57 protein-coding genes and 3 pseudogenes (1 of these 60 running past the window's edge) are annotated in these 55,931 nt (G+C 66.0%); 26 read left to right on the plus strand and 34 right to left on the minus strand.

Annotated elements, in window-relative coordinates; genetic code table 11:
- Nucleotides 1-8 precede the first annotated feature (8 nt).
- The 3 genes from katG to AC5Y4H_RS06515 all read right to left on the minus strand — a co-directional run bounded on the left by katG (nt 9) and on the right by AC5Y4H_RS06515 (nt 4,109).
- A complete protein-coding gene (gene katG / locus AC5Y4H_RS06505; protein WP_499979603.1) occupies nt 9-2,249 on the minus strand; it encodes a catalase/peroxidase HPI in 2,241 nt (746 codons plus the stop codon).
- Between the two features lie 37 nt (nt 2,250-2,286).
- Nucleotides 2,287-2,727 carry a Fur family transcriptional regulator gene (locus AC5Y4H_RS06510; RefSeq protein WP_499979605.1) on the minus strand — a complete coding sequence of 147 codons (441 nt, stop codon included), beginning with the start codon at nt 2,725-2,727 and terminating at the stop codon, nt 2,287-2,289.
- Nucleotides 2,728-2,822: 95 nt separating this feature from the next.
- Entirely contained in the window at nt 2,823-4,109 is a 1,287-nt protein-coding gene (locus tag AC5Y4H_RS06515) for a L,D-transpeptidase (protein WP_499979606.1), read from the minus strand.
- Between the two features lie 168 nt (nt 4,110-4,277).
- Here AC5Y4H_RS06515 and AC5Y4H_RS06520 point away from each other — a divergent pair, with 168 nt between their 5' ends.
- Both AC5Y4H_RS06520 and AC5Y4H_RS06525 read left to right on the plus strand, forming a co-directional pair.
- A complete protein-coding gene (locus AC5Y4H_RS06520; RefSeq protein WP_499979607.1) occupies nt 4,278-5,099 on the plus strand; it encodes a hypothetical protein in 822 nt (273 codons plus the stop codon).
- A 61-nt stretch (nt 5,100-5,160) separates the two neighbouring features.
- On the plus strand, nt 5,161-6,651 hold the full coding sequence (locus AC5Y4H_RS06525; RefSeq protein WP_499979609.1) for an FAD-dependent oxidoreductase: 1,491 nt from the start codon (nt 5,161-5,163) through the stop codon (nt 6,649-6,651).
- A 9-nt stretch (nt 6,652-6,660) separates the two neighbouring features.
- Here AC5Y4H_RS06525 and AC5Y4H_RS06530 read toward each other — a convergent pair whose 3' ends face one another.
- Nucleotides 6,661-7,704, minus strand: a complete 1,044-nt coding sequence (locus AC5Y4H_RS06530) for a class I SAM-dependent methyltransferase (RefSeq protein WP_499979611.1) — start codon at nt 7,702-7,704, stop codon at nt 6,661-6,663.
- 69 nt (nt 7,705-7,773) lie between these two features.
- Nucleotides 7,774-8,964, minus strand: a complete 1,191-nt coding sequence (locus AC5Y4H_RS06535; RefSeq protein ID WP_499979613.1) for a glycosyltransferase — start codon at nt 8,962-8,964, stop codon at nt 7,774-7,776.
- Between the two features lie 462 nt (nt 8,965-9,426).
- Between AC5Y4H_RS06535 and AC5Y4H_RS06540 the strand changes: the two genes are divergently transcribed.
- Nucleotides 9,427-10,815, plus strand: a complete 1,389-nt coding sequence (locus tag AC5Y4H_RS06540) for a PPE family protein, SVP subgroup (RefSeq protein WP_499979618.1) — start codon at nt 9,427-9,429, stop codon at nt 10,813-10,815.
- 68 nt (nt 10,816-10,883) lie between these two features.
- Nucleotides 10,884-11,726 carry an MOSC domain-containing protein gene (locus tag AC5Y4H_RS06545; protein ID WP_499979619.1) on the plus strand — a complete coding sequence of 281 codons (843 nt, stop codon included), beginning with the start codon at nt 10,884-10,886 and terminating at the stop codon, nt 11,724-11,726.
- Nucleotides 11,727-11,756: 30 nt separating this feature from the next.
- On the opposite strand, the gene AC5Y4H_RS06550 is transcribed toward AC5Y4H_RS06545, so the two are convergent.
- From AC5Y4H_RS06550 to AC5Y4H_RS06595, 10 genes and pseudogenes are all read right to left on the minus strand, one after another.
- A complete protein-coding gene (locus tag AC5Y4H_RS06550; protein WP_499979621.1) occupies nt 11,757-12,008 on the minus strand; it encodes a hypothetical protein in 252 nt (83 codons plus the stop codon).
- Nucleotides 12,005-12,220: a DUF3072 domain-containing protein gene (locus tag AC5Y4H_RS06555; protein WP_499979623.1), complete on the minus strand. Its 216-nt coding sequence runs from the start codon at nt 12,218-12,220 to the stop codon at nt 12,005-12,007. The genes AC5Y4H_RS06550 and AC5Y4H_RS06555 overlap by 4 nt, the downstream gene beginning before the upstream one ends.
- A gap of 58 nt (nt 12,221-12,278) precedes the next feature.
- Nucleotides 12,279-12,506 (minus strand): DUF6480 family protein, encoded by a 228-nt coding sequence (locus AC5Y4H_RS06560; RefSeq protein ID WP_499979924.1) that lies wholly within the window; start codon nt 12,504-12,506, stop codon nt 12,279-12,281.
- Between the two features lie 296 nt (nt 12,507-12,802).
- Nucleotides 12,803-13,057 (minus strand): hypothetical protein, encoded by a 255-nt coding sequence (locus AC5Y4H_RS06565; RefSeq protein ID WP_499979624.1) that lies wholly within the window; start codon nt 13,055-13,057, stop codon nt 12,803-12,805.
- A 61-nt stretch (nt 13,058-13,118) separates the two neighbouring features.
- A pseudogene (locus AC5Y4H_RS06570) lies at nt 13,119-13,673 on the minus strand (alcohol dehydrogenase catalytic domain-containing protein).
- Nucleotides 13,674-13,736: 63 nt separating this feature from the next.
- Nucleotides 13,737-14,285 (minus strand): thioredoxin family protein, encoded by a 549-nt coding sequence (locus tag AC5Y4H_RS06575; protein WP_499979625.1) that lies wholly within the window; start codon nt 14,283-14,285, stop codon nt 13,737-13,739.
- Between the two features lie 193 nt (nt 14,286-14,478).
- Entirely contained in the window at nt 14,479-15,141 is a 663-nt protein-coding gene (locus AC5Y4H_RS06580; protein ID WP_499979627.1) for a cutinase family protein, read from the minus strand.
- 101 nt (nt 15,142-15,242) lie between these two features.
- Nucleotides 15,243-15,491 carry a DUF3253 domain-containing protein gene (locus AC5Y4H_RS06585; protein WP_499979629.1) on the minus strand — a complete coding sequence of 83 codons (249 nt, stop codon included), beginning with the start codon at nt 15,489-15,491 and terminating at the stop codon, nt 15,243-15,245.
- 264 nt (nt 15,492-15,755) lie between these two features.
- Complete coding sequence (locus AC5Y4H_RS06590; protein WP_499979630.1) at nt 15,756-16,529, minus strand: enoyl-CoA hydratase/isomerase family protein; 774 nt, start codon at nt 16,527-16,529, stop codon at nt 15,756-15,758.
- Nucleotides 16,530-16,587: 58 nt separating this feature from the next.
- Nucleotides 16,588-17,610 (minus strand): YhjD/YihY/BrkB family envelope integrity protein, encoded by a 1,023-nt coding sequence (locus tag AC5Y4H_RS06595; RefSeq protein ID WP_499979632.1) that lies wholly within the window; start codon nt 17,608-17,610, stop codon nt 16,588-16,590.
- Between the two features lie 124 nt (nt 17,611-17,734).
- On the opposite strand from AC5Y4H_RS06595, the gene hrpA reads away from it, so the two are divergent.
- The 3 genes from hrpA to AC5Y4H_RS06610 all read left to right on the plus strand — a co-directional run bounded on the left by hrpA (nt 17,735) and on the right by AC5Y4H_RS06610 (nt 24,336).
- A complete protein-coding gene (gene hrpA / locus AC5Y4H_RS06600) occupies nt 17,735-21,643 on the plus strand; it encodes an ATP-dependent RNA helicase HrpA (RefSeq protein WP_499979635.1) in 3,909 nt (1,302 codons plus the stop codon).
- Between the two features lie 198 nt (nt 21,644-21,841).
- Entirely contained in the window at nt 21,842-23,296 is a 1,455-nt protein-coding gene (locus AC5Y4H_RS06605) for an FAD-dependent monooxygenase (RefSeq protein ID WP_499979928.1), read from the plus strand.
- Between the two features lie 62 nt (nt 23,297-23,358).
- Complete coding sequence (locus AC5Y4H_RS06610) at nt 23,359-24,336, plus strand: DUF1444 domain-containing protein (protein WP_499979637.1); 978 nt, start codon at nt 23,359-23,361, stop codon at nt 24,334-24,336.
- Between the two features lie 31 nt (nt 24,337-24,367).
- Here the strand turns inward: AC5Y4H_RS06610 and AC5Y4H_RS06615 are convergent, their stop codons facing one another.
- A complete protein-coding gene (locus tag AC5Y4H_RS06615; RefSeq protein WP_067132127.1) occupies nt 24,368-24,550 on the minus strand; it encodes a hypothetical protein in 183 nt (60 codons plus the stop codon).
- Nucleotides 24,551-24,685: 135 nt separating this feature from the next.
- On the opposite strand from AC5Y4H_RS06615, the gene zwf reads away from it, so the two are divergent.
- Complete coding sequence (gene zwf / locus AC5Y4H_RS06620) at nt 24,686-26,185, plus strand: glucose-6-phosphate dehydrogenase (RefSeq protein WP_499979639.1); 1,500 nt, start codon at nt 24,686-24,688, stop codon at nt 26,183-26,185.
- Between the two features lie 23 nt (nt 26,186-26,208).
- Here the strand turns inward: zwf and AC5Y4H_RS06625 are convergent, their stop codons facing one another.
- Nucleotides 26,209-27,132 (minus strand): class I SAM-dependent methyltransferase, encoded by a 924-nt coding sequence (locus AC5Y4H_RS06625; RefSeq protein WP_499979640.1) that lies wholly within the window; start codon nt 27,130-27,132, stop codon nt 26,209-26,211.
- 183 nt (nt 27,133-27,315) lie between these two features.
- Here AC5Y4H_RS06625 and AC5Y4H_RS06630 point away from each other — a divergent pair, with 183 nt between their 5' ends.
- Together AC5Y4H_RS06630 and AC5Y4H_RS06635 are read left to right on the plus strand one after the other, a co-directional pair.
- Nucleotides 27,316-28,197 (plus strand): HpcH/HpaI aldolase/citrate lyase family protein, encoded by an 882-nt coding sequence (locus AC5Y4H_RS06630; RefSeq protein ID WP_499979930.1) that lies wholly within the window; start codon nt 27,316-27,318, stop codon nt 28,195-28,197.
- A 130-nt stretch (nt 28,198-28,327) separates the two neighbouring features.
- A complete protein-coding gene (locus AC5Y4H_RS06635) occupies nt 28,328-29,542 on the plus strand; it encodes an osmoprotectant NAGGN system M42 family peptidase (RefSeq protein ID WP_499979931.1) in 1,215 nt (404 codons plus the stop codon).
- A 5-nt stretch (nt 29,543-29,547) separates the two neighbouring features.
- On the opposite strand, the pseudogene AC5Y4H_RS06640 reads toward AC5Y4H_RS06635, so the two are convergent.
- From AC5Y4H_RS06640 to AC5Y4H_RS06650, 3 genes and pseudogenes are all read right to left on the minus strand, one after another.
- Nucleotides 29,548-29,730: pseudogene (locus AC5Y4H_RS06640) on the minus strand (aldehyde dehydrogenase family protein); the annotation flags it as partial.
- Nucleotides 29,731-29,736: 6 nt separating this feature from the next.
- Nucleotides 29,737-30,501: a class I SAM-dependent methyltransferase gene (locus AC5Y4H_RS06645; RefSeq protein WP_499979642.1), complete on the minus strand. Its 765-nt coding sequence runs from the start codon at nt 30,499-30,501 to the stop codon at nt 29,737-29,739.
- A gap of 52 nt (nt 30,502-30,553) precedes the next feature.
- Nucleotides 30,554-31,237, minus strand: a complete 684-nt coding sequence (locus tag AC5Y4H_RS06650; RefSeq protein ID WP_499979644.1) for a GAP family protein — start codon at nt 31,235-31,237, stop codon at nt 30,554-30,556.
- An 88-nt stretch (nt 31,238-31,325) separates the two neighbouring features.
- On the opposite strand from AC5Y4H_RS06650, the gene AC5Y4H_RS06655 reads away from it, so the two are divergent.
- The 3 genes from AC5Y4H_RS06655 (at nt 31,326) to AC5Y4H_RS06665 (ending at nt 32,825) form a co-directional block, all read left to right on the plus strand.
- Nucleotides 31,326-31,502, plus strand: a complete 177-nt coding sequence (locus AC5Y4H_RS06655) for a hypothetical protein (RefSeq protein WP_499979645.1) — start codon at nt 31,326-31,328, stop codon at nt 31,500-31,502.
- A gap of 25 nt (nt 31,503-31,527) precedes the next feature.
- On the plus strand, nt 31,528-31,995 hold the full coding sequence (locus AC5Y4H_RS06660) for a lipocalin-like domain-containing protein (protein WP_499979646.1): 468 nt from the start codon (nt 31,528-31,530) through the stop codon (nt 31,993-31,995).
- Between the two features lie 68 nt (nt 31,996-32,063).
- Nucleotides 32,064-32,825, plus strand: a complete 762-nt coding sequence (locus AC5Y4H_RS06665) for an SDR family NAD(P)-dependent oxidoreductase (protein ID WP_499979648.1) — start codon at nt 32,064-32,066, stop codon at nt 32,823-32,825.
- A gap of 28 nt (nt 32,826-32,853) precedes the next feature.
- Here the strand turns inward: AC5Y4H_RS06665 and AC5Y4H_RS06670 are convergent, their stop codons facing one another.
- On the minus strand, nt 32,854-33,507 hold the full coding sequence (locus AC5Y4H_RS06670) for a biliverdin-producing heme oxygenase (RefSeq protein WP_499979649.1): 654 nt from the start codon (nt 33,505-33,507) through the stop codon (nt 32,854-32,856).
- Between the two features lie 238 nt (nt 33,508-33,745).
- On the opposite strand from AC5Y4H_RS06670, the gene AC5Y4H_RS06675 reads away from it, so the two are divergent.
- The gene (locus AC5Y4H_RS06675) at nt 33,746-36,025 is read left to right on the plus strand and encodes a SpoIIE family protein phosphatase (RefSeq protein ID WP_499979652.1); all 2,280 of its coding nucleotides are present in this window, start codon (nt 33,746-33,748) and stop codon (nt 36,023-36,025) included.
- A gap of 82 nt (nt 36,026-36,107) precedes the next feature.
- Here the strand turns inward: AC5Y4H_RS06675 and AC5Y4H_RS06680 are convergent, their stop codons facing one another.
- Both AC5Y4H_RS06680 and AC5Y4H_RS06685 read right to left on the minus strand, forming a co-directional pair.
- Complete coding sequence (locus tag AC5Y4H_RS06680; protein WP_499979655.1) at nt 36,108-36,746, minus strand: methyltransferase domain-containing protein; 639 nt, start codon at nt 36,744-36,746, stop codon at nt 36,108-36,110.
- Nucleotides 36,747-36,974: 228 nt separating this feature from the next.
- A complete protein-coding gene (locus AC5Y4H_RS06685) occupies nt 36,975-37,532 on the minus strand; it encodes an FKBP-type peptidyl-prolyl cis-trans isomerase (protein WP_499979658.1) in 558 nt (185 codons plus the stop codon).
- Nucleotides 37,533-37,668: 136 nt separating this feature from the next.
- Here AC5Y4H_RS06685 and AC5Y4H_RS06690 point away from each other — a divergent pair, with 136 nt between their 5' ends.
- Complete coding sequence (locus AC5Y4H_RS06690; RefSeq protein ID WP_499979659.1) at nt 37,669-37,947, plus strand: hypothetical protein; 279 nt, start codon at nt 37,669-37,671, stop codon at nt 37,945-37,947.
- 3 nt (nt 37,948-37,950) lie between these two features.
- Here the strand turns inward: AC5Y4H_RS06690 and AC5Y4H_RS06695 are convergent, their stop codons facing one another.
- From AC5Y4H_RS06695 to AC5Y4H_RS06705, 3 genes and pseudogenes are all read right to left on the minus strand, one after another.
- The gene (locus tag AC5Y4H_RS06695) at nt 37,951-38,304 is read right to left on the minus strand and encodes a DUF732 domain-containing protein (RefSeq protein ID WP_499979661.1); all 354 of its coding nucleotides are present in this window, start codon (nt 38,302-38,304) and stop codon (nt 37,951-37,953) included.
- Nucleotides 38,305-38,433: 129 nt separating this feature from the next.
- Nucleotides 38,434-39,135 (minus strand): annotated as a pseudogene (locus tag AC5Y4H_RS06700) (serine hydrolase domain-containing protein); the annotation flags it as partial.
- Between the two features lie 52 nt (nt 39,136-39,187).
- Nucleotides 39,188-39,409, minus strand: coding sequence for a hypothetical protein (locus AC5Y4H_RS06705; protein WP_499979933.1), 222 nt, complete (start codon nt 39,407-39,409; stop codon nt 39,188-39,190).
- Between the two features lie 25 nt (nt 39,410-39,434).
- Here AC5Y4H_RS06705 and AC5Y4H_RS06710 point away from each other — a divergent pair, with 25 nt between their 5' ends.
- Nucleotides 39,435-39,719, plus strand: a complete 285-nt coding sequence (locus tag AC5Y4H_RS06710; protein ID WP_499979974.1) for a hypothetical protein — start codon at nt 39,435-39,437, stop codon at nt 39,717-39,719.
- Nucleotides 39,720-39,771: 52 nt separating this feature from the next.
- Nucleotides 39,772-40,590, plus strand: a complete 819-nt coding sequence (locus AC5Y4H_RS06715; protein WP_499979663.1) for a PPOX class F420-dependent oxidoreductase — start codon at nt 39,772-39,774, stop codon at nt 40,588-40,590.
- On the opposite strand, the gene AC5Y4H_RS06720 is transcribed toward AC5Y4H_RS06715, so the two are convergent.
- Nucleotides 40,587-41,297, minus strand: coding sequence for a cutinase family protein (locus AC5Y4H_RS06720; protein ID WP_499979665.1), 711 nt, complete (start codon nt 41,295-41,297; stop codon nt 40,587-40,589). The genes AC5Y4H_RS06715 and AC5Y4H_RS06720 overlap by 4 nt on opposite strands.
- Before the next feature lie 141 nt (nt 41,298-41,438).
- On the opposite strand from AC5Y4H_RS06720, the gene AC5Y4H_RS06725 reads away from it, so the two are divergent.
- Nucleotides 41,439-42,020 carry a dihydrofolate reductase family protein gene (locus AC5Y4H_RS06725; RefSeq protein WP_499979666.1) on the plus strand — a complete coding sequence of 194 codons (582 nt, stop codon included), beginning with the start codon at nt 41,439-41,441 and terminating at the stop codon, nt 42,018-42,020.
- Nucleotides 42,021-42,054: 34 nt separating this feature from the next.
- Here the strand turns inward: AC5Y4H_RS06725 and AC5Y4H_RS06730 are convergent, their stop codons facing one another.
- Nucleotides 42,055-42,513, minus strand: a complete 459-nt coding sequence (locus tag AC5Y4H_RS06730; RefSeq protein WP_499979667.1) for an MPT63 family protein — start codon at nt 42,511-42,513, stop codon at nt 42,055-42,057.
- A gap of 395 nt (nt 42,514-42,908) precedes the next feature.
- On the opposite strand from AC5Y4H_RS06730, the gene AC5Y4H_RS06735 reads away from it, so the two are divergent.
- Nucleotides 42,909-43,517, plus strand: coding sequence for an LGFP repeat-containing protein (locus AC5Y4H_RS06735; RefSeq protein WP_499979935.1), 609 nt, complete (start codon nt 42,909-42,911; stop codon nt 43,515-43,517).
- A gap of 129 nt (nt 43,518-43,646) precedes the next feature.
- Nucleotides 43,647-43,802 carry a hypothetical protein gene (locus AC5Y4H_RS06740; protein ID WP_499979669.1) on the plus strand — a complete coding sequence of 52 codons (156 nt, stop codon included), beginning with the start codon at nt 43,647-43,649 and terminating at the stop codon, nt 43,800-43,802.
- A gap of 851 nt (nt 43,803-44,653) precedes the next feature.
- Here AC5Y4H_RS06740 and AC5Y4H_RS06745 read toward each other — a convergent pair.
- The 3 genes from AC5Y4H_RS06745 to AC5Y4H_RS06755 form a co-directional block, all read right to left on the minus strand.
- Nucleotides 44,654-44,884, minus strand: coding sequence for a DUF6400 family protein (locus tag AC5Y4H_RS06745; RefSeq protein WP_499979670.1), 231 nt, complete (start codon nt 44,882-44,884; stop codon nt 44,654-44,656).
- Between the two features lie 312 nt (nt 44,885-45,196).
- Complete coding sequence (locus AC5Y4H_RS06750) at nt 45,197-46,024, minus strand: acyl-CoA thioesterase (protein WP_499979937.1); 828 nt, start codon at nt 46,022-46,024, stop codon at nt 45,197-45,199.
- A 27-nt stretch (nt 46,025-46,051) separates the two neighbouring features.
- Complete coding sequence (locus AC5Y4H_RS06755) at nt 46,052-47,065, minus strand: CobW family GTP-binding protein (protein ID WP_499979939.1); 1,014 nt, start codon at nt 47,063-47,065, stop codon at nt 46,052-46,054.
- Between the two features lie 122 nt (nt 47,066-47,187).
- Here AC5Y4H_RS06755 and AC5Y4H_RS06760 point away from each other — a divergent pair, with 122 nt between their 5' ends.
- From AC5Y4H_RS06760 to AC5Y4H_RS06785, 6 genes are all read left to right on the plus strand, one after another.
- On the plus strand, nt 47,188-47,847 hold the full coding sequence (locus tag AC5Y4H_RS06760; protein ID WP_499979671.1) for a TetR/AcrR family transcriptional regulator: 660 nt from the start codon (nt 47,188-47,190) through the stop codon (nt 47,845-47,847).
- Complete coding sequence (locus AC5Y4H_RS06765) at nt 47,844-48,515, plus strand: enoyl-CoA hydratase-related protein (protein ID WP_499979674.1); 672 nt, start codon at nt 47,844-47,846, stop codon at nt 48,513-48,515. The genes AC5Y4H_RS06760 and AC5Y4H_RS06765 overlap by 4 nt, the downstream gene beginning before the upstream one ends.
- 71 nt (nt 48,516-48,586) lie before the next feature.
- Entirely contained in the window at nt 48,587-49,513 is a 927-nt protein-coding gene (locus tag AC5Y4H_RS06770; protein WP_499979676.1) for an alpha/beta hydrolase, read from the plus strand.
- Between the two features lie 212 nt (nt 49,514-49,725).
- Nucleotides 49,726-50,334, plus strand: a complete 609-nt coding sequence (locus AC5Y4H_RS06775) for a TetR family transcriptional regulator (protein ID WP_499979678.1) — start codon at nt 49,726-49,728, stop codon at nt 50,332-50,334.
- Between the two features lie 299 nt (nt 50,335-50,633).
- A complete protein-coding gene (locus tag AC5Y4H_RS06780; protein ID WP_499979679.1) occupies nt 50,634-51,068 on the plus strand; it encodes an MmpS family transport accessory protein in 435 nt (144 codons plus the stop codon).
- Nucleotides 51,065-53,965 carry an MMPL/RND family transporter gene (locus tag AC5Y4H_RS06785; RefSeq protein WP_499979680.1) on the plus strand — a complete coding sequence of 967 codons (2,901 nt, stop codon included), beginning with the start codon at nt 51,065-51,067 and terminating at the stop codon, nt 53,963-53,965. The genes AC5Y4H_RS06780 and AC5Y4H_RS06785 overlap by 4 nt, the downstream gene beginning before the upstream one ends.
- On the opposite strand, the gene AC5Y4H_RS06790 is transcribed toward AC5Y4H_RS06785, so the two are convergent.
- The 3 genes from AC5Y4H_RS06790 to AC5Y4H_RS06800 form a co-directional block, all read right to left on the minus strand.
- Nucleotides 53,958-54,740, minus strand: coding sequence for an SDR family oxidoreductase (locus AC5Y4H_RS06790; RefSeq protein ID WP_499979682.1), 783 nt, complete (start codon nt 54,738-54,740; stop codon nt 53,958-53,960). The genes AC5Y4H_RS06785 and AC5Y4H_RS06790 overlap by 8 nt on opposite strands.
- A 112-nt stretch (nt 54,741-54,852) precedes the next feature.
- Nucleotides 54,853-55,776 (minus strand): TIGR03564 family F420-dependent LLM class oxidoreductase, encoded by a 924-nt coding sequence (locus AC5Y4H_RS06795; RefSeq protein ID WP_499979684.1) that lies wholly within the window; start codon nt 55,774-55,776, stop codon nt 54,853-54,855.
- Nucleotides 55,777-55,857: 81 nt separating this feature from the next.
- A protein-coding gene (locus tag AC5Y4H_RS06800; protein WP_499979686.1) for a PAS domain-containing sensor histidine kinase crosses the window boundary here: on the minus strand, nt 55,858-55,931 show its end. Its footprint extends 1,339 nt past the window's final position; 74 of the gene's 1,413 nt are visible here — the last part of the coding sequence; its start codon lies beyond the right edge, outside the window; it ends in the stop codon at nt 55,858-55,860.

Genomic DNA, 55,931 nt, shown 5'->3' on the forward strand with positions numbered 1-55,931 from the left:
ACCCGTTCCTACTTGAGGTCGAACCGGTCGTTGTTCATGACCTTCACCCACGCCGCGACGAAGTCCTCGACGAACTTGCCGTGCGCGTCGTCCTGGGCGTAGACCTCGGCCAATGCGCGCAGCACCGAGTTCGAACCGAAGACAAGGTCATTCGGGGTCGCCGTCCACTTGAGCGCCCCGGAGGCCCGGTCGTGCCCTTCGTAGACGTTCTCCGCGGTCTCCGACGCCTTCCACTCGGTGTTCATGTCGAGCAGGTTGACGAAGAAGTCGTTCGTCAGCGCACCCGGCCGGTCGGTGAACACGCCGTGCTTGCTGCCGCCGTGGTTGGCGCCCAGGGCACGCAGTCCGCCGACGAGCACCGTGAGCTCCGGACCCGTCACGCCCAATAGGTATGCCCGGTCCATCAGGAGCTGCTCGAGCGGGGCCTTTTCGCCTGGCCGCGCGTAGTTGCGGAACCCGTCGGCCCGCGGTTCGAGCACCGCGGCGGACTCCACATCGGTGGTCTCCTGAGACGCGTCGGTACGCCCGGGAGCGAAGTGCACCGAGATCTCGTAACCGGCGTCCTTGGCCGCCTTCTCGACCGCCGCGGAACCCGCCAGCACGATCAGGTCCGCAATCGAGATCTTCTTGCCGTCGGAGGCCGAGGCGTTGAAGTCCTGCTGGATCTGCTCCAGGACGGGCAGCACCTTGTCGAGTTCGGAGGGCTCGTTGACCTCCCAGCTCCGCTGCGGCTCGAGGCGAAGCCGCCCGCCGTTGGGGCCACCGCGCTTGTCGGTGTTGCGGTAGCTGATCGCGGCCGACCAGGCGGTCTTGACCAGCTGGGGGACGGAGAGACCGGATGCGAGCACCTTGCCCTTCAGGGCCGCGACGTCCTTATCGTCGACCAGTTCGTGGTCGACGGCCGGCACGGGGTCCTGCCACAGCTGCGGTTCGGGGATCCAGGGTCCCAGGAAGCGGGTGACAGGTCCCATATCGCGGTGCAGCAGCTTGTACCACGCCTTGGCGAAGGCGTCGGCCAGCTCCTCGGGGTGGTCAAGCCAGCGCCGGGTGATGTCGCGGTAGATCGGGCTCTCCCGCAACGAGATGTCGGTGACCAGCATCGTCGGGGCGCGCCCCGGCCCACCGAACGGGTCGGGGATGGTTCCCGCGCCGGCGCCATCCTTGGCGGTGAACTGCCACGCCCCGGCGGGGCTCTTGGTCAGCTCCCACTCGTGGCCGTACAGCGTCTCCAGGAAGGAGTTGTCCCACTTGGTCGGCGTCGGCGTCCAGACGACCTCCAGGCCGCTGGTGATGGCGTCCTTGCCCACGCCGCTCCCGTAGGAGCTCTTCCAGCCGAGCCCTTGCTGTTCGATCGGGGCGGCCTCGGGCTCGGGACCAACCAGGTCGGCGTCACCGGCACCGTGGGTCTTGCCGAAGCTGTGGCCACCGACGATCAGTGCGGCCGTCTCCTCGTCGTTCATCGCCATCCGGCCGAACGTCTCGCGGATGTCGATCGCTGCGGCAATCGGGTCGGGCTTGCCTTCGGGGCCTTCGGGATTCACATAGATCAGGCCCATGGTGGTGGCGCCGTAGGGCTGTGCGAGATTGCGTTCGCCCGAGTAGCGCTTGTCGGTACCCAGCCATTCCTCTTCTTCACCCCAGAGGATCTCTTCGGGCTCCCAGACGTCCTCGCGGCCGAAGGCGAAGCCGAAGGTCTTGAATCCCATCGACTCCAGGGCCACGTTGCCCGCGTAGGTGATCAGGTCCGCCCAGGAGAGCTTGTTCCCGTACTTCTTCTTGATCGGCCACAGCAGCCGGCGGGCCTTGTCGAGGCTCGCGTTGTCCGGCCAGCTGTTGAGCGGGGCAAAGCGCTGCATGCCCTGGCCGGCGCCGCCGCGGCCGTCCTGGATCCGGTAGGTGCCCGCGGCGTGCCAGCTCATCCGGATGAACAGGCCGCCGTAGTGGCCGTAGTCGGCGGGCCACCAGTCCTGCGAGGTGGTCATCAGCGAGATCATGTCGGCCTTGAGCGCGTCGACGTCGAGCTTGGCGAACTCCGTAGCGTAGTCGAAGTCCTCGCCGAGCGGATTGGATTGCGGCGAGTGCGGATGCAGCCTCGACACGTCGACCTGGTTGGGCCACCAGTCCTGGTTGGTCAGTGGAGCATTCGACTTCGGCTGCGGTGAAGGGATTGCTGGGTTTTCGCTTTCGCTTGTGCTGGCCGTCCCGGCTCCGGGTTGGGGTGGACGGCTAGCGGATGTATCAGATGACACAGCATTCCTTTCGAGGGTGGGTGAATCGGGCTGCGATCTAAGAACCTGTCGTCGAGCAATCGGCGCACAGGCCCCAGTAGATGACTTCGGCCTCGTCGAGCACGAAGCCATCAAGAATGTTGTCGTCGTCCGAGGGGATGAGGCACGGCGCGTCACCGACGGCACAGTCGATGTCGGCGATGATCCCGCAGGACCGGCACACGACGTGGTGATGGTTGTCGCCGACGCGCGATTCATAGCGCGCCACCATGCCCAGGGGCTGGATGCGCCGTACCAGGCCCACGGTGGTCAGCGCGTTGAGCACGTCATAGACGGCTTGGCGCGAGACATCGGGAAGGCCCACTCGGACGGCCGAAAAGATCGTCTCGGTGTCGGCGTGCGGATTGGCGTCGACGACTTCCAGCACGGCGACCCGGGGCCGGGTCACCCGCAGATCGGCCATCCGCAACCTGTCCGCGTAATCGGCCGTCGATGACACGCCACCAATATGACGCACTTATCTGGAACGAGTCAAGACTTTATTGTGAAGTGGGGCACAACTCTGCGTGACGACTGAGCTGCATCACCCGGTTCTCAGGTGGGCTTCAGCGCGCTGCCTTTGCGCCAATCGTCCCAGCTGATCGTCCAGTCGCCGTTCTGAGCCAGCGTCAGCGGCGGCCCGCCGCTGTTTCGGACCTCGACCACGTCGCCGGGTACCGAAAAGTTGAAGAACCATTTCGCGTTGTCGGCGTTCAGGTTCAGGCAGCCGTGCGAGGTATCGCGGTGCCCCTGGGCCCATACCGTCGCGTCGAGCTCGTGCAGGTATATGCCGTCCGTGCTGATCTTGGTGGCCCAGTTGATGGTCTCGCGGTATCCGAGCCGGGAATTCTTGGGCAGGCCAAAGGTCGAGGAGTCCATGATGACGGGATTGCCCTTGTCCAAGACGGTGTAGATCCCGGAGGGCGTCCATAGCGAGATGGTTCTCCCGCCGACGTCTTCGGTGCCGCCCATTCCCATGGACGTGGGCATCGTGCGCTGCAGGGTCCCGTTGCTGAAGACGCTGACCTGATGGGTGGCGTCATCGGCGATCGATACGTGGGCATCGCCGACACGGAAGGACACCTTGGTGTCGTCTTGCCCGAATAGTCCGTCGCCCAGGGCTATCCCATAGATCTTCGCCTCGGCGGTGACGTTCGTGCCGGGCGCGTAGTAGCGCTCGGGCCGCCAATGCGCGTTCTGATCATCGACCCAATACCAGGAACCCTCGACTTTCGGGTCGGTGGTCACCGACAGCTGCCGCTCGGCGGTGGCACGGTCGGCGATCTTCTCGTCGAAGTGCGCGACGATCACCGTTCCCACGCCATAGGTGCCGCCGTCACGCAACGTGGCCTCCGACGTGGTGGTGAAGGACACCTTGGTCTGGTTGGACGGCTTCAGCGTGGAGAACGACGAAACCTGCTTGGCCGCAACGCCACTGATGCCGCTGCTGCTGACCGTCAGCGTGTAGGTGCGCCCGTAGCCCAGTGGGACCGTCGGCTTCCACACGGTGTTGTCCGGGGTCATGACACCCTCGACCGGTTTGCCACTCTCGTTGACCATGTCGACGGCCGTCAGCGTCCCGTTGTCGGCTTTGACCATGACCGGGGCGACGGGGTCGACGTCACGGGCGTTCGGACCCGGGGAGATCGTTATTCGGGCCGGCTCAGCGGTTTTCGCGGGGGCGCCGGGTTGACCACAGGCACTGCCCGAGCAGTGCGACGTCGAGGCGACGAAAATCGCAGCCACCACGGCGACGACCACGCACACCGCGAGCAGGACTTGGCGGGGGCGGCTCATGCGGAGGATCCGGCCGATGAACTGATCGCTGAACTTGGACGTCATGGAGTTGCCGAATCCCTGCTCTCCGTTGCTCGCAGGCTGCAAAGTTCCGCCCGGCGAAGTCGAATGTTGTAGATGAGGTATCCCGGGACGTGCGGTTTCTAAACCGTCGGGTGGTTCGGCTTGGCCACCGAAAACCGCCGCCGGCCGGCCGCGAGGGATCATGGCTACATGGCCGATGAGGACCTCGACCGCCTCTATGAGGTGCCGCCGCAGGAGTTCACCGCGGAACGCGCGAGACTGGCCGCCGCGGCCAAGAAACGCGGCGATGACGCGGCCGCCAAACGAATTTCCGCTGCCAACAAGCCGACAACGGCGGCGTGGATCATCAACCGGCTGGCGCTTCGGCACACCGACACCCGGCAGCGGTTGACCGACCTCGGTAAGCGATTGCGCGCCGCGCACGAGGCGATGGACGGCGGCCGCATCCGGGACCTGTCGGCCGAGCAACACAAACTCATCGACGCACTCGCCCGCGAGGCGCTGCAGGCCGCCGACGTGACGCAACCGTCGGCGACCGTGCGGGAAGACCTGACCAGCACCCTGCAGGCCGCCATCGCCGACCCGGGGATCAGCGAGCGACTCGGCAGGCTGACCCGGCCCGAGCAGTGGTCGGGTTTCGGTGCCTTCGGCGACGCCTCGCCGGAATCGGTGGACGCTGCCGACGAACCGGCGAGGCGGCGCAGCACCCCGGAGCGGAAGCGGCCCGCGAAGCAGCACGCGGCCGACCACGCACAGCAGCGACGGCACGAAAAGCTGAGCACGGCCCTTGCCGCCGCGGAGCGCGCCAAGGCCGAGGCCGACGACCTGGTGGCCGAGCGACAAGCACAACGGGTCGCCGCTCAACAGCGCCGCGACGCCGCGGCGAGCGCGCTGCGGGCGGCCGAACGGGAGCTCAAGGGCGCCCAAAAGGAGTATGACGCGGCACAGCAAGCCGGCCGTGCTGCCGCGAAAGCCGTGACGGAGGCAAAGAGCCGGTTGAAGCGGGCATAGTTCGGCGGCGCGTTTCCGCGCGCCCGACCGGGGTATCAGCTCAGCCGTGACTTCTTTATGGATGACCGAACGAACCGAACAGCCTTGGGCTGCAAGCAAGCTTGACCAAGAGTCCGGGTCCGCCGATGTCATCGTCGTGGGTGCCGGCATTACCGGGCTGGTGACAGCGGTCTTACTGGCCCGCGCGGGCAAGGATGTGCTGGTCCTGGAGGCACGCACGGTGGGGGCGTGCGCGACGGGCAACACCACCGCCAAAATCAGCCTGCTGCAGGGCAGCCAGCTTTCCAAGGTGCTGCCAAGGCACGGCAGGGAGGTGGCCCGCGCGTACGTCGACGGCAATCGTGAAGGCCAGGAGTGGGTGCTGAGCCACTGCGAGGCGCACGGAGTGGCGGTGCAGCGCGAGGATGCATACACCTACGCCCAGTCTGTGCGGGGCGTCCCCTCGGCGCGGGCCGAACTTGCCGCGTGTCAGGCGGTCGGCCTGCCGGCAGTGTGGGACGACGATGCCGACGTACCGTTCTCGTATCACGGCGGAGTGCGCCTGGCCGACCAGGCGCAGTTCGACCCGATGTCGTTCCTCGACTCGTTGGTGGTGGAGTTGCTCGGTCGCGGTGGGCGGCTGGTCGAGCACACGCGGGTGCGGCGCGTCTCCTGGCGCGGCAAGAAGGTACGCGTGCATGTCAACGACGCCGCCCAGCAGGACGCCCAACTTCAGGCCACCCAGCTGGTGCTCGCGACGGGCATCCCGATCCTGGATCGCGGCGGCTATTTCGCGCGGGTGAAGCCGAGCCGGTCCTACTGCTTGGCTTTCAAGGTTCCGGGCAACATCACGCGGCCGATGATGATCTCCACCGACTCGCCGACGCGTTCGGTGCGCTACGCACCGGTCACGGACGGGGAGCGGCTGATCGTGGGCGGGGCCGGCCACACCGTGGGCCGGGAGAAGAGTCCGTCCGAGGCGCTGAATGAGCTGTCGACGTGGACCCGCAAGCACTATCCGGGTGCCGTGCAGACCCATTTCTGGTCGGCGCAGGACTACACGCCCATCGACCACCTACCGTATGTGGGTCCCATCCTGCCGAACACCGAGAGCATCTTCATCGCAACGGGTTTCAACAAGTGGGGCATGACCAACGGCCCCGCCGCCGCGTTGGCGCTGTCGAGTCGCATCCTGGGCGGGCGGATGGATTGGGCCCGCGCGTTCGCCAGCTGGAGTCCGCACGAGCTGACGGGCCTGACGACGGCCCTGCAGGCCAACCTCGAGGTCGGCTTCAACCTGACGAAGGGCTGGATCACGCCGGCGATACGCACTCACCGCCGCAGCCCCGTCGACGGCGAAGGCGGGGTGGTGAGCGGCCCGCCGTGGCATCTGGAAGCCCGGTGCCGCGTCAACGGGACCGAGCACCGCATCTCACCGGTATGCCCGCACCTGGGCGGGATTGTGAACTGGAACGACGCCGACAACGCTTGGGAGTGTCCGCTGCACGGGTCACGGTTCGCGCCCGACGGAACCCTGCTGGAGGGGCCGGCCACTCGCGATCTGACCGCCTAGACCTGCGGGTCAGCCCGCCTTTTGAAACACGAGCCAGCGCAACTCTATTGGGGAATCGTCGCGCTCGACGTCGAATACGTCGAGGCCCCCGGCCCAACCTTCGAACCAGCCCGTGGGCGGCCAGGCGTCCGACGGCAGCCGCGCCTTCTCGTACTCGTAGGCAGCGTCGTCGGCGATCGGCTCCAGAGGCAGGCCGGCCGCCGCGGCGCTTACCTCGTCGCGGGTGAAGATCATGCTGTTGCACTGCTGACTCAGTTGCACCGCGACCTCGTCGGGAACGTAGCCGTCGCGGGCCAGGAAGGTGTTGAACACCAAACGCCCGCCGGGCGCCAGGCATTCGGTGGCGAGTTCGAATACGCCGCGCAACTCGTGTGTCGTCCGGAAGTCGGACACCACCTCCGAGAGCACCATCAGCTGGTACTCCTCGCGCACGCTCTCCATAGCGGTGAACACGTCGCTTTGAATGACGTTCACGCGCAACGATTCTGCGGCGGCTTCGGAAACAATCACTTCGGCGAACTTCGCGGTCAGTTCGACCGCATCGACGGGATGTCCGCGCCGGCCGAGGGCAAGGGCGTTCCGCCCGGTTCCCGCGCCGACGTCCAGCACCCGATAGGTCGAGGGATCGTCCGCCTCGGCGGCCAGCGCCAACACGCGTGCGTCCGGCTCGGTGCCGAACAGCGGCGGTGGGCGGATTTCCATCCACTGTTGGTAGTCGGCCTCGACAGTGCGCCAGTCGGCCTGGACGCGGAAATTCACCCCCTCGCCGAAGGGAGCCTGATACGAGATCAGGACATCCGAACGATGGGAGGCCTTGAAGGCCTTCGCCAACTCGACTTCCAGCGCTGCCCGCAGGTGCGCCGATTGTTCGGGGGTATACCAGACACCCAGCGTGGCGCACACGTTGCCGCACAACAGGACGTACTCGTCGATCAGGCCCGGCACCGCCGGCACCCTGATCTGGCCCTCGGCCGACAATCGGCGATACAGCCGCCTGATCATCGCTTCGCGCAGCATCGAAGGATCGAACGGCCTATTCGGCTGATCCTGCACCAGAACCTTCTACACGACGGGCGGCCTTTCCACCACCGCTGCAACGAACGGACGGTTTGCCTCGCCCGATCAAACCGCGGGTGCCGGGCGGGCCGCCTCTTCGAGGAGATCGGCGGCGCGGCCAACGCTTTCCGCGGGTTTGCTCATCTGGGCGGCGACCTCGCGGGCGCGGGCGGCGCATCCCGGCGTGAGGACCGTGCGTAGGTCGGCGACCAGCGAGTCCAAGGTGCTCTCGGAAAAGGCCCGTCCGGAACCGGCTTTCATTTGTTCGACGGCCCTCGCCCACATCGGCTGGTCCCATACGGTCCACAGGATGAGCGTGGGGACTCCGGCGCGCAGGCCCGCGGCCGTGGTGCCCGAGCCACCGTGATGGACCACCGCCCGGCATTCCGGGAAGATGGCCGCATAGTTCATCGCTCTTACCACCTTGACGTGGTCGAACAGCGCGACCTCAGCGAAGTCATTCGCGCCGCTGCAGATCAATGCCCGCTCGCCCAACTGCGAGCAGGCCGCGCTGATCACTGCGACGGTCTCGGCGGGAGAGCTGACGGGCGTGCTGCCGAATCCGAAGTAGATGGGCGGCGTCCCGTCCGCTATCCAGGACAACACCTCGTCGTCGTTGTCCGTCGGCAACTCCAGCGTCAACGAACCGACAAAAGGACGCCGGCCGCCCGGTTCCAGCCATTCGGCGGCGGGCCCGGGCAGGCAGAGCTCGTCGTAAGTCTGGATTTCCAATACCTCACTCGCTGGGCCCGCGGCCGATTCGGTTGCCTCGGGCAAGCCAAGCGCACGACGTTGGGCCGCTTCGGCATCCTTCGTTATGCCGGAATACAGGTCGCTCGACGGCATGATTCGCGCCGGGAAGACGTGCAGCGCCGCGAGCGGGATGCGGTGATGTTCGGCGACATTGGTGGCCAGTGCCTGATCGTTCATGTGCGCCACCAGCAGATCGGCACCCGTTGCCACCGACGTCAGCGTCGCGGTCTTGTCCATCCAGATCCGGGTCACGCGCTCGACAACGTGCGACAGCCCGCTGACGCCCCAATGGAGCGAGCCGAGCAATTCCTGAGCCGCGCTCATCCCGCGTTCCGTATCCGGCCCGTACCCGACGGCCGCAAGGCCCGTCGACTCGACGAAGGCGGTCATGTTGGGCGGGGCCGCGAGGAGCACCTCGTGGCCTCGGTTCATCAGCGCGCGACCGACGGCGGCGCAGGGTTCGACGTCGCCGCGGCCGCCGTAGGTGACCAACACGATTTTCATTCGACAGACCTCACTTGCGGGATCCCACAAATCCAAGCAGAACCGGCGCCGCAAGACTCGTTGGACGCCGGCCCATCGCGTTGACCTCGGGCTTTGCCGTCGCCGGGCGAGTGAAATCGGACCGGGGAGGTGAGCAACGCGTCGTGCATCCCGTTGTGAGCGGGCTGAGAGTGATTTGCGCAATACGCGCCTAACCCTTGCGAGTTTCCGCCGTCATGTGCAGGTAACCTATCGTTAATCCTCGACAACAATTTCGCTGTATTGGTTGACGTGGGAGCACATGCAAACGTGTGAGACCGTTCGCTAGCACTGGGGACGGCCTGATTCGGCCGTTTCCGTTCGCGGCAATGGCAGCACCGGAGGGAATGCGATTTGTTTGCTGCTCAGTTGGCTATCCCCACACGACGCGCATCGGGGCCGTCGATGCTCTCGCGGCCCTGAAAGCTATCGGAGGAGAACGACATGGACTTCGCGTGTCTACCGCCGGAGGTTAACTCCGCGCGGATATACGCCGGTCCAGGGTCGGGACCGATGCTGGCCGCCGCGATGGCCTGGGACGAATTGGCCGCCGCCCTGCAATCGACGGCGAACTCCTATCAGGCCGAGATCACGGCCTTGACTTCCGGTCCGTGGGTCGGCCCGTCGTCTGCGTCCATGGTCGCAGCGATCACCCCTTACCTGGCGTGGATGAGGACCACCGGCGCCCAGGCCGAGGAAACCGCCAACAAGGCCAGAGCCGCGGCCTTCGCCTACGAGACGGCGTTCGCCGAGACCGTGCCGCCCCCGGTGGTCACGGCCAACCGCACCCTGCTGGCGACGCTCGTCGCGACGAACGTCCTCGGACAGAACACGCCGGCGATCGCCACCACCGAGGCCGAGTATGCCGAGATGTGGGCCCGAGACACCGCGGCCATGTTTGGCTACGCCGGTTCGACGGCCGCGGCGACGCGGTTGACGCCGTTCGCCCAGCCCGACGAGACCACCAGCTCCGACGCCGGTCAATCCGAATCGGTGCTCCAGGCCACCGGGACCGCCGCCGGGAACACCCGTAACGCCGTGCAGCAATCGTTCTCCGCGGTACCCAACCTGCTGAACAACGCCGCGATAAGCCCGGCCGCCGCCGCTCCGGCGTCGGCGACGGACGTGCTGGGGCTGGGGAGCGATCTCGTCACATTCTTTCTCGACGCGCCGGCCAGCGTCGCCGGGCTCAGCATCGACACCCCGGGTACGTTGATCGCGCTGCCCTTCGACGTGGCCGGCACAATGACCGGTTTCCACACCGATGACATCGTCAGCGGTTGGGCCGGAGTGCAGTCCTGGCCGGGGGTGGGCGCGGTGCCGCCCTCACCATTCCCGGTCATCACGAACCCGGCGGGCGGATTCGGATCCTTGGCGTCGGCCGGTCTGGGCCAGGCGAACACCGTCGGTGGCCTGTCGGTGCCGCCAGGGTGGACAGCCGCCGCCCCGGCGATCCGCCCGGCCGCCCTGGTGCTGCCGGCCACCAGCGCCGGCGCGGGCGCAGAAGCCGCCGCGGCCGCGGCCGCGGCCGCTCCCAGTGGCTCCGGCGGTTTGTTCGGCGAGATGGCGGTGGCCAGCATGGCCGGGCGCGCGATGGCGGGTACGGGTGGCGCCCTGGGACGCGAGCGGGCCCGAGCCGGCGAGATCGAAAAGGCGACGCGCGAGGCACCGAAGGAGCCGACGAAAGAGCCGGCGACCCCGCCGCAGGTTGTCGCGGGTGGGCCGATCACGAGCATCGCCGCCGAGCTGCGTGAGCTGGCGTCGCTGCGCGACGCGGGGATTTTGACGCAGCAGGAATTCGAAGAGCAGAAAAAGCGCCTGCTGCCAAGCTGATTGCGGCGCCATGCGCCGTGCGCTTGGCCAGGGCACACTAGGTGGGAACACTTCAGTGAAGGCTCTTCATGGACAACTCGATCGCCCATACTTCTGACGCAGTGCAGATGCGGGTGCAGGCGTTGCTCCGCTATCCGGTGAAGTCAATGCTCGGCGAATCCCTCGATCGCCTGCTGATCGACGAGCGTGGCGCCGAGGGCGACCGGCGAATGGCGCTTGTCGACGGCCAAACCGGGCACGTGGCCAGCGCCAAGAATCCCCGGCTGTGGCGCGATCTCTTGACGTGCACCGCGCATGGTGATGCCCAGGGCGTGCACATCAGCATGCCTGATGGAACCGATGTGGCCGCCGATGATCCCGGCGTCGACGAGCTGATCTCGCGCCTGACCGGTCGGCAGGTCAGTTTGGTCACTCAACGCCCCGAGGGCGCGACACTGGTGCGGCCCGATCCGGAGAAACTCCTGGAACTCGGCCTCGACGCCGAGGTGGACGGTCGCATCCTGCGGATCGCTGCGGCCACCCCGGGCGAGTCGTTCACCGACGAAGCTCCATTGCATGCCATCACGACGGCCACCCTGGAGCACATCGGGGTGGAGGCGCTGCGGTACCGGCCGAATCTGGTGATCGGAACGCCGCAGGACTACCCTCCGTATGCCGAAAACGACTGGGTGGGAGGCCAACTCGTCATCGGGGAGACGCGGCTGCGCGTCCTGACGGCGACGTCGCGCTGCGTGGTTCCCACCCTCGAACACGGGCCGCTGCCGCGGGCGCCGCAGGCTCTCCGCATACCGGCGGCCGAAAATCGGCTGAACACAGGCGGTCACGGCGCCCAGCCGTGCGCCGGCGCCTATCTGGCGGTGGTGACCAAGGGCGTCATCCGTGTCGGTGACCCGGTCGCCGTCGGGCCGTAATTGTTTCGGCAGCAAAGCATCTCAGTGGTTTCACCCGCCCAGGTTGCGCACCGCTGTGTCGAGTTCTTCGGCTTGCTCCGCCAACTCGCGCTCTGATAAGTCCGCGTGGCCGACTCGTTGCACCAACTCCTGGCGCGTCGCAACCTGCAGGGCCCCCCGATAGTCATTCGAGTCCAGATCCGCCGGCGCGACGACCGCGGCGCGGCCTTCGATCACCACCAGCGCCGCGCTCGCCTCCGGGCTGGCGAGCAACTGTCGCACGTCCTCAGCACCGATGGTCACGACCCGCCCCGTCCGGTACGTTGTTGCAGTTCGTCGATCAGGCGGGAGGCCTGGGCCTTGGTGAGGTTTTCCGGGATCTCTTGGACCGCTTCTTGCGCGAGCGTGTTCAAGTAGCTGCGCTGCGGGCCGGTCATGGGTTCATCGCCCGTCACCCACTGCGACTGGTCCTTTTCCGGATTCTCCTGTGGCGCCTGCGCGGCATCGTCGGCCATGCCTGTGGCTATGCCCACTAGCGAGCCGACATAATCAGGAAGTGACGGTTTCGGCATGTCAGCCGCCTACCCCGACAATCTTCATCGCCAGTAGCACCGCCACCGCGATGAACGCCACGGCAAAAACGCACACCGCGAGGACGGTGAGGGCGGAACTGGGAGTGAATCGCCGGGTGTTCGGCGGTTGTGGCTCAGACACACCGGAGGTTTGGGGCGCGGCCGGGGGAGTGGTGCCCGGTGCGGCACCTCCCCCCGGCTCCAGCCCGGGTGTGCGTCGGATCAGGATCGGGAGGTTGTGCGGTCATGATTTACACCGGCCTTGTCGTCGCGGACGACGGTGGAAGCATTCGGTCGCATCGCCACGCGGCGGCAGTCGACCTTGTTGTTTCTATGAGTCTCACCGCGGGCTCCCTCCTCTGGAGCATGGCGGTACCCGCCCACCTGCCGCCCAAACGGCCGGTGCGGAACGAGGTCGAGCGGTATCAGCGGGGTCGGCGCCCGTGTTTCCTGATGGAGCGAGGCGGCGGTCATCGAAAGGGTTGCCTGCCAACACCTTCCGGTTTGCCGGGTAGGGCAGCGCCGCTAGTTCTCCGAGTTTGGCGTGGGACTCTGCGCAGACTCCCATTTCGCCCCGAGCGACCGTGTGACCCGCGTGCCGGCCGACAGCTCGAGTTGAAAGGTTTCACCGCCGTCGGCCTCGAACGTGATGAGATACCCCGCGTCGCTGGGATCCTTGAAGACGACTTTGTAGGGCTGTTCACCGGAGCCGCGGTCCACGGCGATGATGTCGCCTGGAGTGACGTCGTCGATCAGGTCGTCGCCGGAGACTTTGGACATACGGTCGACGTTAGCCGAAGAAACGCGGCGACCATTCGGCCGGCGCACTGACCGACCTCACCTAGGGCTGCAGAAACGCCTTGATGGCGCGCCGCTCATCCATGGCCGGTAGGCCTCGGCGACCTGCTCGAGGGGCAGGCGCAGGTCGAATACCTTGCCCGGGTTGATTCTTCCGTCGAGCACCAACTCGATGAGGGCAGGCAGGAAGTGCCGGACCGGGGCGGGCCCGCCGCGCAGCCCGACCTGGGTGCTGAAAAGTTGTTCGCACCGACTCCGCTTGGCAACCACCCATCAGCACGCGGTGCACACACGAACTCTGAACGCCGTTGCGGCAGTTCGGACAAGTGCCGTCGGAGGCGTAGAAGGACCCGATGACGAACTGGCCGGGCTTGACCGAGGTGACGTCGCTGCCGACCTCTTCGACGACGCCGCAGTACTCGTGACCGAACGGCTTCGGCTCGGGGACCGGATTGATGCCGCGGTAGTCCCAGAGATCCGAACCGCACACGCAGGTCGCGGTGGTGCGGATGATGGCGTCGGTGGGTGCGACGATCTCGGGTTCCGGCAGTTCTTCGAATCGGACATCACCTGCGCCGTAGATGACGGCTCCGCGCATAACGCCTCCCTCTGAGGGTTGTGCACGCCCAGCTACCCGGGAATCGCTGCGTTCAACCCCACCTCAACGCCATTTGATGCCGCACCCGATGGACGGGCGCTGGTCGGGATCGACCGGACGCCCGGCCAGTACCGCGTCCACGGCGGCGCGGACGTCCGCGGCCGTGACCGGGCGGCCGTTTTTGGGCCGCGAATCGTCAAGCTGGCCCCGGTAGACCAGTCGACGTTCACCGTCGAAAACGAATGTGTCCGGCGTGCAGGCCGCCGAATACGCGCGGGCGACATCTTGCGTTTCGTCGTAGAGGTACGGGAAGGTCCAGCCGTGGCCGCGGGCCTCCGCGACCATCTGATCGGGCCCGTCCTGCGGGTAGGTCGTCACGTCATTGCTCGAAATGCCGACCATCGCAACGCCTTGCCCGGCGAGGTCACGGCCGAGGGCGGCGAGCCCGTCGGCGACGTGTTTCACATACGGGCAGTGATTGCAGATGAAGGCGACAACCAGGGCCGGCCCGGTCAGGTCGTCGCTGCTGAGTGTGCGGCCGGTGGCCGGCTCGGGCAGGGCGAACGCCGGTGCAACGGTGCCGAGTGCGAGCATGCTGGACTCGATGGCCATGCGGGCCAGAGTATCGGCATAAGGCAAGTTCGCGCACCATACTGCAGGGCTAGTACGAAACACCTTGAGCTGTATGGAAATTGATCGCCGTCGTCGCGGGTGTTCCGCAACTTGGCGTCGGCCTGTGCCCACCTGGCCGCGGCCTACGCGTCCAGTTGGCTTGCACGGCCGAGCGGACGAACGACTGACGGGGTCAGACGCGCGGCGCGCCCTGGTTGATCTTGTCGGCCGCGAACGTCGCGGCCTGGGCCGTCATCCCGTCCTCGATGTAGGAAACGTGCGCAATGATGTTGCCGCCGCCTGAGCAGATCGGATCGTCGGGGGCGCACAGGCTGGTGACCTTGGAGCCATAAGCCGGGTTGATCGTCGGCAGCGGTTGGCCGCCCCACAGCATGCTGGAGAACTGGCTGGTCGGCTCGCCGAAGAGGGCGACTGCGGCGACGTGATCGGCCACCGAGGCCGGCATCGCGTTGGTGGCCAGGTCGATGACCGTCGAGCCCTGGGAGTAGCCGCCGAGCACGATCCGCGAGTTCGGGCAGCTGCCCACCACGTCTTGGATGTGCGCGCTCGCGTCGGCGGACCCGGCGTTGGCGCTGTTGTGGTAATCGTCGTTGGCGGGGTAGTTGACCGCGTAGACATCGACGGACTTACCGCCGAGCTGCGACGTCAACGAGTCGACGAACGCCTGTCCGATGTTGCCGAGACCGGGCTCCTGATGGGTGCCCCGAGCGAACACTACCGAGACGTCCGAACACCCATCGGCGACGGCGGTGGGGGCCGCGAAGGGTGCACTCAGCAGCGCCCACGCCGTCACGACCGACATACCAACCCAGCGAGCAGATCTGCGTGCACTCATGCCGAGATCCTGTCATATCGCCGGCAAGGGCGGTCCCGGCGGTTGGCGCAAGGACAGCGAGAAACGTTCGATCAGACGAACGACGTTGCAGCACAGAGCCCCTAAGGTCGGGTGCGGCGGATGCGAATGGGTCCGGACCATTCGCCGTCGGGATCGACGACGTTGCCGCGTTGGGTGATCTCCACGTCACCGGATCTCGCGAGCCGCCGGGCGGCCTCCCGGGCGTCGTCCATCAGAGCGCGCCAATCGTCGCCGCCCACCGCACGGGCGGCGTCCGACGGGCAGATGCTGCTCCCCGGACCACGATGCTCGGCCAACGCGAGAATCGACGACTCGAGCCGGCGCCTCATGGGGCCATCGCCGAGGGCGATCTCGGCATTGTCGGCGCCTGTCCCACCGCCGCTTGACACACGCCCTAGTTCGGCACGCAATCGCTCGCCCATCCCACCAGTCAAGCCACGCCGCCGCCCGTTCGCCACCCGGAACCGCACCCGGCGTGCGGGCGTTTGCAGCAGGTGGCCGACAACACCAACGGGCGCACCAGGCAGCAACTCGCGGCCGAGGTCGTATTCCTGACGCGTAACGGGTCCGCTACGCGTTCTGACACACGACCGTCACCGCCCGCGCCACTGGGGTTTGCGCTTCTCGGCCCAGGCCCGCAGCCCCTCGGCGACGTCTTCGGTCGCGCCGGCCACCTTCCGCATGGTCTCGCCGAAGCGCACCGATTCGATCCAGCCCATGTCGGCGGTTCGCCACGCCACTTCCTTGGTCGCCCGCTGGGCCAGCGGTGCGGCCTCGGTGAGTGTGCGCGCCCACGCTCGGGCCTCGGCTTGGAGTTGGTCGGGCTCGACCAGCTTCCAGACGAGACCGATTTCCTTGGCCCGTTCGGCGCTCATGGGTTTTCCGGTCAGCAGCAACTCCATGGCGTTGGCCCAGCCCACCCGGTGCGGTAACCGGATGGCTCCGACAATGGTAGGCACCCCGATCGATACCTCCGGGAAGCAGAACGTGGCCTCGGTGCTGGCGATGACGAAGTCGCAGAACAGCACGCCGGTCACGCCGTAGCCGATGCACGGACCGTGCACCGCGGCAATGGTGGGTTTGAACAATTCCATGCCGGATTCGAACGAGTTGATCGTCGGCTTCTCCCAGAAGGTGCCACCGAAGGTGCCTACCGAACCTTCGCCGTCCTTGAGGTCGCCGCCGGCACAGAAGACGCCGCCGTTGGCCGTCAGGATCCCGACCCACGCGTCCAGGTCGTCGCGGAAGCGATCCCAGGCGGCGTTGAGGTCTCGGCGGAGTGCACCGTTGATGGCGTTGCGCGCCTCGGGGCGGTTCAGGGTGATGGTGGCAACGTGGTCTTGCAACTCATAGGTGACCAGACTCATGACTGCAGACTATTGCGCCGCGGCCACACCTTGCCGTGAACCGGTGCCAAACCCATTCTCATGGTGTGCGCGGGCGGCGGAGACCATGGGGAATCCCAAATCGCCCAGCGGTTTTCGTCGGCAGGCGTTTCACGTCGTCGAAGTGCACATGTACCCGCTCGAATGCTTTGACCCGTTCGGCTTTGACCTTTTTGGTGTAGGTCCGCCGATCCGCCATCGTCAGATCCGCGTCGTCGCTGAACGCACCCAGCAGGGCGCGCGGGTAGAGCTTCTCCACCAAGACGACATTGACCTCGGCGCACATGACCAGCGCCACCGACGCGAGGAACAGAAACGCCAACGCGCCCAACACCAGTGCGAACACACTGTTGGTGGCGCTGGCCCTTTTCACGGTGTGCGCGACGTAGCCGGCCCCGAACCACTGCAGCATCTGCCAAATAAACGCCGCGGCAACAGCTCCCGGCAGTACCTGCCGATATGTCAGTCCGCGCGCGGTCGTCACACGAAAGGCCACCAGACAGATCATCGCGTTGATCGCTACCGCGGCCAGTGCAAGGCCGATCTTGCTGAAGATGCCGAGCGCTCCGGTGGCGTGGCCCGCCGCGGCCAATACCGTGGCTGCGATCGCGGCCGAGCCGAGCACCAACAGCAAGAGCAGGCTGCGCAGCCGGGATCGGATCGGGTTGGGGCGCTTGTGCTTCGGCACCGCCCACACCGTGTCCATCGCGTTCTGCAGCGCCTGTCCCACGCCCAGGCCGCCGTAGAGCGCGCCGAGCAGGCCCACCACCACGCCGACCGCTCCGCCACTGAGCCCCTGCGGGTGGTGCAACTGGTCGCCGAGCACCGGGAACTGGCTCAGGGTGCTGTGCAGCACCTGTGCCTGCAGATCGGGCCGGCCGGCCAGCACCACCCCCAAACCGGTGGTCAACAGCAGCAGCAGCGGAAACAACGACACCAGCCCGTAGTAGGTGATCAGCGCGGCGAGATAGCCACCCTGATCGTCGTTGTATTTGTAGATGACACCGACAATCACGCCGACGGCCCGATTCCGTCGCTGAAGCCTGTCCAGCCAACCGACCACCGCCGATCACTTCCCCCGCAAGCCGGCATCCAATTCGATGCACTCGCCACCTGATACCCGGATTCGGCTGCCATCAACCCCGCGCGTCCGGCTCGCGCCCGCGCGGGTGCCTATTGTGTGCACAGTGGCCGAACCGTCTGCGGCGCAGTTGCGCAAACAACTCGACGGGCTGACGCTGCGCGACGCCGCCCGGATCGGCCGGCGCCTGAAGAACCTGCGCGGCGCCTCACCCGAGAAGCTGCGGCAGCTGGCCGACCAGGTCGCGGCGGCGCAGGCGGTGATGGCGGCCCGTCGAACCGCGGTACCGACGATCGGCTATCCCGACCTGCCGGTCAGCGAACGGCGGCAGGAAATCGCCGAGGCGATACGAGCGCATCAGGTGGTGGTGGTCGCCGGTGAAACCGGATCGGGAAAGACCACCCAGCTGCCCAAGATCTGTCTCGAGGCGGGCCGCGGCATCCGCGGAACGATCGGCCACACCCAGCCCCGCCGGCTGGCCGCCCGCACGGTCGCCCAGCGCATCGCCGACGAGCTGGGCGGCCCGCTCGGCGACACCGTCGGCTACACCGTGCGGTTCACCGACCGGGTCAGCGACCGCACGCTGATCAAGCTGATGACCGACGGCATCCTGCTCGCCGAGATTCAGCGCGACCGCCGCCTGCTGCGCTACGACACGCTGATCCTCGACGAAGCCCACGAGCGCAGTCTCAACGTCGACTTCCTGCTCGGTTATCTGCGGGAGTTGCTGCCCGTACGCCCCGATCTGAAGGTGATCATCACCTCGGCGACGATCGAGCCGCAGCGCTTCGCGGCGCACTTCGACAACGCGCCGATCATCGAGGTGTCCGGGCGGACGTATCCGGTGGAGGTGCGCTACCGGCCGCTGGAGGTCGTCGTGCCTTCCGATTCCGATGACGACCCGGACGACCCCGATCATGAGATCGTGCGCACCGAGACCCGCGACGAGGTCGAGGCGATCGTCGACGCCATCGGTGAACTCGAGACCGAACCGCCAGGGGACATCCTGGTGTTCTTGTCTGGGGAGCGCGAAATCCGTGACACCGCAGAGGCTTTGACCGGACTCAGGCACACCGAGGTGCTTCCGCTGTACGCGCGGTTGCCCACCGCGGAGCAGGAGAAGGTGTTCGCGCCTCACAGCGGGCGCCGCGTCGTGCTGGCGACCAACGTCGCCGAGACGTCGCTGACGGTGCCGGGGATCCGCTACGTCATCGACCCGGGCAACGCCCGCATGTCGCGCTACAGCCGCCGCTTGAAGGTGCAGCGGCTGCCGATCGAGCCCATCTCGCAGGCGTCGGCCGCGCAGCGCGCCGGCCGGTGCGGCCGAGTCGCGCCCGGCGTGTGCATCCGGCTCTACTCCGAGCAGGATTTCGAGGCGCGCCCGCGCTACACCGAACCCGAGATCCTGCGGACGAACCTGGCCGCCGTCCTGTTGCAAATGGCGGCCCTGCAGCTCGGCGACATCGAGGAGTTCCCCTTCCTCGACCCACCGGACCGCCGCAGCGTTCGCGACGGGGTGCAGCTATTAGTCGAACTCGGTGCGTTCGACCAGCAAGGCGGCATCACCGACCTGGGTCGTCGCCTCGCGCGGCTGCCCGTCGACCCGAGGTTGGGACGGATGATTCTGCAGGCCCAGGCCGAGGGCTGCGTGCGCGAGGTGCTGGTGTTGGCCGCGGCGCTGACGATCCCGGACCCGCGGGAACGGCCGAGTGACAGTGAGGAGGCGGCCCGCGCAAAGCACGCCCGATTCGCCGACGAGTGCTCCGACTTCATGTCCTACCTCAACCTCTGGCGCTATGTGCGTGGGCAGCGGCAGTCCCTGTCCGGCAACGCGTTTCGTAGGATGTGCCGTTCCGAGTTCCTGCACTATCTGCGGATTCGCGAATGGCAGGATCTGGTTGGGCAACTGCGCAGCGTCGCGCGCGACTTGGGCATCGTCGAAGACGCCGCGTCCGAGGAGCCGGCGGATCCCGGGCGGGTGCACGCTGCGGTACTCGCCGGGTTGTTGTCGCATGTGGGCCTGCGCCGCGAAGACACCCGCGAGTATCTGGGCGCGCGCAACTCGCATTTCGTGCTGGCGCCCGGCTCCGTGCTCACCACACGGCCGCCGCGCTGGGTTGTCGTTGCGGAGCTGGTCGAGACCAGCCGGCTGTACGGGCGCACCGCCGCGCGTATCCAGCCCGAGGTCGTGGAGCGGGTCGCCGGCGACCTGGTGCAACGCACCTACAGCGAACCGCACTGGGACGCCAGGCGCGGCGAGGTGATGGCCTACGAGCGGGTGACTCTGTATGGGCTGCCGCTGGCTGCGCGCCGCCGGGTGGGATACGCCCGGGTCGAGCCCGCGGTGGCGCGCGAACTGTTCATCAGGCACGCGCTCGTCGAGGGCGATTGGCAGACCCGTCATCATTTCTTTCGCGACAATGCAACGCTGCGGGCCGAGCTCGAGGAGCTGGAGGAGCGCGCCCGCCGTCGCGACCTGCTGATCGGCGACGACGAGGTCTACACGCTCTACGACGCCCGCATCCCCGCCAAGGTCGTTTCCGCCCGGCACTTCGACGCGTGGTGGAAACGGCAGCGACACAAGACACCGGACCTCCTGACCTTCGCCCGCTCCGACTTGCTGCGTACCGACGACACCCCAGGCGGGGATCGACCGAGCACGTGGCGCACGGGAGATGTCGCGCTGCCCCTGACCTACCGGTTTGAGCCCAACGCCGCCGACGACGGGGTCACCGTGCACGTGCCGATCGACGTGCTGGCGCGCTTGGGTGGCGACGAGTTCGCCTGGCAGGTACCGGCGCTGCGCGAGGAGCTGGTGACCGCGCTCATCCGGTCACTGCCGAAAGACCTGCGCCGCAACTTCGTTCCCGCACCCGACACTGCCCGCGCGGTACTGGCGGCAATCGACCCGGCCGGTGAGCCGGTGCTGCCGGCACTACAACGCGAGTTACGCCGTCGCAGCGGAGTTTTGGTGCCGATTGACGCCTTCGACCTGGACAAGCTGCCGCCGCACCTGCGGGTGACCTTTGCGGTCGAGGCCGGCGACGGAACCGAGGTGGCCCGCGGCAAAGATCTGCGGGCCCTGCAGGAACACCTCACCACACCGGCCCGCCAAGCCGTCGCGCATGCGGTCGCGGGCGAGCTGGAGCGGACGGGGCTGCGCGATTGGCCCGAGGACCTCGACGAGCTGCCCCGCGTCGTCGAGCGCACGCTGGACGGACGCACCGTGCGGGGCTTTCCCGCATTCGTCGACGCGGGCGGCACCGTCGACCTTCGCGTGTTCGCCACGTCGGCCGAGCAGGACCAAGCGATGAGCCCCGGCATCCGCCGCCTGGTGCGGCTCAGTGTCGCTTCACCGGTCAAAAACATTGCGCATCAACTTGATCCACGCACCCGACTGACCCTCGGTTCCAACCCGGACGGGGATCTGGCCGCGCTGCTGGATGACTGCGCCGATGCCGCGACCGACGCGATCGTGACGGCGCCGGTGTGGACTCGCGCGGAATTCGCCTCGCTGCAACAGCGGGCGGGAAAGTCCCTGCTGCCCACCACCGTCGACATTGTGGATCGCGTCGAGAGGGTGCTGGCCGCCGCGCAGGAGGTACAACTGCTGATACCCGCAGATCCGTCGCCCGCCCGAACCGACGCGATTGCCGACATCCGCGCGCAGCTGAATCGGCTGTTGCCGGCCGGTTTCGTCACCGCCACCGGGCCTGCGCACCTCGCCGATCTCACCCGCTACCTACTCGCGATCCGTCGCCGCCTCGACGGGCTGCCCCACGCCGTCGGCGCGGATCGGGAGCGCATGCAACGGGTGCACGCCGTGCAGGACGCCTACGCCGGACTGATGCGTGAGCTACCCGGGCCGGCGAAGGCGGCCGCGGACGTTCGCGACATCGCCCGGCAGATCGAGGAACTCCGGGTGAGCCTGTGGGCCCAGCAACTGGGCACTCCGCGCCCGGTCAGCGAGCGGCGGATCTACCGCGCGATCGACGCGGTGCGCAACCGTTGGTGATTGTTCTCCCCGCCACTTTCAACGTATAGCGCATATGGGGGCTTGCCGCAAGACCCGGGTGATGGTGCAAACTCGCTGTCTTCGAGCAGAATTCAAGCGAATCGGGGTAGCGAAGTGGATGTGTCGCGGTCATCGGCGAACTCGCCCGGCGACATCGGGCATGCCGTGCTCATCGCCGGGGGCGGCCCGACGGGGCTGATGCTGGCGGGAGAATTGGCGCTGGCGGGGGTCGACGCCGCGATTGTCGAGCGGCGCGCCGGCCAGGCTCTGATCGGGGCACGGGCCGGCGGTCTGCATTCCCGCACCATCGAAGTTCTCGACCAGCGCGGCATCGCCGATCGGTTCCTATCCCGGGGCCAGGTGGCGCAGGTGGCCGGATTCGCCCAGATCCGGCTGGACATCAGTGACTTTCCCACCCGGCATCCGTACGGACTCGCTCTGTGGCAGAACGAGATCGAACGCATCCTGTCGGACTGGGTAAGCGAACTCGGCGTGCAGATCTACCGCGGCGACGAGGTGACGACCTGCGCCCAGGACGACACCGGCGTCGACGTCGGCCTGTCCGATGGCCGGACGATGCGCGGGCAGTATCTCGTCGGGTGCGACGGAGGACGCAGCGTCACCCGCAAGGCGGCCGGCATCGAATTTCCGGGGTGGGACGCGACCACGAGCTATCTGCTCGCCGAGGTCGAAATGAACTTCGGGACCGGGCACTCCCCGCAGTGGGGCATCCGCCACGACGCGATCGGCGTTCACGCCCTGTCCACCGCCGAGGAGGGCGGGCCGGTCCGGGTCATGGTCACCGAGGCCAACCTCGGACCGGCCACCGAACCCACGCTGCGTGACTTGAGTGACGCACTCGTCGCCGCATACGGCACCGACTATGGAATTCACAGTCCCACTTGGCTTTCCCGGTTCACCGATGCGGCGCGGCAGGCCGCCGCCTATCGGCACGGGCGGGTCCTGCTCGCCGGCGACGCCGCACACATCCACCACCCGGTGGGCGGTCAGGGCCTCAACACTGGAGTGCAGGATGCGGTGAATCTCGGCTGGAAGCTGGGCCAGGTGGTCAGCGGGACTTCGCCCGACCGCCTCTTGGACAGCTACCATGCCGAGCGGCACCCGGTTGCCCAGCGCGTGCTGCGCAACGCGATGGCGCAGATGGCGCTTCTTCGCCCCGACGAACGCACCAAGGCACTGCGCGACACCGTGTCCGACCTCCTCGGCATGGACGAACCGCGCGCACGCTTCGCCGCGATGATGTCTGGCCTGGACATCCGTTACGACCTGGGTGGAGGACATCCGTTGGTGGGGCGCCGGATGCCCGACCTGGACCTGGTCACCCAAGACGGTCCGCGGCGCGTGTTCGACCTGCTGCGAGACGCCCGCCCGCTGCTGCTGAATTTCGGGAATTCCGACGCCATAGACATCGAGCCCTGGGAAGACCGCGTCCGGCTGGTCGGCGCGAAACATGTTGCCGCATGCGTACTTCCGGTGCTGGGCGCGGTCAGTGACCCGCCCGCGGTGTTGATCAGGCCGGACGGCCACGTCGCCTGGGTCGGCGCCGATACCGACCCGGCGCTGTGTGACGCCCTCGCCACCTGGGTCGGACCACCCGCCGCGGCGCCCGGACAATCCACGCCGGCCAAATGATGACTTGTCCCCGCCGACGCAGGGTGTAACGTGCGTGTTCGCTGTTCGAGAGCAGGAAGCATTTGAACATGGCGACCGACCAACCGCCGACTCCGCCCATGGATTGGGCCGAGGCCGGAGCCCTGCTGAGGCCGGTGCTGCGCCCGCAGAGCTACGTCAACCACTTGGTCAACTCCGGGGCTCTGCCGTGGGTCCGTCCCGTGTTCCCCTTCATCAACGAGATGGTCGTTGTCGACCTGCCGACGGTGCGGGCCATGGTGACCCCGGCCGAAACGGACGCCTGGGGCATCAGCGGCGATCAGGCCTTCGCGGCGGCCAGGGAGAACCTTTCCGCCCATCAGCAGGCCTTCCAGCCGGGCGAGAAGTACCTGTTGAAAGACGCGGACGGCGGCAGCTATGTCGACTCGATGATCCTGGCGCCCGGTTGGCTGGGTTCACTCGCGGTGACGGACGGCCACCGGCCACTGGTCTTTTTCCCGGGCGATGGCGTATTACTGCTGGGCACCGACGCGCCCGACAATGCCGCGGACCTGTTCGAAGTCGCCGAGCAGATGTACCTCGACGCCGATCAGCCCATCTCGCCGCAGGGGTACACGATCGAGGGCAGCATCATCGCGCCGTTCGATCAGGCCGGTCCGCACCCCCTGCGCGATTTGGCGTTGCGGGCTCGAACCCTGCTGGCCACAAAGGAATACAGCCACCAGACCGAGTTTTTGCGGCAACACTATGAACGCGAGTTGTTTCCGCAATACGTCGGCGACGCGCAGATGATCGAGACGGCGTGGGGCCGGCGCACCACGGCGGTGTGGGGGCAGGGCATTCCATGGGAGCTACCGCAAACCGATTACGTGACCTTTCTTCTCGGCGACCCGTCCAATGTGTCGGACACGTTCACCGTGCCTTTTCCGACGGTGGTCGACGTGGCGGGCATCCTTCCCGTTGCGGGAATCAACCCGGTCCGCTACCGGGCCAACGAATGGCCGACGGCCGAGATGTTGAGAACGCTGAAGGCCCACGCCATCGACCTACCGAGCGGCTGACGACGTTCTTTCGGGCCACGCAGGCAACCCCTTAGTCCGGCGGCTCGCTGGTCGTGCCGCGCGCCGCCGCTTGTTCCCGGTCGCTGCGGTTGCCGGGGACGCCTTCGGCTTCGCTTTCCTCGGTAACCTTCTCCTCGAGCTCGTCGACGATGTTTTCCAGCTCCTGAGCGCGGCTCAGCGGGTCTTTGTCGGGTTTGGTCATGTCGCTTTCCATTGGCCTGGGTGAGGGACGGGCTCCGGCGCCGGGAACCCGCCGCTATTCAATACCCGATCGAGCGTCCGCTAACCAGACCCAGGCGCCGCCACGAGACACGAGACACAGCGCGGCGGCGGTGGAAGTATCGCAAGGGTGGCTACCGAGAAACCTCAGACCATCGCTTATCCCGCAGCCGACGCCCGCCCGCGTCGCCACCATGCCGACCCGCTCGATCCGCACGTCATCGTTCTTTTCGGTGCGACCGGCGATCTGGCGAAGCGAAAACTGCTGCCCGGCCTGGCCTACCTCGACCAGTCCGAATTGGCGCCGAATATTCAGATCGTCGCCACATCGTTGGAAGATCTGAGTCAGGACGAATTCCGTGACCTCGCGAAGGAAGCGATCGATTCCTTCGGCACGCACAAGCTCACGCCCGAGCAGTGGTCGAACTTCGCCAACATCGTCAACTACGTCCCGCAGGGCGCCGGACCCGAAGCGCTGGCCGAGGCGGTGGCGCAGGCCGAGGAAAACCTGGGTTCCAACGTGCGGCGGCTGCATTACCTGTCGGTGCCGCCCAAGGCGGCGCGCGACGTGATCACCATGCTGAGCGACGCCAAGCTGGTGGAACGTTCGCGGGTGGTGATGGAGAAACCGTTCGGCACCGATCTGGCCAGCGCGGTGGCGCTGAACGACTTCGTGCACGAAACCTTCGAGGAATCCCAGATCTTCCGCATCGATCACTTCCTGGGCAAGGAAGCCGCGCAGAACATCCTGGCGTTCCGCTTCGCCAACGGCCTGTTCGAGCCGATCTGGAACCGCAACTTCATCGACCACATTCAGATCGACATTCCCGAAGATAAGGGCCTGGAACAGCGGGCGAACTTTTACGAGGAGACGGGCGCGTATAAGGACATGGTGGTGACCCACCTGTTCCAGGTGATGGCGTTCGTGGTGATGGAGCCGCCGACGGCCCTCGAGCCGTTCGCCATCAGCGAGGAAAAGAACAAGGTGTTCCGGTCGATGCTGCCGGTCAAGCCGTCGAACGTGGTTCGCGGTCAGTATCAGGGTTATCGCGACGAGGACGGGGTGCCAAAGGATTCCGACACCGAGACGTTCATCGCCCTCAAGGTCGGCATCGACAACTGGCGATGGGCCGGAGTGCCCATCTATCTGCGCACCGGCAAGAAGATGGCCGAGGGCATCCGCGTAATCTCGATCGCGTTCAAGGAGGCCCCGCGAACCATGTTCCCGCCCGGGTCCGGCGTGGGCACCCAAGGGCCCGATCACCTCACCTTCGACCTCGCCGACAACTCGAAGGTTTCGTTGTCCTTCTATGGCAAGCGGCCCGGGCCGGGCATGAAGCTGGACAAGCTGTCCATGCAATTCTCCTCGCAGGAGATCGAGACGGTCGTGGACGTACTGGAGGCATACGAACGACTGATCCTCGACGCTATGCGCGGCGACCACACGCTGTTCAACACCGCGGAGGGCATCGAATCCTTGTGGGAGCGTTCGGAAGATCTGCTCACCGACCCGCCGCCGGCCAAGCTGTATCAGCCGGGCACCTGGGGTCCGAATGCCATTCACCAATTGATCGCACCCAATGCGTGGCGGCTGCCCTTCGAGCGCGAGTGGCGCGAAGCCAGGTCCTAGCGGAAGCGCCGAACCATCAGCGGTCAGCCCAATTCGGCTCTGAGGTAACTGATCGCCTGACGGAATTCTTTGAGGACCTCGTTGTCCGGCAGCACGAACCCGTAATCGGCATAGACCTGCTCGGTGGGGTGGCGCGTGACGTTCCAGCCGGTGGCGGCCAGGTGCTCGGCGGCGGGGCGGCGCTCCCCGAGCCACACCAGCTCGGCGACGTCGATGTCCAGTCCGTGCTGCCGCCAGGCGCTGCGCATCGCCCGGGCCCGTTCGTCGGTGAAGACGCTCATGTCGGTGATGTTCTCAGTGGCCAGCCGGCTGCCCGGAGCGCTGAGCGCGGTGATGTTGTCCAACAACCGGTCCTGGGCTTCGGGCGGTAGATAGGGCAGCAAGCCCTCGGCGATCCAGGCGGTGGGGGCGTCCGCATCAAAGCCGCTGTCGCGCAGCGCCGTTGGCCAATCATCGCGAAGATCGATGGCGACGGTTCGGCGCTCGGCGGCCGGTTCGGCACCGAGCTGGGCAAGTGTGTCGGTCTTGAAGGCAATGACCTCGGGCTGGTCGACCTCGAAAACCACCATCCCCGAAGGCCAGGGCAACCGATACGCCCGCGCGTCCAGCCCGGCGGCCAAGATGACGGCCTGCCGGATTCCAGCGGCGGTAGCGGCGCCGAAGAAATCGTCGAAAAAGCGGGTCCGCACTGTCATCTGCTCGCGTCGCTGCTGCAGCGTCATCGGCATGTCATCGGTGTCGAGCGGGATCTGACCATCCAGCATGCGGGTGAAAAAGGGATGCCCGACCGCCCGCACCAGCGGCTCCGCGAACCGGTCGTCAAGCAGCGGGTCCGGCTCGCGGGACGCCAGCGCCCGCGAGGCCGCCACCATCGTCGCGGTCGCCCCAACACTGGAGGCCAGGTCCCAGCTGTCGCCCTCGCTACGCACCGAGCCAAATGATGACATTCGCTTCCCCTTCCGGAATCCACCCGCCGCGTCGGCCAATTCGCCCTCGGCCCCGCTTACCGCTGGTGGCTACACCACCGGTACCGAAGGGTACTTTCTGGCTATGCCACGCGCACCACACACCGGTCGCGCAGGCGTTTCACTCCCGGCCCCTGCCCGACGACTCCGAAAGTGAATCACGTGATGGCACCGACCCTGCGCCCGCGCCGATCCGCCCTGTACCTGCCCGGCAACAAACCCCGCGCGCTGGAGAAGGGCAAAACCCTGCCGGCGGACATGCTGATATTCGACCTCGAGGATGCGGTGGGACCCGACGCGAAGGCCGATTCACGGACGACGGTGTGCGACGCGATCTCTTCGGAGAGCTATCGGCCCCGCGAGGTGGTGGTGCGTATCAACGGCCTGGATACCGATTGGCACGATGACGACCTCGCCGCCGTGGCCGCATCGACTGCTGACGGCGTGCTGGTGCCGAAAGTCGAAACGGGTCAACAGGTTCAAGCGCTGGCTGACGCGCTCGACGCGTTGGGAGCGCGGAAGTCATTGCAGCTGTGGGTGATGATCGAAACGCCCAGGGCCTTCCTGCGGGCAGAGGATGTTGCGTCGGCCAGCGATCGCCTCGCCGGATTGGTGGTGGGCACCAACGATCTTGTCAACGAGCTGCACGGCCTGCACGTCCCCGGCCGGGCACCCGCCGCGCCCGCCCTAGGCCTGGCTTTGCTGGGAGCGCGGGCGGCCGGGAAGATCATCTTGGACGGCGTGTTCAACGACATCACCGACGAGGCCGCATTCCGGGCCGAGGCCCAGCAGGGCCGGGAGATGGGGTTCGACGGCAAGACCCTGATTCACCCGTCGCAAATCGCCCCCGCCAACGAGCTGTTCGGCCCGTCACGCCAGGAGCTCGAAGACGCCCGCGCGATCGTGTCGGCTTACGAGGAGGCCAAGGCCGCGGGGAGCAGCGTAATCACCGTCGGCGGCCGCATGATCGAGAGCCTGCACGTCAGGGACGCCCAGCGCATCCTCACCCTGGCGGATCTGATCTCCGAGATGGGATCCGCCTCCTAGGGGCGGTGCACATGTCGGGTGCGTCACTGCGGGTGGGTCACGGCAACGCGCAACGGGCGTTTGGCGCCCGGCACGCGGTAGGTTGAACGGCGTTCCCGACGACTCGAGAGGAGATGACGTGGCTCATACCATGGCCGAGGCCGACCGCGCGTGGATGATCGACACGCTGCTCGCGCTGCTGCAGACCCCGAGCCCGGCGGGACGCACGGACGCGGTGATGCAGCTGATCGGCGACATCTTCGACGACTTCGGGGTGCCGTTCACGCTGACCCGGCGCGGCGCGCTCACCGCCGAACTCCCGGGTGAGTCCGCGACCACCGACCGGGCGCTGGTGGTCCACTCCGACACCATCGGCTGCATGATCCGCAACCTCAAGGACAACGGCCGCCTCGAAATCGTTCCCGTCGGCACCTTTTCGGCCCGGTTCGCCGAGGGGGCTCGCGTACGCATCTTCATCGACGACCCCGACGAGTTCATCACCGGCACCGTCTTGCCGCTCAAGGCCAGCGGGCACGCGTTCGGCGACGCGATCGATACCCAACCCACGGACTGGGAGCACGTCGAGGTTCGCATCGACCGCAAGGTGTCTTCGCGCGAGGATTTGGTTCGTCTGGGCCTGCAGATCGGTGACTTCGTCGCATTGATCACCAGCCCCGAGCTCACGGCCGACGGCTTCATCGTCTCCCGCCATCTGGACGGGAAGGCGGGCGTCGCGATCGCGCTCGCCCTGGCCAAGAACTTCGCGGAGAACAAAGTGGTGCTGCCGCACCGCACCACGATCATGGTCACCATCACCGAGGAGGTCGGCCACGGTGCCAGCCACGGGCTCCCCGCCGACGTCGCCGAACTGGTTTCGGTGGACAACGCGGTATGCGCACCCGGCCAGCACTCCATCGAGGACGGCGTCACGATACCGATGGCCGATCTGCACGGCCCGTTCGACTACCACCTGACCCGCAAACTCTGCCGGCTCGCGCACGAGCAGGGAATCAAGTTCGCCCGCGACATCTTTCGCTTTTACCGATCCGATGCCGCCGCGGCGATCGAGGCCGGGGCCAACACCCGCGCAGCGCTGGTCGGCTTCGGACTCGACGCCAGCCATGGTTGGGAGCGCACGCACATCGATTCGCTGGAAGCGGCCTACAACCTCCTGCACGCCTGGCTGCAGACGCCGCTGACATTCGCCCAGTGGGATGCCAAGCCATCGGGCAAGCTCGAGGACTTCCCGTCGTCAGAACAGCCCGCGCCCAGCGAGCGGTGGGTGCCGCTGTCTCGCGGCGATTTCGAGAGCCCCGGCGAGGCGTCGCCCGGGACGGTCTGGCCGCCGGACGGACCCCAGGCCTGAGGCCGCTACATCTGCGCCCAGACGATCTTCGTCTGTAGGTACGTCTCGATGCCGGCCTTGCCGGACTGCTTGTAGCCGCCGAACGGCAGGATCGTGACGACGGGCCCGAAGATCTCCTCCCGGAACAGCCGGCTGGTGTCGGGATCGACATCGGTGACGACCGTCGGGTGCACGAAGTAGCCCCTGCGCCGGCGCTACCGGCCGCGGGTGATCCGGTCGGCGCGCCAGCACCGGGACTGCATGGGGACGTCGATCGCGTCGGCGCCCGGGAAACGCTCGGCAAGGAGGGCTCGGGCGTTGTCGAGCCGTTGCGCGCGGTCATCCGGCGACGCGATGATCACCCGGCTGTACGTGCCGAGCATCGCGACGACGTCGTCGATTGTCATCGTCCGCACGAATGCGAAGGTCTCGCGGGCGACGTTGTGGAAGATCTGCGGATCGGGGAGCACGACGTTCTGATGGCGGCGGAAGCGGTCGGGTGCATCCGCCTCGGTCAGGTCGTCGCCGGGCAGCAGATCGAGGCCGCGAACCCAGTCCACGTCGCGATCACGACTAGTCCAGATCAGCCCGAAACGCCCGCCGTCGCGCAGGACGCGGCCGATCTCCGGAACGGCCCGCTCGGGATCCATCCAGTGCCACGCCGACGACACGAACACCGCATCGGCGGAATGGTCGGGCATGGGGATCGCCTCACCGGTGCCTTCGACGGCGCGGACCCCCGGAGACCGCTCCGCCAGCACCGCACGCATCCGCGCGTCGGGCTCGACAGCGACGACGTGCGCGGCCCGGCCGACGAGCGTTCGGGTGAACAGTCCGGTGCCCGCGCCGAGGTCGACGGCCACCTCACATTCGGATGGCAACAACCAGTCCACCGCCTGGTGCGGAGGGTGCGGCCGCAGCCCGTCGTAGTCTTCGGCGATCGAACCGAAGGACATCGCGCGTTCTCGACGATCAGTCACACGCGACAAGGTAATCCAGCTCGCTGTGCGAGACGTGAGAAGTCGTGGCGCCTCACCAGAGCGCGCTGTGGTTGACCAGCGCATCGGCGATGAGCCCGGTCCCGACAACCAGGAACAGCAGCCGCACCGCCATCGGGCCGTAGCGGGTGAGGGCACGCACTATCGCACGCTGAATCCGCTTGGCCTGCATGGTTTTTCTCGTCGACAGGGCGAGGATCAGCAGCGGCGGCGAAAGAGCGATCGCCCAATAGGCGATGATGACCAGCGGCCAGAGCGGCGGTCTCGGGTGCAGCGCGGCGATCATTGCCAACCCGGTGAGGTAGGGCACGGCGGTCGGGGCTTGGCCACTGCCCACCGCCAACCCCAGGAATCCCAGCAGCCAGGGCCGTTGCCGCATCGCCGCGAGCGCCCACCCGGGTGCCGATGATTGTGCGGTCAGCGGGAAGTAGGCCACACCGATCAATACGATCCCCAGCAGCAGTTCGCCCCGGAAGCGAATCGCCGGCGTCAGGTGAAAGTCGAGCACCTCGGTGATGAAGCCGATGCCCAGGACGGCGCACACGCCGAAGGCGGTCGTCACCGCGAACACGCCCGCGATGTAGCTCAGGGCACCCGGAATCGGTGACCGACGTCCTAGTCGGCTGTCGAAGATGACGGCCGAGACCACTCCCAGGTTGAGCACGTTCAGCGAGTCGAGAAACGCCAGTCCGGCAAGCGCCAGTGCCAGAGCCGCCACGCGTCTGCACCTGGCCTAGTGTGCGGATTTCCCTGCTGCCCGCAGCCGACTGCGCACTGACCACGGCGACAGGATCAAAGCAGCGATCATGCTGGGAAACAATACGAGTCCGAGGGAGAACTTGTCGGCGCAGGCCGCCGCTGAACCGGCGATTGCGCCCTCACGATTGCTGACGCGGGGGGCGATGGTTTCGGCGCAAGTCATGGACGGCATCATCGAGGCGTCGCGGCGCGGTGGTTGCAATGCCGCCGCGGTCAAGCGGTGACACCACATCACGGAGGGGTTCGACATTGAACCAAACGACCTCGCAGGGTCTACGTGAATACCTCGTCGGGGCCTGGACGTTGGAGACTTACCAGAGCTCCGATGTGGATGGCTCCAACGTGCGTTACCCGCTGGGAACCGACGCCCGCGGAATCATCATGTACACCGCCGACGGCTACATGTCCGCACAGATCATGCGCGCGGACCGCGCTCCGGTTGCCCGCGGCGATCTCCAGCTCGCCGACAACGACGAATTGGCCGCGGCGGCCAGGGGATATTTGGCCTACGCGGGCCCGTACAGCGTTCTCGACAACGGCATTATCGCCCACCACGTCGACGTCAGCCTGCTGCCGAACTGGACCGGCGGAACGCAGTACCGCGCAGCCCAAATCGGCGATGACCGGTTGCAACTCGGCCCGGCCGAGCCCGTGCTCATCAAAGGTAAACTGCGCAGCGGACGCCTGCTCTGGCAGCGCGCGAAACCAGCCAAATAGCCTGTCGTGCAACTGAAACGAACCTGAGGAGCGAACGCAGCGCGTCGCGCCGGCCACAGGAGAACCGAATGGGATTGCTCGACCACAAGACCGCGGTCATCACCGGTGCCAACTCAGGCATCGGGCTGGCGACCGCGCGGCGGTTTCTCGCCGAAGGGGCCGACCGGGTGTTCATCACCGGCCGACGCCGGCCCGAACTTGACGATGCGGCAAAGCAATTGGGGCCGCGCGCTACCGCGGTAGCCGGCGATGTCGGATCGCCGGGGGATCTCGATCGGCTGTACGCCGAGGTCGCCGCCGCCGGTAATGGCCTGGACATCGTGATGGCCAACGCCGGGTCGACGAGGGTGGCGCGGCTGGGGGAGATCACCGACGACGACCTCGACACGCTGCTGACCACTAATGTCAAGGGAGTCGTCTACACCGTGCAGAAGTCGCTGCCGTTGCTCAACGACGGCGCCTCCATCATCCTGACCGGCTCCACCACCGCCGACCGGGGCCGTGCCGGGCTGAGCATCTACGCCGCCACGAAGGCGGCCGTCCGGTCACTGGCCCGCGCCTGGGCCAACGAACTCGCCGACCGCGGCATCCGGGTCAACGTGATCGTGGCCGGGTCCACGGCCACCCCCGGAAGCAACGCACTGGCCGCGCAGACCGATCCCGAAGCCTCGATCGAGGAGTTCCGCGCCGGCCGCATCGCGACGATCCCACTGGGCCGCTTCGCCGATCCCACCGAGATCGCCAATGCCGCGGTGTTTTTGGCCAGCGACCTGTCCAGCTTCACGACCGGATCCACGGTGACCGCCGACGGCGGATTCAACCAAGTCTGACCTGCTCGTCGCCTCGCATAGGCGAGTCTCAGCGCTGACGGTCCTCAACGTCGTCGGCCAATTCATCGAAGAGGGCCTGGTTGAGGCCGAAGGCGAGTTTCACCTCGCCGACAATGCGATCGATCTCGGCGGCGTCGGCGCTAAGGGCGTCAAGGCGGGCGCGGTAGGCGTCTTTATACGGTTTGGGCCGCACCGGAAATTCGTAGAACGCGAGGCCGGCGCCGCGCAGCCCGAACGTCCGGTCCAGGATTTTGCCGATGCCCCGGCCTCCGGAGAGGTCCCCGAGGTATCGGGTGTAGTGGTGTGCCACCAGCGCACCACCCCACGTGAGGGCGCCGAGCCGCTCGGCGTAGGCCTCCGCCGCGGGGGAGTGGACTTCTCGGTCGGCGCCCTGGGGAAGCCAGTGCTCGAGGTCGGCATCGATCGCCGTCAGGCGCTCCAACGCGGGGTCGTACACGGCGGCCACCATAAAATCGTCACGGCGGGCCCGCACGGCTTCCTCCAGGGCGGCATACACCACGCGCAACCGCAGTAAGTAATCGGAATAGCCCGGCGCACCGATCCGGCCGGCGAGCAGTTCGGACATGAATGGGCTCTGCTCGGCGGCGTCGTGTTCGGCCGCCGAGCCCTCCTTCATCGCGACCGAGAGACGGCGGCTTGTTGGGACGGCGATCGAGCGCATGACGTGCCCAGATTACATTGGTGATCACCGCGGGGACGGCTGCTGCAGCGGGTGCGACCAGAGCCGAAAGCCGAGTGGTGCTTGCCGGAGGGAAAGTTTTGTTGAGCGCGCGGGGAATCAGTGCCAACCAATCTGCTCAGAAATGCGAACCGACGCCGGCCCACTCCAGCGTGGCGGCACACATTGATAGTTTGGAGGTCTGGCTGCTACCCCTCACCAATCCGATGAAGCCGCTCGCGTGATCAGCGACGAGCGGCTCGTTGGGCCACCGGTGACCGCGGATCAGCCGGTCGACGATCTCGTGCCGGTCGGCACCCCCATCGACCTGGACAACTGTGCGCGTGAGCCGATCCACATCCCCGGCAGCATCCAGCCGCGCGGTGTGCTCGCGGTGGTGCGCGAGCCCGCGTTCGAGGTGCGTCAGGTCAGCGCCAACGTCGCCGATTTGCTCGGCCGTCCCGTTGAGACCGTCCTGGGCCGGCACCTGTCGGCACTGATCGGTTCCGAGCAGGCCGGCCGCGTCGAGCAGGCCGCGGCGACCTTCGGCAGTCTGCGCCAGAACAACCCGCTCGAGTTCACCATCGAGGTCGCCGGGGAGTCGCGGGCGTTCGACGCGATCCTGCACCGTGAGCCGGGCGGTGTGGTGTTGGTGGAACTCGAGATCGCCTACGGGGAGCGGCCGTTTTCGTTCCCGAACACCTATCAGGCGGTCCGCGGTGCGGTGGAGGAGTTGAACCGGGCCTTAACGCTGACCGAGCTGTATGCCATCGCCGCGCGCGCCGTTCGCGACCTGACCGGCTTCGACCGGGTGATGGTGTACCGCTACGACGAGGAATACAACGGCGAGGTTGTCGCCGAGTCCAAGCGCGACGACCTCAACTCCTTCCTCGGCCTGCATTACCCGTCGACCGACATCCCAGCGCAAGCGCGCGCGCTGTACGAGAAGAACTGGATCCGGCTGATCTCCGACGTCGACTACACGCCGGCGGCGCTGGTGCCGAGCATCGACCCGGTGGGCAACGCGCCCCTGGACCTGACGTATGCCACGTTGCGCAGCGTTTCGCCGATCCACATCGAGTATCTGCAGAACATGGGCGTGCACGCGTCGATGTCGATCTCGTTGCTTCGTCAGGGGCGGTTGTGGGGCCTGATCGCCTGCCACCACTACTCGGGACCGCACCTGCCGCCGTTCGGCACCCGGGCGGCAGCCGAGTTCCTCGGCTCGACCTTGTCGCTGCGGTTGGTCGACCGATTCGAGGACGAACAACTGCATAAGCGGTTGGCCGCGCAGGCCATCCTGGGCAAGCTCACCGCCGCCACGCTCGATGATGGCGAGCCGCTGTCGGCGGCGCTGCTCGGCGCACCCGACCTGCTTGACCTCGTGCCCGCCGACGGCGTGGTCATCGACATCGGGGGCGACTTCCGTACGCGTGGCTCGGTTCCACCGCCGGAAGTCGTGTCCGCCGTCGCCGGCTGGGCGCGTGACGTGGACGACGACATCGCGAGCAGCGAGTGCCTGTCCCGCGCATTGCCCGAGCTCGATCTCGACGCGCAGTTGGCCGCCGGCGCGCTGGTGCTCAACCTGCCTGATGGGCAATACGCCATGTGGTTCCGTAAAGAGGTGCTGCGCTCGGTGGACTGGGGCGGCGACCCGTACAACAAGGCGATCGCGGGCGCCGAGGGCGACGATTTTCGGCTCAGCCCGCGCAAATCGTTCGACCGGTGGCGAGAGATCGTCCATCGACGCAGTGAACCGTGGTCGTCGAGCGAGATCGAATCCGCCGAGTCGTTGCGGCGCCACTTGGTCGAGTCGCTGTACAGCCGTACGCGGGGAGCTCTGCGCGTGGCGGAGACGCTGCAGCGTAGCCTGCTGCCCGAGTCGATCCCGACGCTCGAAAACTGGGAGCTGTCCGCCCATTACGAGCCCGCCGCGGGCGATAACGTCGGCGGGGACTGGTACGACGCGTTCGAGCTTCGCGACGGCCGGCTGATCGTCTTGATCGGCGACGTGGCAGGGCATGGCATCGCAGCTGCCGGCACCATGGCGGCGCTGCGCAACGCGCTGCGTGCCCAGTTGTTCGCCGGCGCCACACCCGCCGAGGCGCTACAACAGCTCAACGACTTCTGCCTGCACATGCTGCGTGGCGCGTTCGCCACCGTCATTGCCGCGCGGGTCGATCTCCGATCCGGTCAGGTGGAGGCAGCCTCGGCAGGGCATTTGATGCCGTACCTGACGAGCCCGACGGCAGTGCCGGCGCCGATCAAGCTGTCGCCACCGATCGGCGTCAAGGGCGTCAGCTACGCACCCAGCGCTTTCACCATCGAGCCGGGGCACGGCTTGGTCTTGTTCTCCGACGGTCTGGTGGAACGCCGCGGTGTATCCATCGACGATGGACTCGACCTGCTGGCCGAGACCCTCGGCCGGACCGGTGGTGCGGCGGCGACCCAAATCTGGACGGCGATGGCATCGGGCCATACCGACGACGACGTCACCATCATCACGGTGCGCCGTACGTGAACTCCTCTGCAGTGCTTTGCATTTCAGCAGGCACGCGCGCCTGAGCAACCGCAACCCTCGAAAGTCCGGCCACCCTCGAGCTTTAGCGCGGCGGCGTGGCGATCAACAGATGCGGCGCGTTGTCGGCTTGACTCACCCGACGGTGTTCGACCGTGAGGCCGGTGCTGTGCAACGCGTCGAGCACCTGGGGCACGGGGCGGAGGTGAAAGCCGTACCCGGTGAAGGGCATTCTGGCCATGACATCGGGGTCGGCCATCCCGATGACGATTCGACCCGAGCTGGCTATCACCCGGGCCAGCTCCGTGAACGCCCGATCCAGTTCAGTGACGAAGTAGATGGTGTTGACGGTGAGTGCGCCGCTCAATGCTCCGTCGGCAAAGGGAAGCTCCATCATCGACGCCGGATGTAGCGCCAGGCGTCCGGTCGCGATGTCGCGCCGATATCGCCGCGAGGCCCGACTGAGCATTGTCTCCGATACCTCGACACCGTGGACCTTGCCCGACGGACCGACCATGTCAAGCAGGAATCCCAGCCCGACGCCGCCGCCAAATCCAACATCGGCGACCGCGGATCCAGCACCGGGCTGCAGCGCCCGCGCGGCGGCGCTCACGAAGCGCCGATTGCCCCGATTGAGCGCCGCACCGACCATCCGCCCCCGTACACCGCTTGGATGACCAAGCTGCTTCGCAATGCCCCTCATCATCGCGCCCCGGACCCCCATCCCACGACCGTAGGGCACGGGTGCTGGTGCGGCATGGATATTGAAGAAGTGATCGAGGCTGCGCAGCGAACACCGTCACGCTGGACCACACGGTTCTCTTGACGGCGCGCTCAGGCCCTGGCGCGAGTATCGCGACATCCACGCCCGTCGCTTGATAACTCGAGACAGATCCCGGCACTCATGTTCGGCCCGTTACGCGGTTGAGACACAAGGGATCCGGCGGCCGCGCTATCCCGCGGCGTCGAGGATCTTGATCGCGAAGACGAGCGAGTCGCCGGGCTGGATCCCGGCGCTGGGCTGACCTTCGGGGTAGCCATCCGCCGGGACCATCGCGACGGCAACCGTGGATCCAACCTTTTGACCCGCGATGGCTTTCTGAAAGCCCGGCACGACTCCGGCGAGCGGGAAGTCGACCGGTGCGCCGCGCTGATAGCTACTGTCGAAGACGGACCCATCACGGCCGTTGACGCCCATGTAGCAGACGGAGACCCTGGCGGTGCTGGAGACCACCGGTCCATCTCCGGCGTGCAGCGTGTGCACCTGGGTCTGGCTCACGCCGAACGGTGCGGTGACGTTCACCAGCGGAGCGGTCGTATCCGTGGACCCGGTGACCGCAACGCTGCCGGTGGTGCCGCTCAGCGTCCAGTCCGGCGTTCCGCCATTTGGCGGTGCTGCGGTGGGGCACGAGCCGGCCGCGGTGGCCGGCCCCGCCGCAGCGACCGTCATAGCGGTTGCTGCGGCAGAAGCCGCGAGCGCGACGGAGGAATACGTCCGGGAGGATTTCACGGCCGACACGCTACAGCCAGTGCTGGCGTTGCCTACCGGTAGGCCTGCGCCAAGTGGTCGTGTTGTGATCGGTAGCGGACCGGTTCGGGTGCACTTGTCGCAATGACGCGACGCGGCGCGCGGAAAGGAAGTCACCATGAAGATCACTCGGATCATTGCGGTGCCGCTGGCGTGGGGTGGCTGCGTGGTCGCCGGCTTGGGTCTAGCGGCGTCGGCTCAGGCCGGCCCGTCCTATTGGCACTATTGCCCAGGGCACTGGGAGTACACGGTTCCGGTTCCGCCGGGGACGGACCTGAGTGTGTGCCACTGGTTTGCCGTGACAGTTACTCGCGGGCCGTCGGGCCCCGTCTATAACTTCGTCGGAGTCGACCAGTCGCAGGTGCCCCCGCCCGCGCCCGGTTTCCCGTGGCCGTGACTGTCACGTGCAGAGGCTGGGGGCGTCGCACACGTTGCCGGGGCAATAGATCGAGTGGGCCGCGTTGACCAGGCTTCCGACGTCTAACAACGTCACGCCTTTCGTGTCCAGGCGGGCGTGCAGATCGTCGGCGATCTGCTGCGGCGTCCAGCCCCAGGTGAGGTCGTAACACACGTCGTGCGCCTCAGCGATCAGTGCCTCTTCCGTCTTCGGCGGCCACGTGAGGCCGACGGCGCGCAGTTGCGCGAGGTATGCGTCATCCTGGGGGGTGGCGGCCGCACTGCCGGGGCTGCTCACAACCGCGGCGGCAACCACTACGGGTACAGCGATCGTGGCCAGCCTCCGAGGTGAGGGCATTGGTTCCCTTCCAATCTTCGTGGCGCGATCAGGCCCGTCGAAAGCGTGCCGCTGGAAAGTAAGACAGTCAGCAGAATAGCCAATGTTCGCACAAGCGGCCCGCCGAAATTCTGGGCGTGCGGCGCCGGGCTAGTCAGCGATTCCCGCCAATTCGCGTGCCACCGCATCGAATGCGCGCAACGTGTCGAGCATGTGCGGCTCATGAGAGTCCAGTTGGGTGGATAACTTGGCGGCGACCAGCTCCGCGGCGCGATTGACATAGATCATCTGACCGCACATGCCCTGGCACAGCACGACGTCGTTACCGGGATAGGGAAACCACATCTGGTTGCGATACATCCCGCCGGGCATTTCGTTGTCGTCGGGGCTGGCGGCGAATGCCTGTCGCGAGTCGGGCCCGCCGTCGAGGGTGTCCGCGATCCACGGCGCAGGCACCACTTGTTGGCCGGTCAACGAGACACCGTCGCGCAAGAGCAGCGAACCGAAACGGATCATGTCGGTGAGACAGGCACTGATGCCGCCGTCGAAAAACCCTGTGCCGCCGGCATCTACGCCGATCGTGCCGTCGCATTGGGCCCCGATGCGGCTCCACAGCAGTTCCGACATCAGTTCGGGCATTCGCCGGCCGCCGGCGACCTCGCAGATCCAGCCCAGCACATCTGTTTCACACGAACGATATTCGAACGGGCCACCGTGAGCGGACTTTCGCCGCAAGGTCAACAGGAACTCTTGCAGCGTGCCGGGAGAGCCTGGGCCGATCCTGGGCGCCCAGCCCACCGCCTGGTCGAGAAGATGTATCTCCGCGGCCGGATCTTGATAATTCTCCGAAAAGCACGGCCTGCGAGAAACCTGCTGACGGCGCGAATCCCGATAGCGTTGGCCGTTAGCCCCAGTAGGCGAAGCTACATGTGGGCCGTGGTTCACTCTTCAAGGCGACGAGCTTGTCGCCATCCATCATGATCGTGCAGGTGAGGGCGACGTCCCCGCCGTCGGCGCTGACCTGCGACTCCACTTCGTTGTAGACCGAATACTGCTTTTCCCACGGCAGAGGCACATTGGGCTCGGTCTGCTCCGGGCCTCCGTTGATCCGGTACCGAATGGTCACCGGGGTATTACCGCCACTGACCCTCATGACCGCCGTGCCGACCGGCTGGCCGGTGGGCGCCGTGGACGTCGACACCGGTGGTGACGACGCGATCTGCGAGGTGGTGCCCCCACCGCTGGTGGTATGTACCGCCTGTCCGGAGGTGCTCGTGGTGCATGCCGTCGGGGCAATCCCGGCCGCTGCAATGCTGACGATCGCCGCGACGGCACACCGACTCGAGCGCATGCCCAAAGCCTACGATGAGCGGCCCCGAGTCGGGAGCAAACCATGCCGCCACATGATCCGGATCTCGCTCGCCGTCACACGCTGATGCCCTGCGTCGTCATCAATGAGGAAGAGAAGGAATTGTCGGAAGGGTGAGAATGATGGATCGCTTGAATACGGTGGCGCGGTTCTACTTAATCGCCGTGACGGTGATTGCGGCGGTCGTCACCGCGGGGATTGGGATCTGGTGCCTGATCGAGCCGCAGTCGTTCGCCGATGCGGTGGGCTTTGAAGCGCACCGTCACTTCTTGCACGACGTGGGCGCATTCCAGCTGGGCCTGGGCGTCACCCTGCTTCTTGCTCTGATCTGGTCCGACGCATTGGCCACCGCGCTCGCCGGATTCATCGTGGCGAACACCGTGCACACTGTCAATCACGTTATAGATCTCGACGTGGGTGGTTCTGCCGCGCAGGCGTGGGCGCTCGGTGCGGTGTCTGTGGTGCTGATCTTGGCGTTCGCGTTGCGGCTGCGGCAACTCGGCTATGTGCTGGGAACCGTTGGCACGGCGGCCCATTCGGCATTGGCACCGTTCGTGCGGCAGAAGACGATCTCGCTCACCACCTTTCGTAAGAACGGCGACCCGGGCTCTAGTCCTGTCAGCATCGTGGTGGACGGCGATCGCGCCTACTTTCGCAGTTTTGAGCGGGCAGTCAAAGTGCGCCGGATTCGGCGCAGTCCGAGGGTCGAGATTGCGGCGGCAACGGCATCCGGCAAAGTCACGGGACCACCGATGCGTGGCACCGTACGCCTGGTAGACGGGGATGAGTATGCGGACGCGGGACGCCTGCTGCGGCAAAAGTATCCGATCCTGCACGGCTTGTTGGTGCCGCTGGCACACCGGCTGATGCGGTCGAAGTATGGCCGCACCATACACGTTGAGTTGACCCCGGCATCGGAGTTCGCCCGCGCCGACTAAAGGTGACGTGCAGCGAAATCCGCGCCCTGACCCGTCATTCCGTTAGCCGCGTACATGGTGTGCGCGATGCCGGGTGGCCCCGGAGGGGCGCCATTGCAAATCGTGTCATCCGGGGCGCACAACTGAATGGTCTTGGCCGCGTACAGGGGACCAATCGTGATGGGCGGCGCGCCGGCGTCGCGTAGGAACTCATTGGACGGAGTTCCGAACAGGACTACCGCGGCCACATGATTAGCCACCGCGGGCGGCAGCGGCTGCGGTACGTAGGACACGAACTCCTGTGGTATTTCCTTGGGCACAGCGGCCGACGTGACGAAACCCGCCAGGGCTGCACCTTGGGAGTACCCGCCAAGCACCACTTTGGTGTTCGGACAGTTCGACGCGGTGGACTCGACGTGAGTGCCCGCGTCCCTAATCCCGTCGACAAAGGTTCTCGCGAAATCGACGCCGCCGTTGAAGTCGCTACTCGCCTCGTAATTGACCGGATAGACCCCCACCGACCTGCCGCCCACTCGCGACCCGAGCGCGTCGACGAACGCCTGCCCGACCCCGCCAACCCCGGGTGGCTCGCCGGTACCGCGGGCAAACACGACTTCTACGTCGGGGCATGGCTGCGCGGAGGCCGCTGGGACGGGTGCGCAGATCATCCCGGCCCAGGCTGTCACTGCCGCACTAGCGAGAAGACAAATGGATCGTAGCGAGCTCATGCCTGCGAATGCCCAGACGCCATTGCGCCGAAACCAGGGCCTGCCTGGCGACAGGGACTGAGACCAACGAAGTCGACGCGATGAGTTTCGTCCTGGCTTGCAGTCTGTATCCGCAACGCACCCCATTCGAGGAGACCATCAATGACCGCCACCTATACCTTCGACGTGTTCTCCAGTGTCGACGGCTTCGGCGGGGTGAGCGGCGGCGATTGGGGCGGTTACTGGGGCAAGCAAGGCCCAGAACTGCTCGCCCGTCGCCTCGGGCTGTATAGCGAGAGGCAGCGAATGGTTCTCGGCGCCAACACATATCGGCTGTTCACCCAAATGATGGCCGCGAGTTCCGAGGATTCCGATGTACGCGACCCGTGGGTCACGCGGATGCGGCACCTCCCGGCGACGGTGGTGTCAACCACGCTGGATGGGCCTCCGGACTGGCCCGATGCGACGATCGTGAGCGGCGACGCCGTCGATGTCGTCGCCCGACTCAAGGAGCAATCTCACGTGCCGTTGCGCTCGCACGGCAGCCTGTCGATGAACCGGGCGCTGATGGCCGCAGGCCTGGTCGACCGGGTTCAAGTGACGCTTTTCCCTGTCATCACCGGCCGAACCGGTGATGCGCCGATTTTTCGCGGGGCGGCGGACTTCGACCTCGAGTTGATCGACAGCCGAACGCTAGATGGCAATATTCAAGAACTCACCTACCGGCCGACCCTGCATGCCTGAGCGCAGCGCACCACCCGGCGAGGCGGTTTTTGAGTTACTGCCCTTTCCAGACGACCTTGTCCGTTCCTCCGGCGTCCCTGTAGACGACACTGTCGGGGTTCGTGCCGTTGCGAACGTCGAAGTAAATGCGCCCCGTAACCGGGCTGCCAAGGGGGAGTGGGCCCTCAGGAAGCCCGTCGGTTTGGTTGCCCTTCATCACCGCGAACGTAGAGCTGTTGACCGCCCGGGCGTTGAAGTCGGCAATGTTCGGAGTTGCATTACCGCTGACACCTTTGGCCGTGACGTCGGAGTACCAGATACCGTCGTTGTGGCCGCTGGGCTGCAGGTTGCTCACGGTGTAGTCGATGGTTCCGCCATTACTGGAGAGCTCTGCCATCTGGCCAAATTGCAGCACTTGCGGATCGGCGAATGCCGGTGTCGCCGCGAGGATTCCGGCCGCCGCCAACACAGCCGTCGCTGCTGTTGTTTTCGATGCAATTTGTGAGAACGCCACGTCGGGCTCCCTTCGTGAGGCGCCGGCTATCCAGCACCGGCAACTTGAGAATGGTTTATCCAGAGCTCGGCATTTCAAACCCGATATCGACGCAATTTGCTTCCCTAAGCCATTCTTTTGTGAACTTCTCACCGGCGGAGGTAGAAAGCGGCAGGTGATTCTTCGCAACAGCCGACATGAACACGCGGCACAACATCGCTCCGATGATTTCCCCGAGCCCCGGTGACCCTTACTCAGGTGCTCCGGCTCGCTGTCTATCACCACACTGTAAGTTCGTTCGGAGCCACGAAGACCGTGACCGCCTGCGCCACTCAAGCGGTTCGGCTTTTGCCCCGGCCGGGCGTTGAGGCCCAGCCGGCAACTTGATCCACACCACACAACGCGAGAGGAAGCGCATGAGAACGATCGCATACCGCCACGCGGCAGTCGTCGGCCTGGCCGCCTTCGCGCTGATCACTGTGGGCTGCAGCAATGGCAAGACCGTCGACGCGTCGGCATCGCCTCAGGCCGGGACGCACGCCACCTCTGCGTCTGCCACCCCAGCAGCGCCCACCGAGGTGAAAATCGTCGGGGAGCGCGACGTCGAGGTGACCCTGACCGGCCCGATCGCAGCCAAGTACGCGTCGGCCACCGAGGATCAGAAGCGCGCTCTCGGCAAGCCGCTGACGGGTGACCGCAACGCGGGGAAGCGGGAGAGCGGCGTCGTATTTCAGCAATTCCAGGGTGGCGCGATCACCGCCAAGAACGACGAATCCGGCACGCCCGCATATATCATCCTCGGCAAAATCCGGGAGGCCTGGAATATTCCACGCGACCCGGACGGCACGCCTGCGCCCACCGGCACCAACGGTTCGGCAGGCCCGCTGGGCTTGCCCATCAGCGACCAAAACGCCGTCGGCGATCTGCTCGTGTCGAACTTCGAGCACGGCTCGATCGGCTACAACCCGACGACCGGCCAGGTCCAAGTGACGGTAAACGGCAAAAACGTTCCGTCCGGGTTATAGCCCGAATCGAGCGTTCGACCGACCGCGCGACAATGCCCACGGAAGGCGAACCTAAGATTTAGAATCCGCACGACGGGTATGCGCAGTCAAGCGGCATCGGCCGCGGCCGCCCGTTAGATCGGAGCCACCGTGATCATCCTCGGCATCATCCTTCTCGTTGTCGGCTACTTCACCGGGATCAGCATTCTCTACACGATTGGCGGCATCTTGGTCGTCGTCGGCATCATCTTGTGGATTTTGGGCGCGGTGGGCCGTCCCGTCGCCGGCCGAAAAGTGTGGTTTTGACGCGTCGCGTGACTTCAGCCGCTGGGGCCTGAAAGGGCGGATACTGGCTGGTCACCAGCCATCTTCAGGCCTCGCGATCGGTGCGTCCTACTTAACATAATGTCGCTTATCGGTAGACGCTATAGCCGAGTTCGGGCAAGCCAACTCCATTGACGGGTCGTGGCCGACCCATCGCGACGTCGCCCACCGACGACCCCCCGACAGCTCGGCTAATCCTGGGTTCGAGCGGGCCGGGCCGGTGCGTGTCGGAAAGGACATACGAGGCGTCACGCCACTGGGGCCGACGCGCGCGTGCAGCGGGCGTCCGTTTGCCCCTCCCGGCTTTCCGCTGACACCGACATCAATACGTCACAGTGACGAATAGCTCTGACCCGCATGGACTTTGGCACGTCGCGACGGCCGGCCCAAACCCGCGCCCAACGTTGCTCCGGCGCGTAGCGAGCACGCCGAACATCACTGACCATGGACGGCATGACGGCGATGTCGCGAGCCGGCGAGGCGAGAAGGGCAATGCACCAACCCCCGGGACCCCCATTCCCCTCCCCGCCCATCGCCGTCAATACGTCACTGTGACGAATGCGCTTGCAGCGCAGGGATATTGGGCTGCGCGGTCGGCCCGCGTCTAGTTCGGCCGGTGCCCCCGCCGCCTGGAACGCGCGCGGCGGTGCGTGTCAGTCGACCAGAGATAGCCGCAGTCCGAGCACTGCAGGTGCACCAGCGTGCCCCGGTTGCTCAGCAGATACTGCCAATGCGTGTCGCAGTTTCGACTGCTTCGGCACTCACCACATTTGCTGCCGTGATCGCAGCACGGGCACGGCAGCCATGCGCGGCGGCTGCGGTCGGCGGTCGGATCAATCGGAAACACGAGCTGTCGTCCGTTCTGGAAGTACACCTTCGCGGACCAACTCGTCGTAGATCCGCTGCTGCTCGTCATCCAGATTCGAGTACAGCATGTCGTTGGCCTTCTGCTCCTCGGCGAGCACTGCGACGGGGTCCCAGTCGTCACCTATCGCTTCGAGCACAGCGCTGCGCCGGCGTGCCTCGTCGAGGGTCAGGTCATAGGCAAACTCGAGGTCGGCCATCTCGCTCCCAGCCAATAGATAGATATGCAAACGAACGGTTAGGATTCCCTAACTGGCGCCGGTCACGCTATGACCTGCGTCACTGTCGGCGGTTGAGGTGCGTCACACTCGCGCGCAGATACATGCGCTACCGACAATCCCTCAACCGCGGGTTGAGGTGAAAGGCGACGATCGCGAGTCGCGGGGTTTTGCATGGCGCAACCCGACCGGCGGGCTCCCCTACCCCTCCCCGCCGATCGCCACCAATACGTCACTGTGACGAATATCATTGCAGCGCAATGCGATCGATGGCGCATCGCTGCGGATACGGTGTCAGGCGGTGTGCGGCGGGAAGTACATCTCTTGCTTCACCGTGCACACCAGTTCGCCGCTGCGATTGAACATCGTCCCACTCGCCAACGCCAACGAACCGGCGCTGCTCGGTGACGACCGGTCGTAAAGAAGCCAATCCGATAAGTCCGCCGGCGCGTGGAACCATACTGAATGATCACGCTGGGCTGACGCCCCGACACCACCGCGTGCGGTATATGCCGGTTCGGTCAGCGTCACCGCCGACAGGTAAGCCACCAGGCTGGCGGTCAGCACAGGATCATCGGGAACCTCGCCGTCGGGTCGCCACCACATCAGCGTCCGCGCGGGTGGAGCCTCCTGTGCGCCGATGGTTCGGCGCTCGAACCAGCGCAGGCTCGACCAGCGCCCTCGGGTGCTCTCATCGGACTCGGCCAGGTGCGGCGCAACCCACGGCAGCGACGCTGGGCTGGCAGCTTCGGGCATGGGTGATTGGTAGGCGACCAAACCGGGTGCGGTATCGGCTACTTTGAATGACGACATCGCTTCCATCAGAATTCTTTCGTCTTGGCGCGCCGTGACCCGTCGCGCCGAAAACGTACGACCTTCCTGCAGGTCAACAACCTCGAAGTCAACCGGCCGACGCGAATCGCCAGGCCGAAGAAAGTACGTGTGGACGCTGTGCGGTGCGCGACCCGGCGCCGTGTGGCTTGCCGCCAACAATGCCTGAGCCGAAATATGGCCGCCGAGAATATGGTTGGCGGGCGCGCCCAATTGCTGCCCGACGAAGAGCCACTGGTCGACCCTCTCGAGCTCCAAGGTGGCGAGCACGTCGCCCAGCGAAGATGACATCACCGACGTATCTTGCCGGATCGCGTCTCACGCGCTGATGCGCCGGTACACCTGTAGCCGCCTTAATGCCCGCGCCGCCGCCGGCCCCGTTGCCGGCTGCAGTGCCCGGTCGAGTCTGGCTCGGACGATGTCGGTGTCCAGGTCCATCCCGATCGCCACCAGGCAGTTGGCGGTAGTCCCCGGCGGCGCCTTCCGAATGTCGATTGCGTCACCGACCAGGTTGACGACATAGTCGTGCACGGTTGTGCGGTGCTGCACGGCCACAATGCCTTTCAGCCTGAACACCTGCGGCGGTGCGTCTTCGAGAAGGTCCAACAGCGCTTCGGGGTCGACACAACCGGGGCTGCTGACTGTGACCGCGTCAGCATGGACGTGGTCGGAGTCGTGGTGGTACCCCGGTGCCAGGTCCAGAAACGAAAGTTGCCCCACATCGGCGTCGGTGGCAGCGGCGTCGAAAAGCAGCTCTGGGTCTATCCGCCCGGCCGTTGCACCCACGACGTGTATTCGCGGGTTACGTTGCTCCGCACGCCGTGCGACGCGTTGCACCACTGCCGACCGCGCGTTCTGAGGCACCCGGTCCAGCTTGTTGACCACGATCAGCGACGCGGCGCCGTAGCGCAGGGGCGGCACCGTGCCGCAGTCAATGGTGTCAAAGTGGTTCACGGCATCTACGACGTCGACAAGGCCGCCTGCCCGGACCCCGCGGATCTGACTGAAGCCGATGATCCGCGCAATCGCCACCGGATCGGCGAGGCCGCTGGCCTCGACCACAATGGCATCGAGGCGGCGAGCCGGATCGGCAAGCTTGATGAGTGCGTCATCGAGGCCGCCATCATCGGGCAGGCAGCAGATGCAGCCTCCGGCGATTGAAGCCGGCTCGTCGACCTGGCCGGCCACCAGGCCGGCGTCGATGTTGATGTCGCCGAAGTCGTTGATTATCACGCCGATCCGCGTGCCCGGATGACGCAGTAGGTGGTTGAGCAGCGTCGTCTTACCGGCTCCGAGATGGCCTGTCAGCGCGATGACGGGTATCGCAGTCAAAGCTTTGCCCTCCACATCGGCATCCGGATATTCGATGCTAACCGTGGTCCCGGACACAAAGCTCAAGGCCGACTCAGTCAGCGCCCACTATAACAGAGCGGTTGCTCTGTTATAGTGGCCTCGTGCCCCGCCCGCGCGTACATGATCCCGACGCCGTACTTGACGCCGTCGAGAACCTGGTGGCGCGATCGGGCCCCACTGCGGTGACCATCCGAGCGATCAGCGCGGCGGTGGGTGTGTCCAACGGCGCTGTGTATCACACGTTTACATCGCGGGGTGGGCTGATGGGACAGGCTTGGCTACGGGCGGGTCAGCGATTTTTGGCGGTGCAGACTTCGCTGGTCGACGACGCACTCGCCAGCGGCGACCCGGACGGCCCCACCGAGGCCGTGGTGGCCGCTGCCGACGCTGCGGTGGCGTTTACCGAGCAGCATCCCGGCTCATCAACGCTCGTGCTGCGCGTGCGCCGCGAGGAAGTGCTCGCCGCCGACGTTCCCGACGATGTTGCCGATCAGCTTCGACGTCTCGACAAGCTTCTCGTGGCATTAATGGTGCGGCTTGCCGTTGCGGTCTGGGACCGCAAGGACGCGGCGGCGGTCGACGCGATAACCAGCTGCGTCGTCGACCTGCCGACCGCGTTGCTGCTGCGCCGCGACCGGCTGGGGAGCGTCACCGCACGCGCGCAGCTGCATACGGCGGTACGCGCCGTGCTGGCGGTCGGACCCGCGACCCCGACGACGAACCTTCGTAACTGCAAGCGCAACTCAAGAGGAAACACATGACCGTCACATTGGACTACGCCGACAAAATCGCCATCGTCCGCCTGGGTGAGGACGAGAACCGTTTCTCCCCTGCGTTTCTGGATGACGTCGATGATGTGCTCGGCCAAGCCGTCGCAGATGGGGCCGAAGGGCTGATCACAACGGCCAGCGGAAAGTTCTACTCCAACGGCCTGGACCTGGAATGGCTAGGCGCCCACACAGATCAGGGGGAACAATACATCGGCCGGGTACACCAGCTCCTGGCACGCGTGCTGACCCTTCCGCTGCCCACCGCGGCCGCCGTGGTGGGCCACGCATTCGGCGCCGGAGCGATGCTGGCCATCGCGCATGACTTTCGCGTGATGCGTGAAGACCGCGGGTACTTCTGTTTTCCCGAGGTAGACATCCGCATCCCGTTCAATCCCGGCATGGCCGCGCTCATCCAGTCGAAACTCACGCCGCGCGCCGCGATCGCGTCGATGACTACCGGCCGACGCTTCGGCGGCCCCGATGCGGAACACTTCGGCATCGTCGACGCCACCTGCGCCGAGGGCGCGGTCACCGACACGGCCCTCGACATGGTGCGCCCGCTGCAGGGCAAAGATTCAGGCACGCTGGGCGCGATAAAACAGACCATGTTCGAAGGCGCGGTGCGCGCGCTGGTCGATCAGAAAAGCGGGTCGCACTAACCGCTCATGGACAGGGAGTCGGTTCCTGTATGGTCGGATGTCTGCCGGCTCAAGGGAACAGAGGGCATTGGATGGCAAACAGGCTCCCCGACAACGCCTTCACGTCTCCTCAAGTGTTGGATCCCGGCCTTCGCAAGGTGGCGCGATTCGTGCCTCGCGGTTACGCGTTGCACCGCGGCCTGAAGTTTCAGCGCGCCGTCATGAACCTGATGGGCAATGCGGGACGTATCCGCAGCGTGCCGGTCGCCGTCGTCAACGAGCACGTCAGTGTGCGCCTGCATCGCCCGGCCGGCCTTCCCGACCGCGCACCCGCACTGCTGTGGATCCACGGCGGCGGAACCATCATGGGGCACGCGGCACAGGACGATAAGTACCTGCGCAAGCTGTCCGGCCGCACCGGGTTCGCGATTGCCGCGGTAGAGCACCGGTTGGCGCCCGAACATCCCTACCCGATACCGGTCGAAGATTGTTACGCGGCCCTGCTGTGGCTGGCCCGCCAGCCGTGGGTTGACCCCGATCGAGTCGCTATCGGGGGGGCCAGTGCCGGAGGCCATTTCGCGGCCGCGGTCGCCCAGCGAGCGCACGACCGCGACGACGTCCACCTCACCTTCCAAATGCTGGTCTATCCGATGCTCGACGATCGCACCGGCACCAAGCGCGACGGCCCCAGGCGCATCATGTGGACCGAATCCGACAATCAACTCGCCTGGCAGTGGTACCTCAACGGGGCCGATCCCGAGGAGGCCGCACCGGCGCGCCGAACGGATCTGTCGGGCCTGCCGCCCGCCTGGATCGGGGTGGGAACGCTGGACCTCTTCTACCAGGAATGCCTGGAGTACGCGCGGCGCCTGCGTGAGGCGGGCGTGCCGGTGCACGAGGAGATTGTTCCGGGCGCGTTCCATGCGTTCGATCAGATCGCCGAGAAGGCACCGATATCGAGCAGGTTCTTCGAAAGCCAATGCGACTATTTGCGGGGCGCCCTTACTCCCAGCGGATGATCGCGGTCAACGGGCGGATCCTTTTGCCGAGGGTAATCGAATCACGTTGTGCACAAGCGCCTTGACGTCGGGCATGGTCGCAATAGCACATGGCCGTCGTCGCCCGACCCCTCTGGGCGATATTCGCTGAGGACCAGCATGCACACCGACCGCGAGTTTGAATGCGGCACCTTTTGTCTGCAAAGTGTGCACAAGGTGCAACTATATGGTGTATGGCCAATCCCGTAGGGCTACGAGAGCGCCGTCGCCGCCAGACGAGCGCCGACATCCGCGACGCCGCGGTGCGTCTCACGCTGGAACGCGGATTCGACAAGGTCACGGTCGACGAGATCTGCGCGGAAGCCGGAATCGCCACCCGCACGTTCTTCAACTACTTTCCCAACAAAGAGTCCGCCCTGGCCTATGGCCCCTCGGACATACCCCCCGCGCTGGTGGCCGATTTCGTCGCCGCCGGGCCCGCCCCTTACTCGGTAGTGCTGGCGGAGCTGATCACTCTGGCGGCCCACCACCTCCGCGACGTGCCGCCGCAACGCGAACACGCGGCCCACATGCTGGAACTTGCCAAAACCTCTCCCGCCGTGTTGGCCGCGTTCCTCGCCGACTTGGAGCGGTTTCAAAACCAGCTGACCGATATCATCGTGCGTCGCCAGGCGATGAAGCCGGACGACGAGATGGCGGCGCTGATCTCCGCGCTGGCGCTCACGGCGGTTCGGTCCGGCATCGAAAAGTGGGCTAGCGGCAAGGCAGACGAAACGGCCGACACGCCGATGCCCTATGTTGAGCGTGCCGCCGCGCTGGTGAACAGCATCTTCACAAAGTGACCTGAAACACCAGTAGCAAATGTTGCATACACTGCACGATATGCACATTATGTACTATGCGCTGGTGGCGGTACCCGGGAACGCTTCAGCAATCAGGTGAGCCGGGTGCCGATGCCGGGGACGTCAGCCGGTGTGGGTGGCAGCATTCACCGCGCTTGACGGCCCAGCGCGCGCGAACCGTAGCAATCGACGTACTTCGTTGAGCAATGCGACTGTGTGGGGGCTCACCCGTCCACGACCTCCGGTCGCGCAACCGCTGATCCGCGTCACGACCGCGTGATGGGGAAGGGACCACCTAGGTGCAGATATCGAGACTTGTGCGCAACGCCTGGTTGCCACTGCTGATCGTGGCGGTCGTGGTGGTCGGCGGTTTTGCGGTCGTCAGGGTCAAATCGTTTTTCGGCGCCCACGACACCGGCATCATGACCAGCCCTCGGCTCGATGATTCGAAGCCTTTCAAGCCCAAGGTCGTCAAGTACGAGGTCTTCGGCTCGGCCAGCCAGGCCAACGTGAACTACTTGGACCTGTCCGCCGACCCGAGACGCATTGACGGAGCGCCGCTGCCGTGGACGCTGGTCTTGAGCACCACCGCCCCGTCGGTCTTCCCGAATCTTTCGGCACAGAGCGACGGCAATTCGCTCGGCTGCCGCATCACCATCGATGACGAAGTCAAGGCCGAGAACATGACCCAAGGCGTGCACGCCCTGACCTTCTGCTTGGTGAAATCCGCATGAACACAACAATCGACGACACTCGCACCGACGCCATCCCCGTCGTCAAGGAGCCCGTGCACGACAAAATCCCCAGGATCATCCGCACGCTCGCCGTGCCGATCATCCTGGGCTGGATCGCGATCATCGCGGTGCTCAACGTCGTCGTTCCCCAGCTGGACGAGGTCGGCAAGATGCGTTCGGTCTCAATGGCGCCCGACGATGCGCAGTCGGTGGTCGCGACCAAGCGCATGGGTGCGATATTCAACGAGTACAAGTCCAACAGCTCGGTGATGATCGTCCTCGAGGGTCAGAATCCCCTCGGCGCCGACGCTCACACCTACTACGACCAGATCGTCAAGAAGCTCGACGCCGACACCAAACACGTTGAGCACGTTCAGGACATGTGGAGCGATCCGCTGACCGGCGCGGGTGCGCAGAGCAATGACGGCAAGGCGGCCTACGTCCAGGTTTACCTCGCCGGCAATCAGGGCGAGGCGTTGGCGAACGAGTCGGTGGAATCCGTCCAGCAGATCGTCAAGAGCGTGCCGCCACCCAAGGGCGTCAAGGCATATGTGACCGGACCCGCGGCGCTGTCAGCGGACCAACACGAGGCCGGCGACCGCAGTCTGCAGCTCATCACATTAGCCACGTTCACCGTGATCATCGGCATGCTGCTGTTGGTCTATCGGTCGGTCATCACGGTGCTGTTGACGCTGGTCATGGTGGTGCTCGAGTTGTCTGCCGCGCGCGGAATGGTCGCTTTCCTGGGCTACTTCAAGCTCATTGGGCTTTCGACGTTCGCCACAAACCTGTTGGTCACGTTGGGAATCGCGGCGGCCACCGACTACGCGATCTTCCTGATAGGCCGATATCAGGAAGCCCGCGCTATCGGGGAGACCCGCGAAGAGGCGTACTACACCATGTACAAGGGCACCGCGCACGTGGTGCTCGGGTCGGGCTTGACCATCGCCGGCGCGACCTTCTGCCTGCACTTCACGAACCTGCCGTATTTCCAGACGTTGGGTATTCCGCTCGCCATCGGCATGGTGGTCGTGGTCGCAGCGGCGTTGACCCTCGGTGCGGCCGTCATCGCGGTGGCGACCCGTTTCGGCAAGACGCTCGAACCGAAACGGACGCAACGCATTCGCGGGTGGCGCAAGATCGGCGCGCTGGTCGTCCGCTGGCCCGGCCCGATCCTGGTGTTGACGATCGGTGTGGCGCTGATCGGCCTGCTGACCCTGCCCGGCTACCGCACCAATTACAACGACCGCAATTACCTGCCCGCGGATCTGCCTGCGAACGAGGGTTATGCGGCGGCGGACCGGCACTTCTCGCAGGCTCGGATGAACCCCGAAGTGTTGATGATCGAAAGCGATCATGATCTGCGGAACTCGGCGGACTTCCTGGTGATCGACAAGATCGCCAAGACGGTCTTCCGGGTGCCGGGGATCGGCCGCGTGCAAGCCATCACCCGCCCGCAGGGAACGCCTATCGAGCACACCTCGATCCCGTTCCAGATCAGCATGCAGGGCGTCACCCAGCAGATGAACCAGAAGTACCAAGAAGACCAGATGGCCGACATGCTGCACCAGGCGGACATGATGCAGACGACCATCGACAGCATGCAAAAGATGCAGAGCATCACGGCGCAAATGACCAATGACATGCATCAGATGGTCAAAAAGATGCACGACATGACCATCGACATCAACGAATTACGCGACCACATGGCGGATTTCGAGGACTTCTTCCGCCCCATCCGCAGCTACCTCTACTGGGAAAAGCACTGCTACGACATCCCCGTGTGCTGGTCGTTGCGCTCGGTCTTCGACGGTCTGGACGGTATCGATACGATGACCGACGACATCGAGAGCCTGCTGCCGATCATGGATCACCTCGACACGCTCATGCCCCAGATGGTGGCACTGATGCCCTCCATGATCGAAAACATGAAGGCCATGAAAACCACGATGCTGACCATGTATTCGACCCAGAAGGGTCTGCAGGACCAGCAGAACGAGGCGCAGAAGAACTCCAACGCCATGGGCAAGGCGTTCGACGCCTCCAAGAACGACGACTCGTTCTACCTACCGCCGGAGACGTTCAACAACGCCGAGTTCAAGAAGGGCATGAAGAACTTCATCTCCCCCGACGGCCATGCCGTGCGCTTCATCATCAGCCATGACGGTGATCCGATGTCGCAGGAAGGCATTTCGCACATTCCGTTGATCAAGAAGGCCGCCTACGAAGCCTTGAAGGGCACGCCGCTGGAAGGCTCGAAGATCTATCTCGCGGGTACCGCGTCGATCTACAAGGACCTCAGCGACGGCAACACCTATGACCTCTTGATCGCCGGAATCGCCTCACTGTGCCTGATTTTCATCATCATGCTGATCATCACCCGTGGTGTGGTGGCATCGGCGGTCATCGTCGGAACCGTCTTGCTCTCGCTGGGCGCGTCGTTCGGGCTTTCGGTACTGATCTGGCAGCACCTCATCGGCATCGAGTTGCACTGGATGGTGCTCGCGATGTCCGTCATCATCCTGCTGGCCGTCGGCGCCGACTACAACCTGCTGCTGGTGGCGCGGTTCAAGGAGGAGATTCACGCCGGCCTGAACACCGGCATCATCCGGTCGATGGGCGGCACCGGCTCGGTGGTCACGTCGGCGGGCCTGGTGTTCGCCTTCACGATGATGACCATGGCTGTCAGCCAGCTGACGGTCATCGGCCAGGTCGGCACCACCATCGGGCTGGGTCTGCTGTTCGACACCCTGATCGTGCGGTCGCTGATGACGCCGTCCATTGCCGCGCTGCTGGGCAAGTGGTTCTGGTGGCCGCAACGGGTCCGTCAGCGCCCGGTTCCGTCGCCCTGGCCCCAGCCGGCCAAGCGGCCCGAATCGGTAACCGCCGCTACGTAACCCAGTCCGGCTGCGCGTCGGTCTCGACGTTGGAGAAGTCCTTGTGCCCCAGGCCGGCCGTCGTGCCGCCGTCGACGACGAATTCCGAGCCGGTGGAGTAGCTGGACTCGTCGCTGGCCAGATACACCACGAGGTTGGAGACCTCCACCGGTTGGGCCGCCCGGCCCAACGCCGTCTGGAAGAGGTCGTCGGGCACCCAGTCCGTCATCGGTGTCTTGATAAGCCCCGGATGGATCGAGTTCACCCGAATCCCGCTGGGGCCCAGTTCGAGTGCGGCCGACTTGGTCAGTCCCCGCACGGCGAATTTGGTCGCGGTGTAGCCGTGGCAGGCGATGGTGCCGGCCATGCCTTCGATCGAGGAAATGTTGATGATCGATCCGCGACCCGCTTCCTTCATGGGTTTGACCACGGCGCGGATACCGAGAAATACGCCAGTCAAGTTGATGTCGAGGATGCGCTGCCACTCCGAGAGCGCGTAATCCTCCAACGTGCCGATGTTGATGATCCCGGCGTTGTTGACGAGCACGTCGATGCGGCCGAACTCGGCCAGCGCGGTCGCCACTGCCGCGTCCCAATCCTCGGGCTTGGTCACGTCGAGGTGCAGGTACCGGACCGCGTCGCCGACCTCCGCCGCCACCGCCTTGCCCTCGTCGTCAAGGATGTCACCGAACACCACCTTGGCCCCCTCGGCGGCAAGTGACCGCACGTGCGACGCACCCATCCCCCGTGCGCCGCCGCTGATGAGGGCGACCTTGCCCGCCAACCGTTCTGCCACTGCGTATCTCCTGTCGTGAGGGTTCGTCTAAGCACCATACGTACCGGTGGCTGTGTATGACCAGAGTCAGAAAGACGCGACTCGCGGTACTGAGCCGGGCGATTTTTGCGCGTCAGGAGTCGTACGCGCGAAGCAACGCCCGCGTGCGCGCCCGGCCCTCCGGCGACGGATCGAACGCCGCCGCAACGTACTCGTCGACGCCCGCGGCGCGCAGTTCGTCGAGCCGGCCGCGGACCGTGTCCTCGTCGCCGATGATGGCGGCGTCCTCCGGCCCCGAATAGCCCTCGCGGTCGAGCATCGCGCGGTACGACGGCAGCTGGCCGTAGATGGCGAACTGTTCGGCCGCCTGCTTGCGTGCAGCGTCGACGTCGTCGGTGACGCTGACGGGCAACGACGCGGCGACGCGTACCTGGCCGTCACGTCCGGCATCGGCGGCGGCCTGGCGCAGCGTCGGCCCGACGTGCCCAGCCAGCGTCGCGGGTCCGGTCATCCAGGTGCACGTGCCCGACGTGCGTCGGCCCGCGAGCTTGAGCATTTGGGGACCCAGCGCCGCGATGTATACCTCGGGCCGCGGCGCGCCCGAAATCATCAGCGCGCCGCGAGTGGTCACCGTCTCCCCCACCGCGTCGGCGCGTTCACCAGCCAGCAGGGGCAGTAGCCCGTCGAGGAATTCGTTGAGCCTGCGCACCGGCTTGTCCCACGGGATGCCCCACATCCCCTCCGTGACGGCCTGATGTGTCATACCGAGCCCGAGCGTGAACCGGCCGCCCGACGCGAGGCTCACCGTAAGGGCACGCTGCGCCATCTGCATCGGGTGCTGATTTTGGATGGGCACGACACCGCTCGCCACCTCTATCGTGTCGATCTCATGCAAGGCGACTGCCAGGATAGTGAGAAGGTCTGGCTCGTAGGGCAATTGGCTCATCCACACGCGTTTGAAGCCTTCATCGCGAAGCATCGCGAGGTTGGCGATCGTTGCGTCGATCGGCGATTCACCGCCCGATCCGCTGAGTTGCCCGAACATGGAAACCTGCATGGCCACACGCTCCTTTGCGTCACTCCCGCGGCTGTCGTCGTCCAACTCTACGGCCAGGCCTACCTGACTGGCGCCGCGCGTTCACAGCAGCGGAGCAACCCATCGCAGCCTGGTGCCCCCGCCAGAGGCTTTACCCACATTGAGGGCGCCACCGG

Source organism: Mycobacterium sp. NGS58 (assembly GCF_059812385.1).

Bases quoted from the DNA above. Each gene is read 5' to 3' on its own strand.
- AC5Y4H_RS06545 (WP_499979619.1), top strand. From the start codon at position 10,884: ATGGACAACTCGATCGCCCATACTTCTGACGCAGTGCAGATGCGGGTG.
- AC5Y4H_RS06515 (WP_499979606.1), bottom strand. From the start codon at position 4,109: ATGACGTCCAAGTTCAGCGATCAGTTCATCGGCCGGATCCTCCGCATG.
- AC5Y4H_RS06775 (WP_499979678.1), top strand. From the start codon at position 49,726: ATGGCCAATCCCGTAGGGCTACGAGAGCGCCGTCGCCGCCAGACGAGC.
- AC5Y4H_RS06635 (WP_499979931.1), top strand. From the start codon at position 28,328: ATGGCCGAGGCCGACCGCGCGTGGATGATCGACACGCTGCTCGCGCTG.
- AC5Y4H_RS06575 (WP_499979625.1), bottom strand. From the start codon at position 14,285: ATGGCCATCGAGTCCAGCATGCTCGCACTCGGCACCGTTGCACCGGCG.
- AC5Y4H_RS06580 (WP_499979627.1), bottom strand. From the start codon at position 15,141: ATGAGTGCACGCAGATCTGCTCGCTGGGTTGGTATGTCGGTCGTGACG.
- AC5Y4H_RS06770 (WP_499979676.1), top strand. From the start codon at position 48,587: ATGGCAAACAGGCTCCCCGACAACGCCTTCACGTCTCCTCAAGTGTTG.
- AC5Y4H_RS06765 (WP_499979674.1), top strand. From the start codon at position 47,844: ATGACCGTCACATTGGACTACGCCGACAAAATCGCCATCGTCCGCCTG.
- AC5Y4H_RS06585 (WP_499979629.1), bottom strand. From the start codon at position 15,491: ATGAGGCGCCGGCTCGAGTCGTCGATTCTCGCGTTGGCCGAGCATCGT.
- AC5Y4H_RS06605 (WP_499979928.1), top strand. From the start codon at position 21,842: ATGCTGGCGGGAGAATTGGCGCTGGCGGGGGTCGACGCCGCGATTGTC.
- AC5Y4H_RS06720 (WP_499979665.1), bottom strand. From the start codon at position 41,297: ATGAGCTCGCTACGATCCATTTGTCTTCTCGCTAGTGCGGCAGTGACA.
- AC5Y4H_RS06565 (WP_499979624.1), bottom strand. From the start codon at position 13,057: ATGTCCAAAGTCTCCGGCGACGACCTGATCGACGACGTCACTCCAGGC.
- AC5Y4H_RS06590 (WP_499979630.1), bottom strand. From the start codon at position 16,529: ATGAGTCTGGTCACCTATGAGTTGCAAGACCACGTTGCCACCATCACC.
- AC5Y4H_RS06535 (WP_499979613.1), bottom strand. From the start codon at position 8,964: ATGAAAATCGTGTTGGTCACCTACGGCGGCCGCGGCGACGTCGAACCC.
- AC5Y4H_RS06715 (WP_499979663.1), top strand. From the start codon at position 39,772: ATGATGGATCGCTTGAATACGGTGGCGCGGTTCTACTTAATCGCCGTG.
- AC5Y4H_RS06735 (WP_499979935.1), top strand. From the start codon at position 42,909: ATGAGAACGATCGCATACCGCCACGCGGCAGTCGTCGGCCTGGCCGCC.
- AC5Y4H_RS06615 (WP_067132127.1), bottom strand. From the start codon at position 24,550: ATGGAAAGCGACATGACCAAACCCGACAAAGACCCGCTGAGCCGCGCT.
- AC5Y4H_RS06750 (WP_499979937.1), bottom strand. From the start codon at position 46,024: ATGTCATCTTCGCTGGGCGACGTGCTCGCCACCTTGGAGCTCGAGAGG.
- AC5Y4H_RS06655 (WP_499979645.1), top strand. From the start codon at position 31,326: ATGCTGGGAAACAATACGAGTCCGAGGGAGAACTTGTCGGCGCAGGCC.
- AC5Y4H_RS06745 (WP_499979670.1), bottom strand. From the start codon at position 44,884: ATGGCCGACCTCGAGTTTGCCTATGACCTGACCCTCGACGAGGCACGC.
- AC5Y4H_RS06710 (WP_499979974.1), top strand. From the start codon at position 39,435: ATGACCGCCGTGCCGACCGGCTGGCCGGTGGGCGCCGTGGACGTCGAC.
- AC5Y4H_RS06525 (WP_499979609.1), top strand. From the start codon at position 5,161: ATGACCGAACGAACCGAACAGCCTTGGGCTGCAAGCAAGCTTGACCAA.
- AC5Y4H_RS06690 (WP_499979659.1), top strand. From the start codon at position 37,669: ATGAAGATCACTCGGATCATTGCGGTGCCGCTGGCGTGGGGTGGCTGC.
- AC5Y4H_RS06785 (WP_499979680.1), top strand. From the start codon at position 51,065: ATGAACACAACAATCGACGACACTCGCACCGACGCCATCCCCGTCGTC.
- AC5Y4H_RS06630 (WP_499979930.1), top strand. From the start codon at position 27,316: ATGGCACCGACCCTGCGCCCGCGCCGATCCGCCCTGTACCTGCCCGGC.
- AC5Y4H_RS06625 (WP_499979640.1), bottom strand. From the start codon at position 27,132: ATGTCATCATTTGGCTCGGTGCGTAGCGAGGGCGACAGCTGGGACCTG.
- AC5Y4H_RS06540 (WP_499979618.1), top strand. From the start codon at position 9,427: ATGGACTTCGCGTGTCTACCGCCGGAGGTTAACTCCGCGCGGATATAC.
- AC5Y4H_RS06725 (WP_499979666.1), top strand. From the start codon at position 41,439: ATGACCGCCACCTATACCTTCGACGTGTTCTCCAGTGTCGACGGCTTC.
- AC5Y4H_RS06555 (WP_499979623.1), bottom strand. From the start codon at position 12,220: ATGGCCGACGATGCCGCGCAGGCGCCACAGGAGAATCCGGAAAAGGAC.
- AC5Y4H_RS06670 (WP_499979649.1), bottom strand. From the start codon at position 33,507: ATGCGCTCGATCGCCGTCCCAACAAGCCGCCGTCTCTCGGTCGCGATG.
- AC5Y4H_RS06520 (WP_499979607.1), top strand. From the start codon at position 4,278: ATGGCCGATGAGGACCTCGACCGCCTCTATGAGGTGCCGCCGCAGGAG.
- AC5Y4H_RS06680 (WP_499979655.1), bottom strand. From the start codon at position 36,746: ATGGGGGTCCGGGGCGCGATGATGAGGGGCATTGCGAAGCAGCTTGGT.
- AC5Y4H_RS06665 (WP_499979648.1), top strand. From the start codon at position 32,064: ATGGGATTGCTCGACCACAAGACCGCGGTCATCACCGGTGCCAACTCA.
- AC5Y4H_RS06795 (WP_499979684.1), bottom strand. From the start codon at position 55,776: ATGCAGGTTTCCATGTTCGGGCAACTCAGCGGATCGGGCGGTGAATCG.
- AC5Y4H_RS06695 (WP_499979661.1), bottom strand. From the start codon at position 38,304: ATGCCCTCACCTCGGAGGCTGGCCACGATCGCTGTACCCGTAGTGGTT.